Below are 57149 nucleotides of genomic sequence, written 5' to 3' on the forward strand. Positions count from 1 at the left end.
CACGAATTCACCATCGACCACGATCAGCGCCGTGACCCCCGCGAGGACGGCGACCTCCGCTACCACGACCACGATTACTTCGGGATCACTCCCCTAATCATCAAGCTGCTCAACTGGCTTGTCCGCCACGACCCCGCTACCACAGGCCGCACCATCGAGCGAATCATCGGCGACACCGCGGCCGGCAGTTCGACATCCCCCGCCACGTCAGCGAACGATCGATCATCATCGCCCTTGACGGCGCCCTCGGCGAAGAGACCCGCAAGGTCTTCCTCAAGGGGGTCTTGACACCAGAGGCTAACAGGACCTGATCGGGTCGACCTTGCATCTGCCCTGGCCTACCCCGGCGCCCGCCCCGCAACTAGGTAGCCGCCGCGGTGATCGCCTGATGTCAGGGCAGCCATGTAAGAACGTCCCCGCCCCCGATGGGCGTCGTCGTATCCGCCTGCGCGATCATCGGGCCAGCCGATCAGGACCAGATAGACCCTGAACTGCCCGCCGCCATCGGTGCTACTGCCCGTCTGAATCTGTTTCGGGCTCGTCTTTCACGAGCCGCAAATGCGTCCGAGGTGGATGTGCAGGCCACCCTGGGGGGAGAGGCTCCTCCTCGATCTGGCGACCCCATCCGAGCAGGGTCTCCAGGATCTGCTGGACCTCCACGTCGTCTGGCGCCTTCACCTCGCGGGGAATCGACACCTCCATCGGAGGGTGCGCCTCGGTCAGGTCCAGGATGACGTAGTGGTCCAGCGTCACCCACTCGCCGGCCTCGTGGACGCACTCGGAGCGAATGCGGATCATGCGGTAGTTCCCGGCGTGGTACACGTACATCAATGCAATCGACCATAAATGGCCCATCCGTGTCAATATTTACAAACAAACCGAAAACTCCCTCATAGGCGTAAACCGGTGAAGCATGTAGGGCGTCCTGTGACCAGGCAGGCCCGATGAAAACTCTCGAGGACCTCGTTGAGGACGACCTCCGGCTGGAGCTGATCCTCCTTCAGGCCCCACTATCGAGGCGGATCGGCTGGCTGCCGGCGGGCGAGAGGGCCGGCTTCGGCGGTGAGGCGGCGGAGGTTTCCTCGCCAAGCCGCATGTAGACCTCGATGCTGTCAGGTGCTGGTGGCGGCTCTTGGCCTGCAGCGCGGAGGCGGTCCGTCCGGCGTGAGCCAGATGCTGTAGGGCCAAGTGGCGCAGCTGGTGCAGGTCGAGTCCGGCGTACTCGTCGAGCAGGATGCGTGCGCGATCGTAGCCCAGGCGGGCGCGGCCGGTGTGTGGGCAGATGTTCTTGGCGGCGGGCCGTCGTCCGGGTCGCTGAGGTCATCGTCGACTCAGTGTCCGAATCTGAGGTAGACGTCGGCTCTGCCCCGCCAACCTCACCGCTGTGTTCAAGATCCCCGGCGTGTACTGGCGGGACCAGGTCACCACCATCTGGTCAGGGTCGGCGAACGCTGCCTCCCAATCGGTCACCACACTCGCCGGGTCCACTGAACCGATCATCGAAGCGCTCATCCGCATCACCGGACCGGCGGTTAACCCTGCGATCACCGACCTAGCCAGCGGCGACACCGTCACGCGGCAGTCCGGCCTAATCGCTGGGCAGCAGCTCCTGCTGGGCTGCGGCCAGATGAAGGCACGCCTGGTCACTACGACATCAACGCCGCCGCCCCCACCAGGTTCCTGCCCCACATCCCTGATGGCCTGGTGGACCTCGCGCGGCGGTCCTGGCCCATGGGCACGGTCCTGACCCGGGCGCAGCTGGAAGCGGCTCGGAAAGCGTCCTTTTCTGGAAACCGGCTGACCGACGTTTTCTGCAGGGGTCCCCGTGTCAGCGTGTTGCGGCGAATCATGCCGCGCCGCTGATCTGGGTGAAACACTGTCGTGGTGAGCGCATCGATCGCTACCGCCGTACGGCCCTCATGGCATGAGCTTCCCTATCCGCTGCGCGACGGCCTCGCTGCGCGCCTGGGTGCCGTCGTCTCCGCGCGAGTCCAGACCGGTGGCTTCACTCCCGGGTTCGCTGTACGGCTACGGCTCGCCACGGGCGAGAGTGTCTTCGCCAAGGGCATCGGTGTCGACCACGTCCTGGCTACCAAATATCGAGCCGAGGCCGCAGTCGCCCGCGCCCTACCCAGCCAAGCGCCCGCGCCGCAGCTGCGCTGGGACGGCGAGATCGCCAACTGGGTCGTGCTGATCTTCGACGACGTCAACGGCTGGCACGCTGATCTGTCGCCGGGCTCACCCGATGTCGGCCGCGTGGTCACCGCAGTGGCCGAGCTCGAAGACGCGCTCACTCCGTGCCCGGTCCTCGACGCTCCATCGGCGGCCGAGGAACTCGCCGGCCTCGTGCACGGCTGGCGCGAACTGGCCGCCGACCTTCCGGCCGATCTGGACGATTGGAGCCGCCGTCACGTTCACGACCTCGCCGGACTCGAAACCACCTGGTTGGCGGCCGTCGACGGCGACACCCTGCTGCACGGCGACATCAACCGGTCCAACCTGCTGATCGACCGAGATCAGGCCGTGTGGCTCATCGACTGGGCCCAGCCGGTCCGTGGCGCCGCCTGGATCGACGTGGTCGACCTGGTCCCGCACCTTATCCTCGCCGGGCACACACCCACCGCCGCCGAAGACGCTTTGTCCGCCGCGCCCGCATGGCGCGGCACAGATGCAGAAGTGATCACCAGCTATGCCGCCGCCTTCGCCGGCTACTGGGCCCGCACCAGCCGCCAGGAGCCCCCACCGGGCGTCCCGCACCTGCGCGCCCACCAGGCCCGTGCAGCCCAGGCCGCCATCAGGTGGACCGCGTATCGCACCGGCTGGTCCTAGCCACACTCTTCCCAAGTGCGTTGTTGGCATACGCGCGCCATCGGGTCGCGCCGTATGCCCTCCACCGATGGGTGGAGGGGTGCTTTAGCCGTAGCGGTGCGGTCCGACGTGGTGCTCGAACAGCAGGCACGGCGTCGGATCGTCCGGGCCGTACAGGGTACCTGGGGTGGGGTCGGTGCATTCGGCTGAGCAGGGCGGCAGCACGACCAGCTCGCGGGTGCGGCTGTCCCAGCGGATCCAGATGAACCGGTCCGGCTCGGGCAGGATCTGGACGTGGGACACGTGCGCGCCGGGGTGACCGGGCTGCAGCTCGCACTCGTAAACGGGCTTGCGGGCGTGGCCACCGCAGTCGGTCAGCGGCGCCCATTCGGCGTCGGTGAGCACGTTGTAGTGCTGGCACTCGGTGGTTTTGCGGGGATGGCGCTGCAGGCCCGTAGTCAGTCCGGCGGCGAGCCCGGCCGCAGTGAAGACCCGGTGGACGGCAGCGTTGACCAGTTCGACACCGTCGGTGTTCAGCGCGACCTCGCTGAGCTGGTCGGCCAGCAGGTCCACGTGGGTAGCGAAACGCTCACAGGCGTTCACCAGCGCGGTCACCGAGTCAGTCCCGTCATGGGGCAAGTCAGCCGATGGATCCTCGAATGTCACGACGACCACGGTACGCGCCTGAGGTAGATCAGGATCGCGAAACGGTTCTCAGGGGCCCAGCCGAGGCAAGCTCAAAAACGCAATACAAGATCAACCGCGCTGTGACTCGGGCACGGCCGACGAGGGCTTCAGGCGAAGATGGTCGGATCCGTCCCATCCCTCTTCCCTAGTTCGGCCCGGACCGCATGCGTCATCAGCACGTCGACCGAGTCGCACAGCTCGCCGTGCTGGCGCAGGCCCTGCAGGTGGGCGCGGGCCCGGGCGCGCACGCGGGCGCGCTCGGCAGCCGGAGCCTCCGGGTCGACGGGGAAGAGGCCGGCTAGCCAGCCGCGCAGCTCGGCGAGGCAGTCCTGGGCCGCGGTGTGGGCGGCGCGTTCAGCGGCGAGCGCGCCCTCGGCGAGCGGATGGTGAACCCGGCACGTCATGGGTCGCCTCGCCTGGCCTGCACCGGCGGTTGGTGGCCGCCGCCGATGTACCCGCACCCCTGGGTGGGCTTCGCTAGGCTCCTCGGGTGCGCACCGGCTCACCTCATACCCATCTGATCGTGTTGCGTGGCAACTCCGGCTCGGGCAAGACCAGTATCGCCCGGGCCCTGCAGGCCGCCCGCGACCGCGACCTTGCTGTGGTCGGCCAGGACGCCGTACGGCGCGACATCCTCCGGGAGCGCGATGTGCCGGGCGGGGCGAACATCGAGCTCATCGACACCATCGCCCGCCACTGCCTGGAGCGCGGCTACCACGTTCTGATCGAAGGCATCCTGTATGCGGACCGGTACGCGCCGATGCTGGCCGCGCTGCGCCGCGACCACGCCGGGCCGAGTTGCTGCTTCTACCTGGACATTCCCCTGGCCGAGACGCTGCGCCGGCACACCACCCGGCCCCAGCGCTCACAGTTCAGCGGCGAGCAGATGCGCCAGTGGTACCGGGAACGCGACCTGCTGCCCGAAGGCGGCGAGACGATCATCGGTAAGGACAGTTCGCTGGAGACGACCGTGCAGCAGATCCTGCGGGTGAGCGGGCTGGCCGCCGCCGGTGAGCGGGTCGTCAGCGGCCCATCCCGGTGAGCGCCCGCCGTCGACGACACCCGGACCCGCAGCCTCACTCGTACAGCTCACGCATCGTGCGGTCGTAGTCGGCCTGCGGAGCCAAGCCGACCCGGGCACGCCGTTCGTCGAGGTGCGCGGGATCCTCGATCGGCCGCAGCCGCAGTACCCCGGCCTGCGTCCAGTACTGGGTGCCGTACACCTGGCGGCGGCCCTCGGCCCCTCGGACCCGGTCGATGAGATATGCCCACTGGGACGGTTTCGCCTGGCCCGCCTCGACCGCAGCCCGCAGGAGCGGCAGGCAGCCGCGCTGAAATTCCGGATCCGCGTCGGCATGCTGGGCCAGCATCCATGCGGCGTGAGCGGCGTCCTCTCCGACCACGTCGGCGCCCGGCCAGCCGCGCCTGGCGATGACCTCCTTCAGGAATGCGGTGTTGCCGGCCTCGACGGCATCCCACTCCTTGTCGATCTCTGCGGGCAGGGGCTGCCCGACGGGGACCGCGGTGCGCACCGCCTGGTCCCGCTCCATCCGGCGTAGCAGCTCATTGCGGAGTTCGGCATCGAACACAGTAGGTCCTTCTTCCGTCAGCGGCGTCGGGTGGTGAGGATGATGGTTCGCGGCGTCGCCGCCGGCTCGGCGCGGATCCTCCTCCACCTGCTCCGTCTTGAAGCCCACCTTCTGCGGGCGGGCTCGGCGCTGGGCGATGGACGGCACCGGCCGGGTGAGCGGCACCATCCCCATCGGCCAGTATGAGCCGGTCTGCGGGACCGCGCGGATCCCGCGCGTGAACGGTGGAGAACCCGGGCTGCCCGCCGCCACCGGGGTCCCTGGTCCGGGGTGGCGCTGATCACCGCTCATCCACCATGGCTGACCCGCACCGTCTCAACCGGCGGGTCGCGACGGTTGCCGAACACCTGCTTTTATAACGAATACGCAACGGCGCTCCGTCGTCCGTAGGCCGCCGGACCTCGGCGCTGAGCGTGTACGGCAGGATGCCGAGACGACCACCGTTTGACGCATAAATAATAATCCCAGGTCACGGGGCGTCGTTCGCTCCCCGCGCCTGCGGGGATAGATAAATGAGCAGAACTGGCACCCGCATTTAGCTCCAGCCCGCCACGTACGTCATTTTACTGGCCCCGAAGTTTCGCCCTCGCGGCCATTCTCGTGACGCTATGCTGAACTCGTTGGTCACGCCTTCACCAGTCCTGTGGTCCCCCGGGGACGACTGGGCTGACCAGGGTCTTCCTCCAAAAGACTGGTCGCAGAAAGGGAACGGCTTGCCCGTGTGTGATCAACACCCCGGCGGGGGTGGCGAAGCCCTGCTGCAGGCAGCACAGCTCTTGCTGATGCTGCTGGAAATTCTTCGCCAGTGGGGGCTCGGGTAGTTAGGAGCTGCCCGAGTCCCCACCAGGTGGCCCTCGATCCGGCTGACGAGCCGGGCGGGGGCTGCCAGCTTTATCCATCCTATGCCAGGGTAGAGCAATGTTCCCGCGTACGCTTGCGAACGGGAAGCTCGCCCCTTGGACTCTGGCACTAAGCCTTATTGTATATGCCGCCGACCTATTAATACATCCACATGCTGACGTATTAATAGGTCGACCGGCCGACCGACTATGAACATTCAGTGCCGCGAGCACTTAATGACAGGGTTTAAAGATTACATCTGACTCCTGTTTAGACCCCAGCGCATGATGACCACCTTCCGCTCCGCGGCCGCGAATGTTTCCCGCACCTCATTTCACCTCCGATGCCGCACCTATTTTGACCTGCGGGTTTGTGCTGCAGACAGGCGCGGCACGCTCGGGGCGGCAGTGATGATCGCAGCCGGGATGACAGCGCCCGGCCCCCCGAGGCCGGCATCGGCCGAGGTCGGCCACCGAGTGCTTACGCTGAGACCCTCCTGAGGAATCTCCCCTCGCCTGGCCCGCTGGCGGCGAAGTCACGGTGATTCCTCACGGAACGGAATCCAGCCACCGCCATATCCGTCGCCGACCCACCGCCGGCCACGAGCAGACGCTCGCCAGGATGCGCCGTGGGCCAAGCTGGGGCTCCAGTAGCAATGAAGAAATTTTCAACGGACGCTCAGGTCGGAGCCCCTGTAAGGCCTTTCGGTCACAGCCTGACGACGGACCGCTGACCTGCATATCCGTTGTTTCCTGCGCCGTTACTACCGGGACCCCCGGTCAGGAGACCGTCCCGGTCGCCGACCGACGACTGCTCCTCCAGTTGTTTCTGCGCGCGCCGGCCGGAGCCGGCTCGGCCGCGTAGCCGGCCGACGGCACCGGTGACCCGCCGAGTCCCGCCCTTCGGGTCCAGCCGCCGATCACGCGGTACGGCCACAGGGCGGGGCCCAGTCGCGTACCACCCGGAAACGGTCGCGCACCGGGCTCGTGAACGGGCGCAGCTAGTGCCGCGTCAAGCAACCTTTGCCCTGTAATCGTCGGGGGCGTCAGCTCGTGCTAAGTGGTGCATTTTCCTCGGCATCGAGCTGGTGGTCCGCCCAGACGTAGCTTTCGGGAAGCAGGTCGAGGATGGAGACGGTGCGGAGTCTGTCACTTGTGCCGACGATGACCTTGAGGGCTGGGAAGTAGTCGAGAAGGACCTGGCGGCAGCGGCCGCATGGGGGCACAACGCCTCGGTCGCGGTCGCCCACGGCAACGATGGTGTCCAGGTCGTAGGCGCCCTGCGCGGCAGCCGTGCCGATGAGGACCAGCTCCGCGCAGGGACCGCCGGTGAAGTGATAGGCGTTCACCGCCGTGACGATCCGGCCGTCGTGGTTGCGGGCCGCGGCCGCCATGGTGTGGTTGTCGCCCCGGCAGCGTGTGGCCGCGACATGCGCCGCAGCCTGGATCAGTTCATGGTCGACGCGGTTGATCTGTGTGGTCATCTTCTCTGCCTTCATGTGGTGTCAGGCGGCGTTGGCCCGGGCGACGATGGTGCGGAGCCAAAGGTCGGCGGTGTGCTTGTTCCTCCAGATGACGTAGCGGCGGATCATGCTGCCCTGGGCCGTGTGGCTGGGGTGGTCGGTGCCGTCGAGAGCGAAGTACCGCAGGGCGGTGAACTGGGCCTCGATACGATTGAGCCAGGAACTGTTGGTGGGGGTGTAGGCGATCTCGACGTTGTTCGCCTCGGCCCACTCGGCGACCCGGCGGCACCGCTTGGCGGTCAGGTGCGGCGAGTAGTTGTCACAGACGATGGCGATGCGCACGTCAGCTGGGTAGAGAGTTCGCAGGTAGCGGCAGAACTCCAGGGACTTGGAGCGGTTCTTGGTCTTCTTGATGTGGCCGTAGAGCTTGTCCTTGGCCAGCTCGTAGGCGGCCATCAGGTGCCGCACGCCGTGCGGGCGGGTGTAGGTGGCCCGGCTGCGGGGGCGGGGTTCGCGGTCGGGGTCCTTGTGCGTGCCACCGCGCTCGGCCCACTGCCGGCCGGGGTGGGGCTGGAGGTTGAGCGGGCCGAACTCGTCCATGCAGAAGACGACTTCAGGCTCGCCATCCTCGGGTATGACCTCGCCGTCGGCGATGGCGTAGAGGTGCTCCACGCGGGCCTTCTTGGTGGCGTAGTCGGGGTCGCGGGAGGTCTTCCAGGTCTTCACGCGTTGAAACGACACGCCTTCCTGGTGGAGCAGGATGCGAAGGCCCTCGTGGCTGATGTCGTCGACCACCCCCTCGGCGACCAGGAAGTCGGCCAGCTTGGCCAGGCTCCAGGTCGAGAACGGCAGGCCGTGTTCGGCTGGCTTCGACTTCGCGATCTTCTTGATCTCCCGACGCTCGGGCAGCGTGAACGTCTTCGGTCGGCCGCCCCGGTACTTCGGGTACAGGGAGTCGAAGCCATCGGCGTTGAAGTTGTGGATCATATCTCGGACCCGGTCGTCGCTGGTGAACGTCACCTCGGCGATCTTGGCGACATCCATGCTCTGCGCGGACAGCAGTACCATCTGGGCCCGCCGCCAGGTCACCACCGACCCGGTGCCCCGGCGGATGATCCGCAGCAGCCGTTGTCCCTCTTCATCATCGATCTCTCGGACCCGCACGCGTTCAGCCACGTGATCATTCTGACCGCCCGGTGCCGCCCGGTACAGCAACCAGACGATACGTCACAACGGGGCGAACGTTGCCTGATGCGGCACTAGATGTGCGACTTCCGCACCGAGTGCCATATCGCCCCGACCAGAGCCCGCGTCGACCGGACCACTGAGAGCTGTTCGTGCCGACGGTACACATTCCAGTTGTACTGGACCGGCGACAACTTGTTCGACGAGAGCGACCCGGCCCGCTGAGACCGGTACACGGCCAAGGGTTCCCTCAGAGCCCGGGCGGGGGTCCCGTCCCGCATGATCGATAGCCAGAGCGCGTAGTCCTGCCTCTTCGGCATGTCCGGCATCAGCTTCGTCCCGAGCACCCTGCGGTCGTACATGGCGGTCAGGGCGCCGATGTGGTCTTGGACCAGCATCGCGCTGTAGTCCACGTGCTCCGGCGCCCACACGACGCGCCCGTTCGGGACGAAGTCGGCGGCCTCGCCCTCGTGCAGGGCGTCGACCTTGTAGTAGGAGGTGAACGTGAGGGGCGTTTCGGCTGTCGCGGCGAAGGCGAGCTGCTTCTCCAGCTTCGTCGGGAGCCACAGGTCGTCGCTGTCGAGAAGGGCGATGAAGTCACCCTGGGCCCGCTCGATGGCCAGGTTCCGGGCCCGGGCCGCGCCCCCCTGCCGGGCCGCTGCCTCCGGCAGGACCCGCTCGTCCTGCCGGGCCAGCTCTGTCAGCAGATCCATCGAGTCGTCGGAGGAGGCGTCGTCGGTGATCAGCAGTTCGAGATCGGTGTGGGTCTGCGTCAGCACCGACCGAACTGAGGGCCCCAGCGTGGCCGCCGCATTGTGTACCGGCATCACCACGGAAACCAGGGGCACAGCGGTGTTCCTTACCCAGATTGGAGTCGTCATGGATGTTGTCGTCGCGGGTCAGGGCTACGTGGGACTGCCTCTGGCCGTGCGCGCCGCCGAGGTGGGCCATCGCGTCGTCAGCTACGACGTGGACCTGCACCGTATCAAGCGGCTCACCGCCGGGAGTCGTACGTGGAGGACGTGACCTCCTCGCGACTCCGCGCGGTGCTGGACTCCGGGGCCTACTCCGCGACCGCCGACATTGCCGCGCTGGCCGGCGGCAGTAGCGATGCGGCTGGTCTGCTGGTCGGTGTAGCCGAGCATCCGGGCGATGAGGTTCATGGTGTGGCGGAAGGTGCCGGCGGCAGCTTCCAGGTCCGCGAGGACCTTGCACCAGTCCGCAGCCTCGTCCATGTCGACCCAGTTCTGGGCGGCGAACTCGCGGGCGAACTCACCGACGTGCTCAGCGGTTTCGGCCAGCTTGTTCAGCACGGTCCCGACGCTCATCCCGCCGGTCGGGGTGGTGCGGAACCGGTAGAGCAGCAGCGCACGGCCGCGCTGGCAGACCACATGCTGGAGCAGGTTGAGGCCCTGCCGAGCCGGTACACCCTGCGAGACGACCAGGAGGAGGACCTGGAATATCGCTTGATTGACGCCCGTCTCCTGCTGACGCATGTGTTCGAGGGACTGATCTCAGCCAGCGCGTACGCCGGTAAATACCACTCGGTGATCGGTCATATCGGGGTTGTGGCCCCCGACGCCGAGGGCTGAGGCCGCGGGTCCGCCCCGGCCGGGCCGGGAGCGTAGCCGTCGCTTGCCCGCGGTCAAGTCCCTCACGGCGGCCCAGCCCGGTGGCGGCCGCGGGACTTGACCGCAGGCGGCGCTGACGGCTGACCTTGGCCCCAGACAGGGGGCGAACAGCAGGGTAGGCAGCAGCGGTGTTCCCCGTGGCTATGTCAGGCACGGTTGTTCCTGCGCCCCCACTCCTCCTCATACTCGTCATCCTCCGGGATGTAGGCCATGCCGATCCCCGTCGTAGTCGACTGCGCCCTCGACAGCGCGTGATACTCCACCGGGAAACTACGAGGTCGCAGGTGGGGAGCGTCGAAAACTCGTGCCGAGAATCAACGTCGGTAAACGGGTCGGTGAGCGGATTTCGACAGGCATCGGCGCGCTGCCTTGACCTGGGGATATGTCCCTACTTTGCGGCCTATGACACCGACCCGAGCGGAGGGCCTTCTCGGACGGGGAGCCGACCTGCACGAACACCGGCCATAAACCCATGTCCGAGAAGTCGACGGCCTATGTCCACCGTAGTCCGGTGGCACCCGCTGTCCGCCGGCGTGCGGGATGCGGGCCACCCCCTGACCTCCCGCGACAACCTCGCCTACGCCTGCCAGGCGGCGGGGACCTGCGTCGAGCCGTCCCGCTGCAGGAGAAGCGCCGGCTCGCTCAGTAGCCGCTGCGGCGAGGGGCGGCGGTCGGGCGGCGGGAGAGATCGGTCCGGCCCGTGGGCTTGAGGTCGCGCGTCGGCTGGTCGTGCCGGTGCGGCGATCGGGCCTGGTGTTCGGCCTTGGCCTGGGTGATCATGGTGGGGAGTTTGATATGCATGTTTCCTCCTTGGGGTGCTAAGCCCTTGGGGTGCTAAGCCCTGGTGAGCCAGGTGACCTGGGCGCCGTTGTCGAAGGTCTCGCGCCGGGTGGGGGTGAACGGGGTGGGGCGGAACTGTCCGGAGAACATGGGGATGCCCGCGCCCGCCACCACGGGGTAGCTCTTGAGGATGATCTCGTCGATCTCCGGGAGCAGGGAGGCGGCGAGCCTGCCGCCGCCGCAGAGGTAGATGTCCATGCCGGTGTCCTCGGCCTTCAGTCGCCGGACGAGCTCGATCGGGTCGCCGGCCTCCACCTGCACCGTGGGGTCGTCGATCGTCAGCGTGCTGGAGACGACGTGCTGGCGCAGGTGGGAGTACGGGCTGGTGGTGGGGACCTCCAGGGCCGGCTCGTAGGTGCCGCGGCCCATCACCAGGGTGTCGAAGACCTTGTTGGGCGCGCCCTCGAGGCCGACAAGCGCGCGGACGTGGGTGGGGAGTGTCTCGGGGTAGCGTTCGTTGATCCAGGCGGCCATCTGGTCCGACAGGGGGTAGAAGTCGAACTCGGCGTTGGGGCCCGCGATGTAGCCGTCGAGCGAGACGCCGATGTAGTAGACAAGCTTTCGCATCTGATAACTCCCGATATAGTACTCTGGTTGGAGTGGCCAAAACGTAGTACTACAGACGGAGTGATGTCAAGTGCGGAGGAATCCCGAGCGGCGGCAGGCGCTGATCGACGCGGCCATCGAGGTGCTGGCCAGGGAAGGAGCGCGGGGGCTGACCTTCCGGGCCGTCGATGCGGAGGCGGCCGTGCCCCCGGGCACGGCCTCCAACTACTTCGCCAACCGCGATGACCTGTTCACCCAGGTCGGTGGGCGTATCTATGAGCGGTTGCTGCCCGACGAGGCCGCGATCGCCCGCAACCGGGAGGGCGTGCAGGACCAAGCCCGCTACGCCGAGCTCATGCACGAACTGGTGGATCGGGTCTCCGCCTTCAACTCCGGCTACCTGGCCCTGCTCGAGCTCCGGCTTGAGTCCACTCGGCGCCCCGAGCTGCGCGCCGTGCTGACCAAGCGCATCCGCGAGGACATCGACGCCAACATCGGCCACCACGCCGCCTCGGGTCTGCCCGGCGACTCGACCTCGACGGTTCTCCTCTACCTCGCGCTGAACTGGCTCATCGTGGAGCGGCTGACCATGCCCGACATCTTCACCGAGCAGGAGATCCACGAGTTGGTGGACATCGCCGTGCGAAGATCGCTGAACGCCTGACGTGTAGGGTCACCCGGCGATTTTGGGAAAAGATCACTCCTCACGCAGGAAGCGATCTTTGGACGCTCCCATCCCGCCCTCCGCTCGGGTCGGCGTCACCAGGGGAAAAGTAGCTGTGAGTAACCGGATCCCATCATCTGACAGAGATCCCAGATCACATCGTGGCTGTTTATCGGCCTCACGAGAAGACCGGCATCCCCGCCGACTGCGGAGCACCATGGCTTCGCACCCTGCTCAAGGAGCCTGCCCGGAGGTTTTGGCCTGGTCTTTCTCGCTACTTTTCCCCTGGTGACGCCGACCCGAGCGGAGGGCCTAGCGGGAGATTGCGAGCGTTTCGAGCGGCCCCCTACGCGCGCACGCGTAGGGGTGTCACAAAAGTAACGAAACTCCCGCCGGAGGCACCCGGCGCGGGACGGGAGCCGCCAGGCGACAGGGGCTGGCACCGGCCGGTCGGGGCAGCGCACAATGGCGGTTTGCGTCCCGGCCGAATCGGCCGCAGGAAAGGGAGGCCCCCGTGCCCGATCAGGTCGATCGACAAGTCCGCACCGTGCCGTGCCCCACCTGCCAGGCCGGGCCCGACCGCGCCACCAACACCCTGGTCGTCTCCTCCGACGAGGTGGGCATCATCGAGACCTGGCACACCCCGGACTGCGCCGACCACCTGGAGTGGGAGCGGCAGGTGCAGATCAGCGTCGAAGAGGTCCGCCGGGAGCAGGAGTGGGCGGAGGTGACCTTCCCCGCCGCCAGCGCCCGCCTGCAGGAGGCGCTGCGGGCCCTGCCCGTCGAGCAGCGCGCCACCCCGTTCGTCGCCGCGCTTGCCGAGGTGGTCGAGCTCCAAGCCATCAAGCAGGCCGGCCGCGGCGGCTTCGTCGGGCTGGAGGAGTGGGCGCAGATCCTCGAGCGGCACTTCCCGCCGGCGCAGCCGTAGCCGTCGGTCGGCGGGCGCGGCCAGGCGCACGGGCAGTCGTGCCGCGTGAGCGCCGCGGCCGCCCGCAACCGAGGTCTTCGACGATGCCGAGATGCGCAGGCGCGCCTGCGCCGGCGACGCCGGCGAAACGCCGACGCGCGGCTCAGGTCGGGTGCGGGAAAAGTCTTTCCCGCCTCGGGCAACGGTCAGGGGCGTGGGTGGCGTCTTTCTTAGTGGCTGAGCATCGTTTCGGAGAGACAGGCTCAGTTCGCGCGGCCGGCTCCTTTCGGGGGAGAGGAGCCTGGCCTGAATCGGTTGTCTGACCTGGCTGGTCGGCCCCGGAGAGGTGGTGTTCCTGCCGCCTCTTCGGGCGCCAACCGTTCCCGGCGGCCCGGTCCGAGACATGGGCGCCACCGCGCTGCAGCAGCCGTCCACCTCGCCCGTCCCGGCGAGCTTTGAGGCCTGGATCCAGCGGGTCCCGCGCCTGGCTGAAGTCAGAGCGTCGGCCACCACGGGGTGCCGGGTGACGGCTCGGGCCCGCCGGGGGCGATTACTGGTGGAATCCATAAAAGCGCCAAAAGTTGGCTGATCGTCGTCGAGATCGTGTCCCGGGTGCTGGCCGCCGAGCAGGATGTGATCGCCTGTGGTGGTCTCGACCAGGACCCCGGGGGACCGCAGGAAGGGGAAGCGGCAGCGCCGAACCACCGTCTCGCTATCTCGCTGGCGGGTGCGGCCGGCGTCATGACGGCCACGGGGGTGATGGCGCGGCCTTCCCGAGCCGCTACCTGTCCGGTCTCGGCTGCGGGGCCCACCATGGTGACCTTCACCGTGGTGGGCCATCGCCAAGGCGCCCCGGCCAACCGCCGGGGCGCCGCGCCGAGCCGCAAGGCCGGCGCTCTTCTCCCGCTCGGTCAGACACCGCCACGACTAGGGCCGTCCGCCAGACCCCGTCATGGTGGGCGGCTCTACCACTCCAGGGTGGTGTCGAAGGCGACGCCGATCGGGAAGACCCCGGCGTGCTGGTTGATCTCCAAGATCCGTTGCAGGACGCCGTGGACGTAGGCCAGCGTCAGCCGCCCGCCCAGCGCAACGGCGCACTGGTGGGCCTCGGCCAGCGTCCACACCCCGACCGAGTCGCAAAACGTCAGCTTGGCCGCATCCACCACCAGGCGGACCTGGCCGCGCGCCAGGGTGTCGGCCAGCACCTGGCGCAGCAGCGGCGCCGACGATGCGTCCAGCTCCCCGTCCAGGGCGAGCACCGAAAAGCCGGGGTAGTCGGTGACGGCCACCGACAGCTGGGCGCTCACCTACGCGCCCGACCCCACCGCGGGTCCGGCAACAGCCGCCCCCGCCGCCGGCTCTCCTGCAGCCTCGATGTCTTGCCCATCCCCTCAGCGTAGGCCGGGGGCGGGCGGCGTCGGCCACCCGCCCGTGCCGCCGGGCAACCGGCTCCCGGCCTGATCGGTGGCGTCCGCGGGTGACCCGGGGCGGCAGACGTCCGAGCCCTGCTTTGCGGTGAATTTACGCCTCCCCCCAGCAGCGAGGCGAACCCCGCGCCGCGCCGGTGGCTAGGCTCCCCACCGGGAGGAACCTTGATCATGAGCACGCGTCCGGCCGCCCCGCTCGGGCGGCTGCTGCCCGCCGCGGCGGCGCTCGCCCTGGCGTGCGGCCTGCTCACCCCCGCCCGAAACGCCGCCGCGACCGCGGCTGCGACGGCGGCGCCGGTGACGGTCGCCTGGCGCGCCGACCAGCTGGCGATCACCGTGCCCGACTCGGCGAGCCTGGGCAGCGGCACGGCGGGCAGTACGCTCAGCGCGTCCCTGGGCACGGTGACCGTGGTCGACTCCCGATCGGGCAACCCTCCCTGGACGGCGACCGTGGCCTCCACCGACTTCACCACCGGCGCGCCGGTGCGGACCATCACCAAGGCCAACGTCTCCTACTGGTCGGGGTCGACCACCGCCTCCTCCGGCGGCGGCACTCGCGTCCCCGGGCAGCCCACCGCCGCCCAGAAGGTCACCCTGACCGCGCCGGCGACCGCGTTCAGCGGGCGCAAGCTGATCGGCATCGCCAACTCCACCAGCTGGCAGCCGACGCTCGTCGTCACCATCCCGGCCGCCGCCGCTGCGGGCACCTACACCGGGACCATCACCCACTCGGTCGCCTGAGCGTCCAGGCGAGCCTCCAGGCGTCGGACGGCGCCGCAGCCCGACGCGCGCAATGACCACCAAGCACCATGGGATCGCCAAAAGTTCCCAGATGTCCCCGCGGGACGACCCGCTGCAGGCCACTGTCCGCGCAGGATAGGGATCACGCCGCAACGGCCCAGGTAGGGCGGGCATTCGATGAAGGAGCTAGTAGTGTCTAAAAGCCGTCTGGGCATCTCATTGGCCAGCGCCGCCGGCATGGTGGCGGCCATGGTGATGGTGGCCCTGCCCGCCCACGCCGGCACCTGCCCCGCCTCGACCACCTGTTCCACCACGGTGACCTTCACCGTGACCGCCCCGGGCGGGCTGACCATCACCGTTCCCGACGGTCCGGTCAACATCGGCAGCGGCGCGCCGGGCACCCAGATCAGCGGGCCGCTCGGCCCGGTCACGGTCTCCGACCAGCGCGCGGCGCTGACCGCCACCTGGGTGGCGTCGGTGATCGCGGCGCCGGCCGGCTTCACCACCGGCGGCGGCACCGCGCCTGAGACCGTTCCCACCAGCGCCGTCCTGTACTGGTCCGGCACCGCTACCACCACCGGCACCGGCACCTTCGTGCCCGGCCAGATCGACGCGGCGGCCGCGCAGACACTGACCGTGACGCGCACCGCCTACAGCAAGACGACCGGCTCCGGCAACAACTCCGCCACCTGGACCCCGACCATCGTGATCAACATCCCCGCACAGGCCGTCGCCGGCACCTACACTGGCACGATCAACCACTCCGTCGCCTGACCCACCACGGCGCCGCCGGAGGCCCGGCGAACAGGCCACCGATCGGACGCACCCGCCGCCCGCGCTCGGGCACTCGATCCCACCGAAACCCTCCAGGGCCCTTCGCGCACCCCTACGGCGGGCCGTCCCTGATGCTTACGGCTCGTTCTGGGTGAGCGCGACGATGAGTTGGAGCATGCCGTAGGCGGCCGTCATCGTCTCGGCATCGAAGGCGACGGTGCGCCCGCTTCTGGTGACGCCGGGCATGAGGGCGGCCAGGTCCGCCGCGCGCGGCTGGTGCAGGTCGATCTCAATGCGGAGCGGCTGCGGCACCGAGACCGGCGGGCTGGTGGCGTGCGACCGCATCGCCTGGCTGGCGCCGCGCCGCAGGAGCTCGTGCGCTTCGCCGGGGTGCATGCCGTCGGCCGCGTGCTGGCCGAGGCCGCGTTTGACCGGCACGGTGACGGCCTGGGGCGCCAGGGCGCTGAACTCCTCGCATGCCGCGGCATCTCCGCTGGCCAGCACGACGGGCACGCCGTACGAGCCCGCCAACAGGGTGTTGATGCCGATCTCGCCGTGCGAGGCGCCGTTGATGCGGACGTCGAGGATGGCGTCGGCGATGGTATGGGCGAGCACGGCGCCGCGGGCGCCCGCGCGGGCGTGGTAGCCCACGAACATCGCCGCCTGGGCGCCAGCCTGCAGGCCCGCGAGCATGCCCAGTTCGCGGGGTTTGCCGCGGATCAGCCGGGCTCGTCGGTCGAGGTCCTCGGGCAGGATGTTGCGGTAGGTGCCGTGGGCATCGGCCACCAGCACCTCGGCCGCCGCCGTCATCAACCTCCGGCCGCGCTCGTAGTCGTAGCGTTCCGGGGTGGTCTCGGCGGGATGGACGATGCCGGCGATCCCCTCCATGTCCACCGAGATCAGCACCTTGATTGCCACGGCGATGTTCTAGCTCGTGCGCAGGGCGATGCCGCGGCCGGCGAAGAACGTCTCGAACACCTCGATGGGCAGGCTGGCCCGGCGGGCTTCAGGCGTGTGGCCGGAAGGGTTGTGCAGATGGAGCATGCCGTGATCGTGGCCGGTGAGCAGGACCAGGTGCCCGCCCCGGCCGGGCGCGGGCAGGTCCGATCGGCGGATCTCCTTGTGAACGGAAGCCATCACCAGGTGCCCCTCGGCGAGCAGGCCGGGCAGCTCGGCGGCGGCCAGGTGCGGGTGCACGTCGGCGTGCAGGCCGTGCTCGGCGCGCACGTAGTCGGCGAACGGCGCGTAGTACAGGCCCTTGATCTGGCCTGCGTCGTCTTCGACGTAGCCGCCGTAGGCGCGGCAGCCGCGCAGGAGTTCCAGCAGCGGCGGGGCGTGCCCGTCGCGGTGGTCGAGGATCATCTGCAGGCAGGCCATGCCGCAGGCGTGCCGGCACCAGCGGCCGTACTCGGAGCGGCTGGCGGCTCCGGACAGGTGCCAGAGCGGATCATCGGCCGCATCGGCGCCGTGGTAGGCGATGGCCGCGATCCGCTCCGGGCTCATGTACTGGGTGAACAGACCGACGCCGTCATGCAGTGCCTGCTCGCTGCTGCACGCCCCCGGCGTGCAGGCCAGGCACCCCACGATCTCCCCCAGCGGTCTCGGCGCGGCCGACCAGCGACCGGAACGTGGTCCAGGCGATGTTCCCCCCGGACAGGACCACACCGATTGTGCCGGAAAAGATCTCGATCCGCCCGCACATCGCCGCCGCCAGCGCGCACGCGCCGCTCGGCTCGACGACGGCCTTCAGATGGGTGAAGCAGGCCGCCATCGCCTCGACGATCTCGACGTCGGTGACGGTGACCACCTGGTCCAGCAACGCCTGGTTGACCTCGAACGGCAGCGGCGCCGGGGCGTGGTGGGTGAGCCCGTCAGCGATGGTGGCGGGCGTGGGGATGCTCACCCGGCCGCCCTGGCGCAGCGACAAGACGGTGTCGGCGCCGGATTCGGGTTCCACGCCGACCACCCGGATGGCGGGGTTGAGGGCTTTGGCGGCCACCGCGCAGCCGGCGGCCAGGCCGCCCCCGCCGACCGGCACCACCAGCACGCTCAGCTGCTCACACTGGTCAAGGAGCTCGGCGGCGACGGTGCCGCCGCCCGCGATCACCTGCTCGGAGTTAGCCGAGGGCACGACGGCCAGGCCGCGCTTGGCCGCCAGGTCGGCCACCACAGCGTCGCGGTCGTCGCCGCCGCGGGCGTAGAAGACCACCTCGGCCCCCAGCGCGCGGGCCGCTTCCACCTTCAGCGGCGGGGCGTCGGCGGGCACCACGACGACGGAGTAGATGCCGACGTGGCGGGCCGCCCAGGCCAGGGCAGCCGCGTGATTGCCGGAGGAGGCCGCGATCACCCCGCCGGCGCGTTCGGCCGCCGTCAGGCTGAGCACGTGGTTGAGTGCGCCGCGCAGCTTGAACGAGCCGGTCCGCTGCAGGTTTTCGGCCTTGCACACCACCGGCGCGCCGCACAGCTCGTCCAGAGCCGGCGCGGCCAGCACGGGCGTGCGGGCGGTGTGTCCGGCCAGGCGGGCGGCGGCGGTGCGGATGTCATCGATGCCGATCACGGTCGTACCTCCTTCGTCAGGGCCGGTAGCCGTGCGGCATCAGCGCGGTGGACAGGATGAACGCGATCAACGCGTCGTAGCCCAGGCCGTCGGCCGCCGCCATGGTGGCCAAGTTGCCGGTGGCCGACAGGCCGGGCAGGGTGTTGGTCTCCAACCACCACACCTGCTCGCCGGCTGCGTCGACGACGAAGTCGCTACGCGAGTAGCCCGAGCAGCCCAGCGCCCGGTGCGCGGCCTGGGCCTGCTGCCTGATGAGCGCCTCGGTTTGCGGCGGCAGCACGGTGGGGCAGTGATTGGTGAAGGCGGCCGGGTCGTTCTTGGTCGGGTAGTCGTAGAAGCCGCCGCCCTTCGGCCGGGTCTCCAGCAACGGCAGCACCCGCAGCTGCGCGCCGTCGTCCAGGACGCCGGCGGTGACCGAGTGGCCAGGCCAGAACCGTTCGGCGAACAGCGCCTGCCCGCCTGCGCGCAGCTCGGCCACCGCGACGGCGAGGTCGTCTTCGGTGCGGCCCAAGCGCATGTCGATGGAGCCGCCCTCCGACACCGGCTTGATGATGATCGGCAGCTCGATGGCGTCGGCCAGGTCCTTGGCGACCACGTCGGCGGGCCGCTCACCGTCGATGACGCGGCCGGGCAGGACGCTGACGCCGTGCGCGGCGACCATGGCCTTGGCCGCCGTCTTGTGCATCGCCAGCGCGCTGGCCAGCACGCCGGAGCCGGTGTAGGGCAGGCCGAGATGCTCCAGCAGGCCCTGCAGCTTGCCGTCCTCGGCATACTGTCCGGCGATCGCCAGGAAGGCCACGTCGAGGACGGCCAGCTTGCCGGCCAGGCCGGGTTCGGCGGTGTCGATCAGTACCGCGGACAGGCCTTGGCGTAGCAGGCTGGCGTGCGCGGTGTTGCCGGACAACAGGGAACGGGCCCGTTCGCGGGAACGGCCGCCGGTCAGCACGCCGATCCGGCCCTGGCCGGGTAGCGCGAGCTGGGTGTCGATGAGCGGGGACATGAGCTCTCCAGCAGGTCGGGGGAACTGGTCGCCTGCCAGCAGACCCCGGCCCCGGCCCGTGAGGTCAGGATGAAGGCGGCTCACTCACCCTTCACTCACCTGTTCACGCCCGGGCCGGGAGAAGATAGGGGTGTGGCGACCCCCGAGCACAGCCAGTCTGAGCACAGCCAGCCCGAGCAGAGCCCGCAGGACTTCGGCACGGTCTTGAAGTCCTGGCGCGAGCGCCGCGGCCTGTCGAAGAAGGCGCTGGCGGTGGCGATGGACTTCGACCCGTCCTACATCAGCCACATCGAGTCCGGGCGGCATCAGGCCGGCGAGGACTTCGCCCGCCGGGCCGAGGCCGCTTTGTCGGCCTGCGGCACGGTGTGGCGCGCCTGGCAGGCGGGCTCGGCAGGCCCTGCCGCGCACCCCGGACCGGCCTCCACCGCCGTGGGTGGCTTGCTGGTCGAAGACGACCACGCCGAACTGCGCTACGCCGACGGCGTCTACACCGCGACCATGCGCCGCCGCCTACGTAACCTCGGCGCCGACCCGGTCACCCGCTACCTGGTACGCATCAGCGTCGACCGCTACCCGGGCCAGCCCGCCCGCTCCAACGCCCACTACCGCAGCCACCCGCTCACCTGGGACGAGCTGAACCTCATCGCCGACTGCGACGGCGAGCCGATGAACTTCCAACCCAAGCACGACCGCGACAGCTTCAAAGAGGCCTGGCTCTGCTTCGCCAACGATCGCGGCAAGTTCCCGCTGTATCCGGGCGAGCGCGCCACGATCACCTACGCCTACACCGTCCCGGACACCAAATGGGGACCGTGGTTCCAGCGGGCGATACGGCTGGCCACCCAGCACCTCGGCGTGGCGTTGAGCTTCCCGGCCGCCCTGGATCCCGTGGTGTGGGGCACCGAGACCTCCACCACCGCCGAGGCCGTCCCGCTGCACGACCCCATCACCCGCACCCAGCGCGAGCACGACGTGCTGTTCACCTGGGGGACCGCTGAGCCGCCGATGGGCGCCCGCTACCGGCTGGAATGGCGCTTTCGAGCCGGGCCCGACCAAGACGCCGGCGAGACGGCGAGCCTGCGCACCAGCAGCGACCGGATGAAAGCCGCCGGCATCGTCCAGGCCGGCGACGCCATCCTGGCCGCCACCGCCACGCCGTTCGACCTGCCCGCCGACGTCGCCCAGGCCCGTGAGGTGATCGACGCCCTGTTCGCCGCGCTACAGCGGGTGCGCGAACAGCACGTGTTCGGCAAGGGCATGGGGCTGGCCGCCCCGCAGATCGGCATCGGTCGGGCCGCCGCCATCGTCATCCCGCCCGACCCCGACGCCGACGCCATCGTGCTGCTCAACTCTCGCGTCACCGACGCCTCCACCGAGACCGACGAGCAGTACGAGGGCTGCCTGTCCTTCTTCGACGTGCGCGGCATGGTCGGTCGACCGCTCACCCTGGAGGTCGAGCACACCGGCCTGGACGGACACACCAAGATCACCGCATTCCCGTACGGGCTGGCCCGCCTCGTCGCCCACGAGATCGACCACCTTGCCGGCCGCCTGTACACCAGCCGCATGCGGGAGGGCGTCAAACCCATCCCCGTGGAGGAGTATCGCGGCATCGGTCAGCCCTGGCGGCGCTCCTAACGACGAAAGCCCGATCCGCCGGCGCCTTCGTCGGCCCTCCACTCGGGTCAGCGTCACCAGGGGAAAAGCAGCCGAGAAAGGCCAGGTCAACCCCTTCGGCCGAGTCTTTGAGCAGGGTGGAAAGTCGTAGCGCTTCGGAGTCGTCCGGGAACGTCCGCCTTCTCGGGTAGGCCGATGAGCAGGCCCGATGCCGTGGGGAAACTCCTGCCCGACAGCGGAGCTGACCACTCACAGCTACTTGTACTGCCCCTGGTGACGCCGACCCGAGTGGAGGGCCATTCCGTGCATCCCCGACCCGCCTGAAGGCCTCAGCGGGACGTCCCACCAAGCTCACGCCCGAGCTGCGCGAGAAGCTGTGCGGCCACTCGAATCGCCGAAGCCGACCACCAACCCAGGAGTGGGTCTGGCCCCACCCATCCGTACGGCCAAGCCCATATCGGGCCGGCCAGGCGCTCCATAACATCGCTACCACAACGACACGGAGGAGAAAGACCATGGCGAACGCCGACGACATCACGACCGCGACGGCGCACCTCGGCGACGCCCGCACCCAGGAGGCCTTCACCACGGTGAAGAAGTGCATCACGCTCTTCGGTGCCGTCAGCGCCATCGTCCTCGGGACGGTTGCCGTGATGGCGTTCATCGGCTACGAGGCGACCTCGTTCATGTGGATCCGGGGAGCCATCCTGCTCGCGGTCACCCCGCTGATCTACCGGATGACTGTCCGCGCTTCGGAGGGGTCGTACAAGGCCTTCGACCGGCTGCGCACCCTGTCCACCATCCTGCCGGTCGCGATCATCGGCGTCGACCTGATCCCCGGCCTCTGCCCAGCGTGGTACGCCGTGCTCCAGGGCCTGTCCGCTCTCGCCCTGATCGGCGTCGCCGTCATCACCCGCGGTTCCGCGCTGCGCGCCGCCTTCTCCGAGAAGAAGTGAAGTCCTGAGGGGGCGCCGATTCTCCTGCGCAACGAGGTCGACGGCTCCACCGACCTGGCCGCATGGGTCCCGGTCACCGAGGTGCCCGAGCTGGAGCGGGCCGTGATCATCGACATCGCGCTGAGACTGGACAACGCCCGTCCGCCGGGCGGCCGCGTGGACCCCATACCTGTGACCGGACTGCTCCGGCATTGAGCCGCCGCTGGAGACGAGCAGCCGACCGGGGACTTACAGCGTGTCCTACATGGTGGGTGAGTCGTTGAACTCACCATGGACGGCGGGCAATGGGACTGGATCGTCCCGGCGGGGTTGTGGGAGATCGCACGGCCGTTGCTGCCGGCGCCTCGGGTGCGCCCGCAGGGCGGCGGGATCGTCGGTGTCGCTGATGAGGCGGTGTTCGCCGCGATCGTCTACGTGCTGGTCAGCGGATGCTCCTGGCGGGCGCTGCCGCCGTGTTTCGGAGCCTCGAAGTCCACTGTGCATCGCCGGTTTTTGATCTGGTCGTGTGCCGGGGTGTGGGAGCGGTTGCACCAGGCCGTCCTGGACCAGTTGGCCGGCGATGGCCTGCTGGATGTGTCGCGCGTGGTGCTCGACTCGGCGCATGTGCGCGCCAAAAAGGGGGCGAACACACAGGTCCTTCGCCCGTGGACCGGGGTAAGCCCGGTTCCAAGCTGCACGTCCTGTCGGACGCGGCCGGACTGCCTCTGGTCGTCGGCCTGTTCGCGGCCAACGTCCACGACAGCCGCTGGTTGAAGCCGATGGTGCTCGCCCTCCAATTGAGACACAGCCCTGTGCAGGGCCGGTATCGCAAGATCGGCAAGCTCCACGCCGACAAGGCCTATGACCATCCTGAGCTGCGGCGATGGCTGCGCGGCAAGCGCATCGGAGTGCGTATCGCCCGCAAGGGCGTCGAGTCCAGCCAGCGACTGGGCCGCCATCGCTGGGTGATCGAACGAACTATCTCCTGGCTGTTCGGCTACCGGCGCCTGTCACCCCGTTACGAGCGTCACCCCTACGCCTACCTGGCCTTTCTCACCCTCGCTGCAGCCATGACCTGCCATAAGCGACATCTCAAACTCACCATATAGGACATGGTCTAAGCACCACCTGATCACCGACGCCACCGGCATCCCCCTCGCGGTGATCCCGACCGGCGGCAACCGCGGGCGACGTCACCCAGCTCCTCAGGAGCTCTAAGAAGGCTCCGCTGGCATGACATGGAACACACATTCGCTTCAGCAGCGCCGCTTGAGTTGCCGGTGTGGCGTGCGAGAACCCTGACAACAGCGAGGCTCGCGTTACTTCTGCGCTGACTGCTGCAGGTCACAGGGCGGAATCGGCGCTTTCGATCTTGATTTGAGCCGCTGCCCCCGTGCTAGCTTTACGTCGTTTTTATCCGATCTTTCCCCTTTAAGGGTGTTAATGAGAAGTTCTCGACGGCTGGCGGCAGCGTGCGCCCTCAGCGCGCTAGCAGTGCTCACCACCACAGCAGTGGCCTCAGCAACGCCCACTCCGCCACCCTCCCCCTCCGCCAGCGCGAACGGTCAGCCCCGCACGATCACCGAGCGGACCGAGACGTCGACCACCTACTGGCTGGCCGACGGCCGCACGGTCACCGAACTGCACGCCGGTCCCATCCGCGTCAAGCAGGACGACGGCAGTTGGGCCGACATCGACACCGACCTGATCGCCGACGGCGACGGCATCCGGCCCAAGGCCACCAAGGGCGACGTGAGCTTCTCCGCTGGCGGCAGCGGCGCCTTCGCCCGACTGCGCCGGGAGGGCGGCGAGTCGGTCGAGCTGGGCTGGGACGGCCAGCTGCCCAAGCCCGACATCGATGGCAACAAGGCCATCTACCGCGGCGTCGCCGCCGATGGCGCCGGTGACCTGGTGGCCACCGCACTGCCCACCGGCCTGCGCTTCGACGTCGTGCTCAACCGCAGGCCCACCGGCCCAGTCGAGATCACGGTGCCCGTCACCGGCCACGGCCTCACCGTCGCCAAGGCTGAAGGCGACCGGGTGGCGATCAAGGACGGCGACAAGGTCATCGCCGCCTCCTCCACCCCGGCCCTGTACGACGCCGCCTCCCTGCACGCCCGGCAGCCGGGCGACAAACACCAGCTGCGCAGCGCATCCAAGGACAAGGCCAAGGTCGGCCAGATCGACGCCGCCGTCACCGACACCGGCGGCGGCAAGGCTCTGGTGCTCAAGCCGTCGGCGGAGTTCCTGGCCGACCCGGCCACCGTCTATCCCGTCACCGTCGACCCGTCGGTGGTGCTGCCGCTGAACGACGACACCGACGTCAACAGCGCCTTCGACTGGAACAACGTCTCCGGCGGCTATCTGAAGGCAGGCACCGAGGCCGACGGTGAGAAGGCTCGTGCCTACCTGCGCTTCAACACCCAGGGGCTGAAGACGCCGACCAAGGCCGTGCTCAAGCTGTCCAACCTGGACGCGCCCGCCTGCGGTACGGCGGTCGGTGCCGGGATCCAGGTGCGCAGGGTCACCAGTCATTGGGACGCCACTGCCCAGACCTGGACCCCGCAGCCGAGCAACACCACCGAAGACGCGGTCACCTCCACCGAAGGCTCCCAGCTTGGCTCCTGCGGCAGCGGTGCCATGAGCTGGGATATCACCCCCATCGTGGCCAAGTGGGCGGCGGGCACCGCCAACCACGGCTTGGTCCTGCAGTCCCCCACCGAGACCGCGACCACGAACTACCGTGTCTTCGCCTCCGCCGAGAACACCGACGAGGTAGCGCTCCCGATGCTGGAGGTCACTTCCGACGAGGTGATCACCCCCGGCGAGGGCGAGGACCCCGCCGACCCCGGACCGGCCGACTTCAAGCCCGGGCAGGTCGAGCCGGAGACGGGCGTCTGGGTCACCAGCGCGATCGACCTCGACACTGACGGGCTGCTCACCACCCGCAGCCACAGCGCGGGTCAGCGCATCGATCTTACCTTGCCCAACGAGAGCGTCCTGGGCCCGCACTGGCGTCTGGAGCCCCTTGATGGGGTGCTCGGCACGCGGCTGAAGGACTTCAGCGCCAACGGCTATATCCAGGTCAACCACACCAGCGGCACCGGATCGGATCGTTACGAGGCGGACCCGGCTAAGCCAGGCACCTACGTCGCCCCCGAGATCGGCACCGTCGTCAAGAACGCCGACGGCACCTTCACCCAGGCCCGCCTCGACACCGGCATGACCTACACCTGGACCAAGGTCGGCACCGACATCCTGATCACCAAGCTCGGCAGCGACGACACCGGCATGACCGTCGTCGCCTACGACGCCCAGGGGCGGATCAGCGGTCTGGCCCAGCCCGCCACTCCGCAGGATGACTGCACCGTCGCCGGCGCCGCCGGATGCGCCTTCGCGACCTACCAGTACGCGACCGCCACCACCGCCACCGCCACCATGTTCGCCGATATCGCCGGACAGCTCAAGGCGATCACGCACGCCGGCCCGGCAGCCACGCCCGTCACGGCGGTCACCTACGCCTACGACAACCTGAAGAGGCTGCGTAAGGTCGAAGACAGCCGGCAGCTCGACGGCGACCCGGTCAAGACGTGGACCTACGCCTACGACAGCTCGGGCAACATCACCCAGCTCACCACTCCGTCGGACGGCACATGGAAGCTGAGCTACTCCGCCCCGGGCAAGCTGGCCACCGCGACCCAGTCCGCGCCCGTCATGCTTCGGGCAGCAGCCAGCTCATGCCCGGCACCCTATGCCTCCGACTACATGCTGTACGGGCGGTGCAGCACCAGGGTCGACGTGCTGAAGGGCTCTGGGACGGTGTGGCGAACCCCGTTCTGGAAGGGCACCAAGACCGGCGGCTCGGTGTACGGCATCACTAACGACGGCTGCTCGGCTCCCCTGATTGGCGACAAGCCGCCCACGGTGCCGGGGCTGACCTTCAAACCCGCCTGCGACTCCCACGACTACGGTTATGGCCTGATCCGCAACAAGCTGAACGGCATGAGCAACGGGCTGCCCAGGTCCAAGCGCACCCATGTCGACGCCGTCTTCAAGACCATCATGAAGACGCGGATCTGTGCCGCCCAGAACGTGTCGATCTACAGGGAACGCTGCAACGACTGGGCAAACATCTACTACAACGCGGTGCGAGCCAAGGGCGACAGCGCTATCTAGCGCCACCCCTATTCGCTTGAACGGGCGACGCGGAGCGGGTTGACAGCCCGCGCGAAACCCACTCCGCGTTGCCGCCACCATCCATCAAGCGCTCCAACGACCACATGATGCCAGGACAGCCGCAACGAAACGAGAAGACATGAGCGACAAGCCCTCCTCGCCCGCACGGTTCGGGACTGTGACAACGTCGAGCGCCTACCTGGCGGCCGTCGCCATCCTGACATGGGAGACGATCAACAACCATCTCGGCGACCAGATCTACGGACGCCTGGTCATGGCCGTCCTGAGTTTCCCCATATCGCTTATCGACTGGTTCGCCGGGGATGCCGTCTTCGCCGTCCTGCGCGACGCAAGCCACAGCACCACCGCAGGATGGGAATACGTGGCGCTCGGATGGCCCGGCGTCATCACCGCCGGCGCGCTGACCGTCCTCATGACGCTGTCGCGCACGCAGACCTTTGGCCGGACCTTCGGATGGTTCCTCACCGTCATGACGCTCGCCTCCGGCCTGATGATCGCATTCGATGCATGGGCGCCGCGTCGCCCCTGGGGATGGCCTGTTGTCGTCTGCGCGCTCATCATGGCTGCAGGACTCATGCTCTCCCGGCGGAGAAGCCCGGCCTAGGCGTCCTCCTCCCGGACATGTCCCCAACCTCAAGGTAGGCAGGTCTGCCCAGGTCACCGGGTTCCAGGAAGACCGTGTTCTCGGAAGCGGAGACGGCTCAAGCTTCCGAGAACACCTACGACGCAGGGGTGAAATCCCAGCTCGCCTCGAAGGGCTCGACGCCGCCGCCCGCAAGGGCAGGCCGCCCGTCATCATCGACGACACGCTGCACACCGTGCTGCGACGCCGGGCGAACGGCGGGTCCGTCGAGCAGATCCGCCCGGGTCTGATCATCCCCACCGGCAAGCGCAAGGGTCAGAACCCCGGCCTCGCCGGCATCTACCGCGCGCTCGCCGAGCACGAGAAGAGGAGGACCTACCCGGAAGCCGTCGCCCAGACCCACGCCGACTTCGCCGACCTTCGAACCGCTGGGCCCCGGAGCGGGCTTAACGCTAACGGCCGCCCCATTGGTCCCCGACGCCGTTCACCTGCTCCTCGCGCGGCATGGCGGCTAGCATCCGGGCGGCCCGTACACCGCGCCGTCGTCGTAGATCCCGCCGCCGTCGTCGGGGTCGATAAGGACGCGGGTCAGGGTCTCGGCGGGACCGTAGGCGGCGCCGTCATCGTACAGGCCAGGCATGGACATCTCCGTGGGGTGCGGGGTGGGCTCGTCGATGGGATCATCGCTATTGAAGCAGCGCAGCGGGGACCGGCGAAGGCCCCCGCCCCATGGGGCCCTCCGCTCGGGTCCGTGCGATGAGCCCCAAAGTAACTCTCAGTAACCGAAGTGACTATTAGTCGCTGCGGTTACCCTCGGCGAAGCGACCTTGAATCCGCAGCGCGCACGAGAGCGTCAGGTTGTCGCGCTGTCGTTGTCGGCGAGGATGCGGTACACGCTGGCCACGGAGGGGTGGTGGCCCTTGTTCTTTCCGGTGGGGATGATGAGCTTGGCGGCGATGTCAGGCACGGGCACGCCGCGGGCGCGCAGGCTGCGCGCGTAGGCGATCATGTCGTCGTCGAAGACCTTCGGCCGGCCGCCGTGGCGGCCGCGCTCACGGGCAGAGGCCTGCCCCTCCAGGGACTTCTCCCGGATGTACTCGCGCTCAGATTCGGCCATGCCGGCGAAGAAGGCGAACAGGGCGGCGCCGTGGCCGGAGGGGTCGTAGAGGCCCTGGAGCGGGCCGGTGAGTAGTTCGAGTTGGATGTCGGTGCGGCGTAGGTCTTCGGCGATGGTCAGTAGCTCGGCGGCGCCGCGGCCGAGGCGTTTCATCTCGTGCACGGTGAAGATGACCCGCTGGTGGGGGACGGCCTGCTTGATGGTGCGGGCGTAGTCCATCGCCTTGGTGAATTCCGGCCGTACCTTGATCCGGGTGCTGATCTTCTCGGAGAAGATCGGGTCGCAGCCCGCCTCGCGCAGGGCGTCGAGCTGACTATCCAGCTCCTGCTGGGCGCTGCTGCAGCGGCCATAGCCCACCCGGGTCGGCTTCGCGGCGGCGCCGACGGGCAAGGCCTCGCGCGGCGGGCCAGGCTTCCAGGCGCGGCCGGGGCCGCGATCTGCGGGGGTCCGGACTTCGAGCTCGGCGCGCAGCTGGGGCACCAGTGTGAAGCGCTGGGTGTGGTACTTCGGCGCGACGTTGCCGCTGCGGGTACGGCAGGCGCTGCCCGCCGGCGCGGCGCACATCGGGCAGTCGAAGGCCTCGACGGCGGCGGCCGGGTCGGCAAGATCGCTCATGTCGCAGAACCTATCGCAAGCCAGGTTCTGCGAGGAATGTTTTGCGAGAGGTTCTGATAACGACGGTCGAGGACAAACCGGACGCGCGTCGACGACCGTACGGCTCTCGCAGAACTGACCATTTCTGCGAGTGATCAGTAGTTACTGTCGCTCGGAGCGACGGCGTCCGAAGGCCGGGGGCGGCATTGTCAAAAGGTGATGGGGCCGAGGTCGCGGGCGGTCTGCGCCAGGGCGCGGATGAGGTCGTTCTCGGCCTCGGTACGCCACACCAGGGCAAACGACAGGGCGTCGATATCGGTGACGGGAAGGTAGGCGATGTCGGGCCGGCTCCAGTAACGCCTCATGTGGGCGGGGAAGAGGTTGACGATCTCTCCGGTGCTGGCCAGGGTGAGGATCTCCTCGGTGCTGTGGACCAAGGGGCCGCGCTCGATCCGTAGTCCTGAGCGGGTGTGAGACGGGACAAAGCCCTCGGCCCAGTAGTCCGGCACCGATGGGCCGTCGCTGTGCTGGAAGTCGGCGAGCATGTCCAGTGAGACGGAGGTGCGCCGGGTGAGTTCGTGCTCGGCGGCCACGGCCACCACCCGCGGATCGGCGAACAGGACCGGGCCTACGGTCAGGTCGGGTTCTTCGACCGGCAGCCAGCAGACCAGCATGTCGAGGTCGCCGCGGCGCAGCCCGGCGAACGGGTCGACGAAGGGGGCGTGCTGGATCTGCAGCTGCCACTGAGGATGGCGGGCGCGGAAGGTGTCCCAGTAGAGGCGCAGGTCGTGGGCGTTGAGGGGGATCATGCCCACTCGCAGTTGCGCGGTGATGCCGCGGGCGGCGAGGTGGGCGCGTTCGAGGCTGTCGCGCAGTCCCGCGTAGACCGGTCGCAGGTCGTCACGGAGTTGACGGCCGAGCGGGGTGAGGTGGATCTGGCGGCGGTTGGAGCGGTCGAACAACGCGCTGCCCAGCCGGCGTTCCTGCTGGCTGATCGCCTGGCTGACACGCGCCTGAGAGATGTGCAGGCGGGCCGCTGTGCGGCCGAAGTGGAGCTCTTCGGCCAGGGCCAGGAAGATCTCGATGTCCCGCAGCTCCACGTCATTCCATCTCGTTGATAACCCACACGTTATCGGGAGTATACGGAAGTTCGGGTTGATACAGGTCATGCCCTATTCCAGAGTGGGGGACGTCTGAAATCGGGCCAGGCTGGCCATGCGAGGGGAGGGGCGATGGGCGGCACGCTCGATCTGTCGGTGATGTACCTCATGCACGACGCGCTGGGTCGGGAAGCGCGGCAGCTGGCTCGGGCCACCGCCCGGGCCGACCGCGACCCGCAGGCTGTCCTGGGCAGCGCCGCCGGCTGGGAGCTGTTCAAGACGGCCCTGCGCGTCCATCACGCCGCCGGAAACGACGCGTTGTGGCCCGGCTTGCGCCAGAGCCTGGCCGGACGGCCCGGCGACCTGGTGCCGCTGGAGGTGCTGGAAGCCGAGCACGAGGCCATCGAGCAGGTCATCGACGTGATCGACGCGGTCCTAGCCGACCCCGAAGCCGGGGTGGACCAGCTCGGTGACCTCACCGACTCGCTGGCCACGGGGATGATCGGGCATCTGCGGCATGAGGAAGACCAGGCGGTGCCGCTGATCCTGGCAGTCACCAGTCGTCGGCAGTGGAAGCGTTTCAAGCAGATTCACGCTCGGTGGATCGGCTCGGACGCTCCCCGGATCCTGCCCTGGCTGCTGGACGGCGCGAGTGATCAGAGCGTCGCCGCCGTGCTGGCCGGCTTCTCCGAGCCGGTCCGCCACGCCTATCAGCACCGTTGGCGACCTGCCTACACCGCTTTAGACCGCTGGAGCGCTACCGCCTGATGGCGGCGCTCCGACACTATGCCGATGCCCCAGGAGCCGGGGGCGCCTGGCCGTGGCCGTTCCAGCTCGCCGCCCATAGGGGTTGGCCAATGTCCCGTTCCCAATGATTGGTCTGCCATGTCACTGATCCGCTCTGCCGGCGCCCGCCGTACCGAGACCCCGGCCGGCGTCATGACCACCCTGGTCTCCCCTTCTCAAAGGCGGAGCCGGGCTGGCGCTGTGGCGTGTGGAGATGCAGCCCCGGATGCGCAAGGCCCGGTCCACCTCATCGACGCCAAGCAGGTCTGGGCGCTCATGGCCGGCGAGGCGACGATCACCCTGGACGGCCAGGACCTGCATCTGGGCCAGGGCGACACCGCCATTCTGGCCGCCGACGCCATCCGTCAGGTGAGCGCGGGCCCGCGGGGCTTCACCGCCGTCGTCACCGCCTCCGCCGGCGCCCGGGCCGGCGTCCCGGGCAGTACCGACAGGATCCTCCCGCCGTGGATCGCCTGACGCCCCCGGCCAGACCTGCCACACGGCGACAACCACACGCCGCAGCTGAAACCCGGCGGCCGGAATCTAGAGAACTGGAGTTGTGAGATGCGTGTGTTGTTGTCGGTGTACGACTCGCGTGGCGGCGTCGAGCCCCTAGCGGGACTCGCGGTGCGGCTGCGGGAGCTCGGCGCGCAGGTGCGGGTCTGCGCGCCGCCAGACGAGGAGTTCGCCAAGCGGCTGGCCGGCATGGGCGTGCAGATGGCGCCCGTCGGCCCGGCGCTGCGCTCCCTGGCGACCGGGGCGCGACCACCGGGCGCTGCGGGTTTCCAGCAGATCTCGGCCGAGCTGGTCGCCGCGCATTTCGACACGCTGGCCGAGGCGGCCGACGAGTGCGACGTGATGCTGGCGACCGGTGTGCTGCCGGCCGTGGCCTCCGCACGCTCGGTGGCCGACAAGCTCGGCATCCCCTACGTGTACGCCTGCTACCAGGCGGTCACCCTGCCCTCGCCGCACCACCCACCGGCCGCGCGGCCGTTCCGGCCCCTGCCGGCGGAGGTGAGCGACCACCTGGCGCTGTGGGACCTGGACGCGCAGAGCGCGAACGCGCTGTTCGCCGAGGCAATCAACACGCACCGCGCCGCGATCGGCCTGTCACCGGTGGACAACATCCGCGACTACGCCTTCACCGGCAGGCCATGGCTCGCGGCGGACCCGATCCTGGGCCTGTGGCAGGAACCGGCGGACCTCGAGGTGGTGCAGACCGGCGCATGGCTCCTGCCGGACGAGCGCCCGCTCCCGCCCGAGGTCCAGGCGTTCCTGGACGCCGGCACCCCACCGGTCTACGTGGGCTTCGGCAGCATGCCCACCACCGGCTCACACGAGATGGCCAGGGCGGCGATCGAGGCGATCCGCGCCCACGGCCACCGAGCGCTGCTGTCCCGGGGCTGGGCCGACCTGGCCCTGATCGACGACCAGGACGACTGCTTGGCCGTCGGCGAAGCCAACCACCAGGCCCTGTTCCGCCGCGTTGCCGCTGTCGTTCACCATGGCGGGGCGGGCACCACCACGACGGCCACCTGGGCGGGCGTGCCGCAGGTGGTGGTTCCCCAGCAGACCGTGGACCAGACCTACTTCGCGAGCCGGGTGGCAGAGCTGGGCATCGGCATCGCCCACGACGGCCCGACCCCCACCACGCAGTCGCTGTCAGCCGCACTCACAGCGGCCCTGACCCCCGAGGTCCGCGTGCGAGCGGCCGCCGTGGCCGCCACGATCCGCACCGACGGTGCGACGGTCGCCGCGAAGCTCCTGTTCGACGTGGCCGACCACGCGGCCGGCCGCCAACGACCCCTTCACAGCTAACGACCACAAACCCCTTCACACATAGCGAAGAGATCGGAATCATGCGCAAGCTCACCTATTACGTCGCCACCAGCCTCGACGGCTTCATCGCCGACCCCACCGGCGCCGACCCGTCCGCGCCGGGCGGGCTGTTCACCCTCACCCCCGATTACGTCGAGCAGATGATCACGCACTACCCTGAGACCCTGCCGGTCATGGCCCGCGAGGCGATGGGCATCACCGCGTCCGGCACCAGCTTCGACACCGTCGTCGAGGGCCGCCGCTCCTACCAGCTCGGCCTGGACATGGGCGTCACCAACGCCTACCCGCACCTGCGGCACTACGTCTTCTCCCGCACCCTCGGCCCCAGCCAGGACCCTTCGGTGGACATCGTCGCCACCGACCCCGTCGAGAAGATCAGGGAGCTCAAGGCCCAGGACGGCCTCGGGATCTGGCTGGTCGGCGGCGGCGAACTCGCCGGCGCGCTGCACGCAGAGATCGACGAGCTGATCCTCAAGGTCAACCCCGTCACCGCCTGCACGGGCATCCCGCTCTTCGGCGACAAGACGCCCTTCAGCCCGCACCGCTACACCCTGACCGACAACACCGCCCTGCCCAGCGGTGCCCTCTTCCTCACCTACACCCGCACGCCGTGACCAAGGAACCGAACGAGGAACCGATGGACCGCGCTCTGATCAGCAGCATCGCCCACTCCGACCACCCGATCGCCGCCCCGGTGAGCGCCGCCAACCTGGACCAGCTGCTGCGCCGGGCCAAGCTCCGCGACGGCGCCCGGATCCTCGACCTCGGCTGCGGCGAGGCCATGTGGACATTGCGGGCACTGGAGCTGTTCCCCGGCTCGAGCGCCGACGGCGTGGACATCTCCGCCAGCGCCCTGGCCGCCGCGGCCGAGCACGCCGAGGCCCGCAGTCTGGGCGAGCGTATCCGCTTGCACGAGGCGGGGGCGGCGGACTTCCGCGCTGCCGAGCCGTACGATCTGGTGCTCTGTGTGGGCTCCACACACGCTTACGACGGCCTCACGCCGACCCTGCAGGCGATCAGGCAGCTGATCCGGCCGGGCGGGCTGGTGCTGGTGGGCGAGGGCTTCTGGCAGACGCCCCCGTCACCGGAGCTGGAGGCCGAGATTGGCCACTACCCCGACCTGGCCGGGCTCCTCGCCCAGGCCGAGGAGCCCGGCTATCGCACCGTCTACGCGCACACCAGCTCACTGGACGAATGGGACGAGTACGAGTGGTCATGGACCGGCACGCTGACCCGCTGGGCGGTGGACCACCCCGGGCCCGACGGCGACACCGCGCTGGCCACCGCGCTGGAACACCGTGACATGTGGCTCAACGGCTACCGCGACAAGCTCGGCTTCGCCACCCTGCTGCTGCGGCACGCGCAGTAGCCAGACCCGTCCGAACAGCACCTCGCACTCTTGCCCCGGAAGCAGTCGAAACACCTCCCGGGCAAGAGTGCGAGGCGGCATACCCCTACGCGCCCTATTGATCAACAGTATGTCGACCTGCGGAGACGCCAGATACTCCTATCGATATCAGCAGGGTCCTGCCTCAGGATGCCTGGCCTGAGCACGCGGTCCGTCCTGTGCGGGGCGGGTCATTCGGGGCCGGCATCGCTCGCTGTGCCGTCGTGCCCACCGAGGTGTTCGAGACGTTCCTCGGCGGTCGCGCCATCGCCGACGCACTGCCCTTGCGCGGCACCGCCGAGATCCAGGTCCAAGTGGCGGCTCATGTCCAGCTCCAGCCTGCCGTACAGGTTGAGGTGAGTCCAAAACAGCGCCGAAAGGCCGCGCAGGTCGACGGCGGTCAGCTTCGTGCGCCACTTCGCATCGCGCACGACGGTCTGGATCAGGATCGTGTTCAGGTAGGTGATCGAGGCCTGGACCAGGTGCAACGCGAGCGCGGACACCTCGACGCTCTCGCGGTCGTCGCCGGTCAGGTCGCCGGCCTTGCCGTAGAAGATGTCCTTGTTGGCCGCGTGCCAGTTCTCCACCACGTTCAGGCCCTCGTGAATCTCCTGGCGCAGCGCCTCGTCCGCGAGATACTCGCAGATAAAAACCGTCCTGATCACGCGGCCCAACTCTTCGATCGCCTGGTAGGTGGGATGCTTGGGGTCGCCCCGGGTGAAGCGGCGCAGCATCTGATGGGCCTCCGCGGTCCGCAGACGGAGCGCGGTCGCGTACTTGATCATCTGATCGTAGTGCCGACCGATCACATCCCAGTCGATCGTCTTGTTCGACAGCACCTCCTCCAGCTCCGGCCACGCCTCATCCTCGCTGATCCCGGGCCGATACAGCCGCGCGGAGCCGATGTTCTTCAACCGAGGGAGCAGCTGAAAGCCCAGCAAATGCGCGAAGGCAAACCCGACGATCGAAACTCCGTGCGTATCGGTGTACTGGCGATCGATCTCCGCCGAGGTCAGATGCCGCAGCAAGCCCTCAATCATCGAGGCGACCTCGGAGGCCGACGTGCTGGTGACTTGGCTGTAGATACACACCGATTTACGCTCTACGTGCCAATACACCATAATTCCGGCACCTCCATAGCGTTGGTGCCACTCGGTCATCATGTTCGCCGACCATGATCCGAACTTGCGGGAGCCGGACGCGCACGAGGTGCCCGGCCCCCACAACTCCACATCCCGCGCCTCCAGCGTCTCGTTGACCACGGTGCGGATCGCCGAACGCAGGTTGTCGCGGTTGATGAACAGCCGCCGAGTGCGCCGCAGCGCCGCCTCACTGTCAGCGTTACCCGCCGTGTTCCCCGCTGCGTCCTGCGCGGCGCTGGCCACGGCCACGCCGTCGGCGACCCGCTTGATCCCGACGTTCGTGCCCAGCCCGTAGACGCATAACAGCAGCCGGCGGCGCAGCACGTCGGCGTCGGTGACGGTACGGGAGGCCACCGAGGAGAACTCGGCGGTGAAGCCGGTCTTGTGGTCGACGTTCTTGAGCAGGTCCAGCAGGTCGATCACGCCCCACCGGCGGGAGATCTCCCGCTTGAGCTTCTTCAAGTTGGCCGGTTCGGGCTGTCTGGCGACCGGCGGGACGTTGATCCACGGCTCGCCCTTCTTGCGGGTGACCTTCACCCCGCCGGTGGTGCCCTTCTTCAGCGCCCGGTTCAGCTTGTCCAGCGCCGCCACGTGCCGCTTCTTCAAGTCGGCCAGGAACTGCTCGGGGTCGCGGGGCTTGGCCAACTCCCGGTAGTGCACGTCCCGGTTGTCCTCGAAATCAGGGGGCAGGTCGGCTTCGGGGTTGCGCCAGATGTGGCCGCCCTCCACCCAGATCTCTCGCCGCCGGATGGCCTTCCTCAAGGCGACGAGCACGCACAGCTCATACGGAATGCGCTCGACCAGGCCGCTGTCGGGGTCGACCACCACCTCCCGCCAGTCCTCGGGCACCACATGCTCCAGCGGCACCGCCTCGGCCGCGGCGTAGAAGGCTTCGTCGCTGTCTTGGTAGCGCTCCAGCAGCTTCAGCGCGTCCATCACCGGTTTGAAGGTGTCGTTGTTGCAGCGGAACTTCACCGACCGCAGCAGCTTGGGCAGGCCGCGCCGGTAGTGGTGGGAGTAGGAGCCGCGTAGCTTGGTCCGCACCCGGGTGTTGAAGATCTTCTCGTTCGCCTTGGCCTCGGCGATGATGTCCTCCAGCGTGCGCTTGCCCACCACCGGATACAGCGCCTTGCGCACGATCTCCTCCGGCAGCTTCAAAGCGGCCTCGGCGAGCTTGACCAGGATGCCGTTCTTGCCGTGCACCTTGCGGAACTCGTCTGCGATCTCGTTCTCGACCTTCTTCTCCGCCCGCACGCTGATCTTGTGCACGAGCTGGATCAGCAGCTCGACCAGGCCGTCGATCATCTCCGCCTTGCGCACCCAGCACAACGCCGCCAGCAACGTGATCCGCACCCGCTTCGGCGCGGCCGCGAAGTCGGAGGGGTACATCTTCATCGCCCGCGCCCGCCACCCGGCCACGATCTTCTCCGACACCCCCTCGAACAGACCCTCCGGCAACCCGATCGCCTTGACCCGCTCCAGCTTGACGATCTCGGCCAGCAGCGTGTCCAGCTGCAGCGGCCCCGGATCGGACTTCAACTCCTGCAAGAACGCGCGCCCGCCACCGGACGTGCCGCCCTTGCCGTCCTTCTTGTCCTCCTCATCGGTGCCGGCCTCGCCGTCGTCCTGCGCAGCGTCCTCCTCGGCCGAAGAGCTGGCCTGGCCCTCCTCACTGTCGCCGTTGTCGGCTTTGTCCTCACCCTCCTCGGGATCCGGGTCTTCGGCGACGATCAGCTCCTCCAGCTTGCCGACCGACTCCTCGCTCAGCCGCGCTATGGTCGTCTCGGTGAACTGGCGCTCGAACATCGCCTCGGCGGCGCCCAGCAGCCGTTCGATCGGTGCGGGCTTGGGCGGCTCGATGCTCAACTCGCGACAGCGCACCAGCAGAGCGCTGCGCAGCCGGTCACGCGACATCTCCACCGGGCAGAACTCGTCAGCCAGCCAGACGGCCAGCTTGTCCTCATCGCCGACCGTGGGAACGCGGAACTGATGGAAGTCCCGGATCTGCTTGCGGTGATAGTCGCTCGTGCTGCCCGACCAGGTGTAGTCGGCGAACAGCGCAGGATCGACCTTGACCTGCCCGGCCATGAAGTCCACCACGTTGATCGGGAAGGAGTTAGCGCAGGTCATACACGTCAGAGACGGAGCCTTGAGGGCTCAAGATAACGAACCCCAGCCGCGTCGCCCCGGACTTGTTGGCCAGCAGGTCTTGCTCGTCCTCATCCAGCGTCCAGCAGTCGATGAGGTCTTCCAACTCCCACTCGCGCCGCATCTCGGCACCCTTCTTCCGATGTGCCCCGAAGGTCAGAAGAAAGATGATCTGTAATCATTCGGCTACTGATCGGTATCCCTAGGCCGTGATCACTACGTATCGGAACTGAGACATAGCTCTCAGTTACTTTGGGGCTCATCGCACGGACCCGAGCGGAGGGCCCATGGGAAGGCAGGGGCCGGTCCGGGCGGGGATCGGGTCACCCGTCACGGCGCGGCCGATCGGAGCCGGAGTCGACGCGCGCGCGCAGCTCGCGCACCTCGGCGCGCAGGGCCTCGCGCTGGGCGGTGAGGTCGTCGCGCTGGCCGCGCAGGTCGGCGATGCGTTCCTGGGCGCCGTCGTGTCGGGCCTGCACGCGGGCGAGAGTGGTCTCGGTGGCCGCGGTCTGCGTCCGGGCCTGCGCCAGCTCGTCGTGTAGCAGGCGCAGTTGCTCGTCGTGGGTGTCGCGCAGCCGCGTGAGCTCGGCGCGCAGCTTCGTGAGCTCGGCGCCGGCCTGGGTGCTGGCGTCCTGGGCGGCGGCGAGCTGGGTGGCCAGCGTGTCAGCGTGGCCGCGCTGGGCAGCGAGCTGGTCGCCCAGCGCTGCCGCGCGCGCCCGCTCGGCGGCCAGGTCCCGCTCGCGGTCGGCCAGGTCGCCCTGCAGCGCCGTGGCGGCGGCGCGTGTCTCGGTCAGCTCGGTGCGCAGCGCGCGCAGCTGGTTGGCCTGGTCGGCGAGCACCGCCTTGGCGTGCTCGGTGGCCTCGGTGGCCTTGCCGAGCGCGGTGCTGAGTTTGGTCACCTCCTCCCGGTTTTCGCGGGTGAGGCGTTCGAGGTCGGCGCGGGCGGCGCTCTCCCGGTCCTCGGCCTGCCGCTGCGCCTGCAGGGCCGCGCGCATGCTCCGCTCGGCGGTGATCCGGGCGGTCTCGGCGGCCGCGGTCCGTTCGCCGGCGGCCTGGGCGTCGGCGCGGGCCTCGGCGGTCTCGGCCTCGAGGGTGGCGAGGCGGGCCAGGGCGCCGCGCTCGGCCAGGTCGACCTTCGCGGCGAAGCGGTCGAGGGTCGCCTGCAGTTCCTCCTGCAGCGGGCGGGCCTGCTCCAGGGCGGTGCCGGCCTCGGTCACCGCGGTGGTCACCGCGGCCAGCTCGGTCTTTTTGCGGGCGCGGGAGGCGGCGTTGCGGCAGGCGTCGCTGCAGTAGACGCGGGCCCGCTTGCCGGTGGCGGGCGGCAGCGGCGCATTGTCCCAGGCGCAGCGGCCGTGCGGGGCGGGGGCGCTGCCGGGCCGGGCCGGGCCGGGGTCCGGCGCCGCCGGGGGCGCGGGCAGCCCGGCGGGGAGGTCGAGGGGACGGCGGGGCGGCGAGTCCCCGGAGGAGTCGTCATGCACCCGGACACGATACCAAAACACGTTCGCTCGATACGATTAAAAAATGCATCGCGACGATACGTTTTGATGCGTCGATCGCGGGATGGCGATAATCCCGGCTATCGCGAGACGAGGAAAATTGGCTGACTCCTGATAATGTTTCTTCTCCGGAGTCAGATCTAGATCGTTTGCTGCCCTCTGAAAGGAACCGGGTGACCGCCCTCGACCCCGCCGCGCCGACCCCAGGCGCCCTCGTCGTGCACACCGCCGCCGACCACGCGCTCAGCCCGGACGCCCGTGCCGCCATCGCCGCCGGCGTGCCCGCCTCCACCCGCCGCGCCTACGCCACCGACTGGCGCGCCTTCACCGCCTGGTGCCACGTCGCCGGCCGCCTCCCGCTGCCGGCCACCGCCGAAACCGTCGCCGAGTACGTCACCCACCTGACCACCGCGCCCTCGGCGCGCACCGGCCGCCCCCTCGCCCCGCCCACCATCGAGCGCGCCCTGGCCGCGATCCGCACCACCCACCACACCGCCGATGTTCCCGTGCCACAGACCAAGGCCGCCCGCAAGATCCTGTCCGGCTACCGGATGCGCCTCGCCCTGGCGCACGACGTGGCCGCCCGTCCCCGCAAGGCCGACCCGGCACTGCCCGATAGCCTGCGAGCGATGCTGGCGACCCTGGATCGCGCCAGGCTTGCCGGCCAGCGCGACGCCGTCCTGCTGTTGCTCGGCTACGGCTGCGCCGCCCGCGTCTCCGAGCTGGCCGCCCTGGACATCGCCGATGTTCGGGAGACGCCCGAGGGGCTGCTGGTCACCATCTATCGTCGCAAGCTCAAGAAGTTCACCGAGTGCAAGGTGGGCTACGGCACCAACCCGGCCACCTGCCCGGTGCGCGCGGTCCGTGCCCTACTCGAGGCGATGGCCGCGCGCGGCCGCACCAACGGGCCGCTGCTGGTGCGCATCGACCGGCATGGCCACGCGGGGGTGCAGATCAGGCGAGCGGGCCGCCCCGTCGGTGACCCGTCCGGGCGGATGACCCCGGACGCGGTCCTCGACGTCGTCACCCGCACCGCGGCGGCCGCCGGATTGGAGGGCCGCTGGACCGGCCACTCGCTGCGCCGCGGCTTCGCCACCGCCGCCCGCCGCGCGGGCAAGACCCTCGAGCGCATCGGCCGCCACGGCGGCTGGGCCGACAACTCCACCGCGCTGCTCGGCTACCTCGACGACGCCGACGACTGGACCGACAACCCCGTGGTCGGCCTGTGATGACGGCCGTCGACGTCGACCCCTGAGAGATTCTCGCGCTGGCGACTTCGGCCACCCAGCGGTGCGGGCGCCCGACCAAGAGCGGCCAACCGTGTCGTAACCGCCACGCCATCACCCAGGCGGCCTGTGCCTCACACCTGACCGCCGCGGAGCAGGAAGCGGCCGAGCAGGAAGTCGCAGCCCGCCGGGAGAAGCTCCGGCGTCAGCTGGCCCGCCGGGACCGGCGCAGCATCATCCGCTACCTTCGCTGGCGCGATCAACTTCCGAACCTGTCTATGCTGCCCACCCAGCAGCGCTGGCGCGCCTTCGTCGACGCGCACGGCGATCGCTGTGGGCTCTGCAGGGAACCCTGCCAGGGCGACACCGTCATCGCCGTCCGCCCGGGCGATCACGAACAGGCTCGGGGCTTGAACAGAACCTGCTCCGACCACTCGTGTCAATAACTCTGCGGGTCAACACAGCTAAGCTCCGAGTCGATGCTTCCTCTCACCATTGTGCCCGTCCTGATCATCGCCGGATGGCTGACCGCTGGCCTTCCGCTGCTGCTCGCGGGCGGCTTCGTCCCGCTCGCCCAGGTCCCTCTCGCGATCTTAGTGATCACCGTGCTCGTGCTGGTCGTACAGCGCGGCGCGGGTGGCCGTGAACGAAGCTTTGAGGCCGGCTGCGGGGCGTGGCGGACCGTCGCACTCATCGCGATCGCCACCGTTGTGGCGATCTTCAATGGGCTGCTGCACAGCGAGCAGATCATCGTGCGGCGCGACCCAGCGTCCTACATGCAGTTCGGCGCCTGGTTGGCCGGCCACGGTTCGCTGCCGATCCCGGCCCAGGTCCCGCTGCTCGGCGGTCCGGACCGGGCCCTCGAGTTCGCCAGCTTCGCTTTCTACGCCAAAGGCGGGGAGATCGAGCCACAGTTCATGTCCGGGCTCGCCATGCTGTTAGCCCCTGGCTACTGGCTCGGCGGCGTCAATGCCGCGCTTCTGGTCCCCACGCTACTCGGCGGCCTCGCCGTGCTCACCATCGGCGGTCTCGCGGCCCGGTTGATCCCGGGCTGGTGGGCCCTGGCCGCCCCCGCGACTCTCGCTGTGAGCCTCCCGCTGATGTACACGAGCAGGAACGCGCTGAGCGAGCCCGCCATGCTGATTCTGCTGTTCGGCGGTATGTCGCTGGTGCTCGATGGTCTGAAGACCCCGGCGGCTCTGAAAGGCCATCGGGGGCGGTTGTTCGCCGGCGGGCTCTGCATGGGGCTCACCCTGCTGGTCCGCGTTGACGGCCTCAGTGCGCTGCTCCCAATGGTCGCATTCACTGGCTTGGCAATCGCGTTCCGCCGTTCCGAGACAGGATTGCGCGGCGGCTGGGCGCTGGCGGCCGGAACCGCGCTCGGCACGGGCTCCGGACTCCTGGCCGGGTTCACGCTGGCCCGGGCCTATCTCCGCTACCTGCACGCCTCGTTCTATCCGCTACTCGCCCTGACTGCAGTCACCGTTGTGCTGACAGCGGTGGGCGCGTGGCTGATTCGCAGGTACGGCCTGCCACGCACCTCTGGCTGGGCGGTGCGTTGGGCGCCGTGGCTAGTGGTGGCCGTGATGGCGGCATTCGCCCTCCAACCGCTTGTGCGGACCGTGCGGCGGGCGCCGCACAACGCCGACGATCAGCGCACTGCAGACTTCATCGCGGCCAGCCAGCAGGCCCTCGGCCTGCCGATCGACCCGACACGACAATATTCGGAGCTGAGCCCGCATTGGGTGATCTGGTACGTTGGCCTGCCCGCCGTGATCGCGGCTGCATTCGCGGCGTTGCTGCTGACCCGTGCCTTGCTCCGCGGCGAGCGGGCGCGCTGGCTACTGCCATACGCTGTCATCGCCTGGTCCACGATCCAGGTGCTGCTTCTGCCGTCGATCACCCCCGACCACCCGTGGGCATCTCGGCGGCTGATCCCGGTCGTGCTACCCGGGGTGATCCTGCTTGCCACCTGGGGGTTCGCACAAGGACACGCACGCATGATTGGCAGCAGGTGGAGAACGATCAGCGGGCCGGTCGCGGTCGCACTGCTGCTGGTGCCGCCCGCGCTGACTGCACTCGGCACCACGTTCCAACCGGTGGAGCGCGGCGAGGTGGCGGCAGTACGGAACCTCTGCCGCGCCATCGGCCCAAACGCTTCGGTGCTGATCGTGGAGCGTGTCACCGGGGACCGGTTCAGCCAAGTAGTCCGAGGGATGTGTGGGCTACCGACGGCACGAGTTGCGGGCAACCCCGCGGACTTTCCCGGCGAGGGGGTGCCGGGGCAGAGGTCGCCGGGGGCCGATCTCGCCGATCCAGCGCATGTGCTGCGGCTTATTATGAAGATCCGCGCGGTGGGCCGTGTGCCCGTCCTTCTCGGGGCCAACCCCGGTGACGTGGCGCCGTACGGCACGCCGCGGCACGTCCTGCACCTGCGGACGAAGAAGGACGGCCATTATCTGACCTCCCCGCCACGCTCAGTGTGGAGTCTCACCTTCGACGTGTGGGCGGCCCGCGCGTGAGCTTTCTCGGCACGGTGGAACCGACGGTGACTGTCGTCCTGCCGTGTTACAACGAGGGACTGAGCTTGTTCCGTTTTGACGGACACCATTGGTGTGGTGGTCAGGCCGCGCAGGTGGCCTCGTAGGCGGCGGGACTACGGTATCCGAGGCTGCTGTGCAGCCGATGCAGGTTGTACCAGCCCTCGATGAACTCGAAGATCGCGCTGTGGGCGGCAGCCTGGCTGGGCCAGGGACGATCACTGAGCAGTTCGCTCTTCAACGTGGCGAAGAACGACTCGGCCAGGGCGTTGTCCCAGCACTGGCCGGTCCGGCCGACCGACAACCGCACCCCTAACCGCCCGGCCAGCTCGGCGAAGGCGCTGCTGGTGTATTGGCAGCCGCGATCCGAATGGAAGATCACCGTCTGTGTGGGACGGCGCTGGCGGCAGGCCGCGCGCAGGGCGTCGGCGACCAGTTCGGTGCGCAGGTGATCAGCCGTGGCCCAGCCCACCACCCGACGTGAGGCAATGTCGATGACCGTGGCCAGATACAGCCAGCCCTCCTCGGTCGGGATATACGTGATGTCGCCACACCAGCGGGTGTCCAACGCGGCCGGGCTGGGGTGAAAGTTGCGCCCGATGAGGTCGGGCCGGGCAGCGGCGTGCGGATCGGCAATCGTGGTCAGGTGCCGCCGCCGGCGATGACGGCCCTGCAACCCGGCCGCGCGCATCAGCCGTGCGACCCTGCGGCGGCCACAGCCAGCTCCCTCGCGTTGCAAAACAGCGTGGATCCGCGGGGCACCATAGGTACCCCGCGAGCGCTGATGGACCTCGGTGATGCGTTCACTGAGTTGCGCATCACGCACCGCACGAGGACCAGGCAGACCCTGGCGACGGGCGTAGAAGGCGGCTCGGGAGACCTCCAGCAGCTCACACGCCCGCTTCACGTGGTGACCGCCCTGCTTTTCCGCCTCGATGAAGGGATGCACCTTCACCGGGTCTCCTTCGCGAATAAAGCCGTGGCCCGCTTGAGGATGTCGACGTCCTCACGCAACCGGCGGTTCTCCCGCCGCAGCGCCGCCAGTTCCTCGCGCTCGCTGCTGGTCAATCCCTCCCGATTACCGGTGTCGACTTCGGCCTGCCGGATCCAGTCGCGCACTGCGGTCTCGGTCAGATCGAAATCTTTGGCCACCTGGCCGACCGAGCGGTCACCCCGCTGGCACAGCTCAACGATCTCGGCCTTGAACTCCGGCGTGAACGAACGGCGAGGGCGAGGTTTCTTCTTCCCCATGCTCTCCATGATGGACATCCTTTCGGGGATGAACCCCTGATCTCAGATGTCCGTCAAACCGGATCAAGCCCACAGGAGCTTGGTCGCGATACTCGTGACAGTGGCCGGGCTCAGGCCCGGCGGGCGGCAATCGCCGCTCTCGCCACAGGGCCGTGCGCCCGCACAACGTCGAGGGCCACAGCTTTGTTGATGGCCCCCCGCTCGGGTCCGTGTGATGAACCCAAAGACATCCCAGGGCTTTGGGTGTCAAGCGGAGGCTTCGTTGTGATGCGGCCAGGCGGTGGTCTCGTCGTAGAGGGTGCCGGTTTTGAGGCACCCGTGCAGGACGCCGACGAGCCGGTTGGCGACCTGGCGCAGTGCTGCTCGGTGACCCACATCGCGGGCGCGGAGCCGGTCGTAGTAGGCGCGTGTACCAGGTGAGACGGTCAAGGCGGTGAAGGCTTGGGAATCGAGGGCGTCGATGAGCCGGTCGTTGTGCACGTAACGGGCGAGCAGCACCTTCTTCTTGCCGGACGCCCGGGTGATTGGGCTGGTGCCGGCGTAGTTCTTGCGTGCTTTGGCGCTGACGTAACGGCCTTCGGCGTCGCCGAACTCTGCACTGCCTCAAAACGCGCCGAACCTACGACGAGTCCGTCGCGTTTCCACCTCGTCCAGTAGCCGCTGCTTGACACCACAACGTGCTCGGATGTCTGGGGACACGTTCGGGAGCGGAGGGCCATGCCGGAGCTTTACCTAAATACTGGCATCACACCTTGTTTGAGAACCATCGTTCTCATACCGTGTGATAACGGGACAAATCTCCCGTTTCTTGCCAGAAAGGGAAGCTGTCATGTCGCAATGCCAGCCCTTGGCGCCGTTCATCGACCAGATCGTTCAGCTCGAACCCTCTCCTTCCGGCGACTGCGCCCGAAGGGTGGACGATCTGAGATGCAGCCTGGACGACATGAAAGAACGGCTGGAGCGGGCGCTCCAGCGGGAACGGCAGTTCACCTCCGACGCCTCCCATGAGCTGCGCACGCCCATCGCCGGGCTCCGTGCCGAGCTGGAGGACGCCTGGCTGCACTCGGAGGAGATCGACATGGACGGAGTGCTGGAGCGCGCGCTGAGAAACCTCGACCGGCTGCAGGCGATCGTCGAGGACCTGTTCCTGCTGGCCCACCTGGACACCGCGTGGCCAGCGAGAACGCAGTCGGTGAATCTGGCGAGGCTGGTCGACGCCGAGATCTCCCGGCGGAGCGACCGGGACCGGGTCCAGCTCAGCATGGACCCGCACGTCACCATCGACGCCGTCGAGGACCAGATCGGCCGGGTGCTCAGCAACCTGTTGGACAACGCTCACCGGCACGCCGAGCGGCGGGTGCTGGTGCAGGTGCGCCGCGAAGCGGACACCGCCGAGCTGACCGTGACCAACGACGGCCGGGGCGTGCCCGAGGCCGACCGGGACCGGATCTTCGATCTGTTCGCCCGGGTGGACACCTCCCGTAGCCGTGACCTCGGGGGAACGGGGCTCGGACTGACGATCGCCCGGGAAATCACCCAGGCCCATCACGGCACCCTGACCGTCGAGGGAACCCCGACCGGAGACGTGCGCTTCGTGCTCCGGCTGCCCGTCAACACGGAACCGGATCTGTGAGACCGCGCCCGGGCCGGTCGTCCCACCCTCGAACGCGCCACCCGTAAAGATCGTCGGTACCGAGCCGACACCGACGCCGGCCTGACGCCCACACGGCAAGAGAACGACGATCCTCGCAGGGAGGTGACGAGCTTGGGCAACGAAACGGATCGAGTGAGGATCATGCGGGTGGCCGACGCGCTCTTCAACGAACGCGGTGTGCACGCGGTCGGTATGGACACCATCCGTGACATTTCGGGTGTGCCACTCAAGCGGATCTACGCGATCTTCGCGTCCAAGGACGAACTGATGCACGAGGTGCTTCGCCAGCGAAGCATCGATGCCCGCGCGGCCATCATCCGATACGTCGACTCCCACGCCAGCACCCCCGTGGATAGCATCCTGGCCGTCTTCGACTACCTCTACAACTCGTTCAGCCAGCCGGAATTCCGCGGCTGCTTCTTCATCAACACCTTCGGTGAGATGGGAAGCGTCTCCGACCGCATCGCCGACATCATCCGTGTCCACAAGGGCGCGGTGACGGACTACTTCAGCGAGCTCGTGGCGGCGGCGGGCCTGCCCGCGGACGTCGCCGACCAGCTGTCGATCCTCATGAATGGCGCCCTGGCGACCGCCGGCATTTTCGCCACCCCCGAGACGGCCCACCAGGCCCAGGCCATCGCACGCCTTCTGATCGACGCCTCCGGCGGGCCGGACGCCGGCCGGTGATGGTGAGGGCGAAAGTGAAGAAGAAGGAGCAGCAGCCGTTCTCCCGCGCGGCCGGCTCGGCAGCCCGGGCCGCGTGCTCGGCGGCGAAGGCGAGGTCCAGGAGCAGGTGCTCACGGCCGGGGCGCCGTACCTGCTCCTGGACCGCGTCGGCGAACAGGGCGTCGAACTCCGCCACCTGCAGCGGCTGCTCAGCGGTCGGCAAGGTGCCCGCCGGGATCCATCCCTACCAGCTCCCAGTCGTCATCCAGCAGCGTCCAAGCCGCGATCAGCTCTTCCGGCTCCCACCCCCGACGCATCCGACGCATCCGACCCCGCCCTCCACCAGACCGTCTCCGATACGAACACGATCAAGCAGAAACCTGGACTTGCCAGGCGCATTCACCCCTCCGTAACGATCACGAACCGCAATCGTGATTACTCACACAGCTACTGATCACTCTTAACGAGTCCGCCACTGCGGCAGACTCGGGCCTGACAGCCGCCAGCGGGTGAGCACTCCTAGCTACCGGACCTTGAGTCCCGCCCAAAGATCGTGCCCCCGCCGGTCGGCCGGGAGAGTTGATCGCCGCTGGGATGTCGTGCCCACCCGTAGGGGTGTGAGCACTGCTTGATTAGTTCGCTGACGGTTCTCCCGCAGGCTGTTGAGCATCGAGCGGTATCGAAAACGGGAGAAGCGGTGCGCCTGTTCGTGGGAGATGACTGGGCCGAGCAGCATCACGACGTCGAGTGAGCCAGCCAGCCGACGGGGTCCACACTGTTGTTCACGGCCATCGCTCTTCTCTCCTTCGATCTTGATGTCGCAATCACGAAGGGTCACGCGATGGCCGTCCTCATTTCACGGCGCTACGCCTACTAGCTGGGGAAACTCATACACCACGCCCGTGGACGCAACCTGAGCGGCAAGCAGCGGCCACAGGCCGGGTCACGCCGATACGTGGCCCCTCTTCTGAGCCGAGCAGCGGAGCAGCAGGCTGAAGCGCGCACCACCGGCTTCGGAAGTGCTCACCTCGATGGCGCCCCCGTGGGCCGCGGCGATCTCTCGGACAATCGCCAGTCCCAGACCCGTGCCTCCCCGATCACGTGAGCGTGCGCGGTCCAGCCGACTGAACCGTTCGAAAATCCGTTCCCGATCCGCTTCGGCGATTCCGGGGCCGTCGTCGGCGACGACTAGTTCGGCCAGATCTCCTCGGCGTCGCACGTCGACCTGTACAAGGTCGCCAGCGTGCCGCTGGGAGTTGTCCAGCAGGTTGGTGAGGAGACGAATGACCTGGATGCGCACGGCGCGGATGGTGATGCCGAAGTCGAGATGGCACCTCACCGGAACGCGGTCCGATCGACGATCGACCTCTGCGCGGACCAGTTCCGCCAGGCCGACCTCCTCCAGGCGGCTCGCGCCGTCCGACTCCAGCCGTGCGAGGAGAAGAAGATCGCTGACAATGGCCTGGAGCCGGTCCGCGTTGCTCAACGCCCGCTGCAGCACATCGTGAGGGTCCGTCTCCTCGGGATACATCAGAGCCTCCTGGAGCTCTGCTCGAAGGCCGGTGAGGGGTGTGCGAAGCTCGTGGGAAGCGTTGGCGATGAATTGACGTTGCAGTTCCGTCGCCCGCTTCATGAGTGTCTCGGCATCCGCCAGTCGTCCCGGATGAACGTATGCGCCACGTTCGGAAGTCTCTGGTGTGTGCCATCTGGACCCATCTCGCAAGATCAACATCTCGTCCCCCTACTATTGAAATCCGTCAGAAGCGGGCGATCGTGTTGCCGCCCACGACTCTTCCTCGATCTCCGCGCCGAGTCCTCTGGCGGGGTGGCGAGGATCCGCCCCCGTAGGGGATCGGGTAGGTGGTTGTACTTGTACGGGCGCAGATTCGAGGTGGCCATGCAGAACTGCGGGGCGGCGCAGAGGCTGATTCCGAAGCCGACGCCGTGTGGCGCGATATCGACGTGGAAGGCCGAGCCGAGGGAGGAGAACCTGGCTACCTCGGTGATGCCACCGCAGCGGGGGACTTTAAGCATGAAGACGTCGATGGTCTGCTGCGTCAGGGATTCGCGCAGACTGAACCAGGTGAAGGGAGTCTCGCCAGCGAGGATCTCCATGTCGTCCCGCCGACGGCCTCCCGCACCGCCGTCAGATGGGCCCTGTCGGTGCGCGCACTGCGGTCGATCTTCACCTTCGGGGCGCAAAAGCTTTCCTCAACGAACCGAGCGCTTGGCGAGCGGAGTCCACGAGATCGGCGTGTGGTCGGTGTCGAAGGTGTAGTTGCCGCTGATGCCGTGCACGCTCGGCGGCCGCCCCGTCGCGATGGACACGTTATTCGGATTCGTGAGGGCGGGCATCGCACCGTTGACGGTGAACGCCCTGTGGTCACAAGGGCTCCTTGATACATTCATAGGCCGCCTCCTGCTATTAGCACGATAGTGCGTTGTCGGCCCGCTCTAGAGGAACCCACGTTCGGGTTATCGGAGCCATAAGCCAAGGCGGCAGGGCCCTACGTCCTCATCGCGCTCGGCGACGCCGCCGTTCAGGCCGGACACAGCCACACGCACGTGGCCGTTGACAGACGGTTGTGTTGATGTGGCGTCGCTCATCGTCTTAAGGCGGGCGGGGTTGCGAAGCAGGCATCCGGCGGCTTGCTGCATCGTTGGCGGGCGTGATGGCGGGGGAAGCCTGATCGTGGCTGAGCGCCCATGTTGCGCAAGATCCGCAGTGCGGGGGCGGGGCCGCATCGCATGGCCCTCACGGATGAGGACGCAGGGCCCTGCCGCCTTGGCTTATGGCTCCGATAACCCGAACGTGGGTTCCTCTAGAGCGGGCCGACAACGCACTCTCGTGCTAATGGATGTCAGCCCCGTAACTGTGACGAGGAGCCGTTGTGACCACAGGGACGTTCACCGTCAACGGCAGGACCTATTCCAAGCCCACAAGCCCTGTCGTGGTGATCTGTATCGACGGCAGCGGGCCGGACTACCACGTCGAGGCTATGGCGGCTGGCCGGATGCCCTGGTTGAGCAAGATCCTTGAATGGGAGGGAAGCTCATGGCCGGCCCACTGCGCGATGCCCGCCCTCACGAATCCGAATAACGTGTCCATCGCGACGGGGCGGCCGCCGAGCGTGCACGGCATCAGCGGCAACTACATCTTCGACGCCGAGCTAGGCGAAGAAGTGCTGATGAACGACAAGCGCTTCCTGCGGGCGCCGACCCTGTTCGCCGCGGCGAACGAGGCCGGTCTTGATGTCGTCGTCGTGACGGCCAAGGATAAGCTCCGCAGGCTGCTGGGTGCTGGTCTCGTCGAGGAGGGCCCCGCCCTGGACGGCTCCGGCGAGTTTGTTGCGCCATCTCGGTGCGGCGTCTGTTTCTCGGCGGAGAAGGCCGACCAGGCTACCGTCGAGGAGAACGGCATCGGTGACGTCCTGTCTCTGGTCGGCAAGCCGCTGCCGACCGTCTACTCGGCCGACCTCAGCGAGTTCGTGCTCGCCGCGGGTGTGGAGATCCTGGCGACGCGCGGCGCCGACCTGATGTACCTGTCGCTGACCGACTACATCCAGCACAAACATGCACCCGGCACTGAGACCGCGAACGCGTTCTACGAGATGATCGACCACTACGTCGGCAAGCTGGCCGAGCTCGGTGCCATCGTGGTGCTCACGGCCGACCATGGTATGAGCGCCAAGTCCGACGACGCAGGCTGCCCGCGCGTGGTCTACATCGAGGATGAGATCCGCCGCATTCTCGGCATCCCCACCGATGCGGAGGCGGACGACCTGCGAGTGATCCTGCCCATCACCGACCCGTACACCGTGCACCACGGCGCTCTGGGTTCCTTCGCGAGCGTCTACCTGCCGAAGGGCGCCGACCACGCGACCATCATCGCGGCACTCAGGGACATCGAGGGGATCCAAGAGGTCCACGGCTGCAAGGAGGCAGCCGAGCGCTATGCCCTGCCTGCCGACCGCATCGGGGATGTGGTGATCCTCGCGGAGGCCGGCACCGCGCTCGGCCGCTTCACCGCCTGGCACGACCTCAGCGGGCTCGACGCGCCGCTGCGCTCCCATGGAGCACTGGGCGAGTTACAGATTCCCTTCCTGATCAACCGGCGACCGTCCCCGCCGGACCTGCTGGACACCCCGTTCGGTGAACCGGCCTGCATCCATAACTACGACGCCTTCTGGGTCGCCACGACGCTGGTCGCCCAGGAGGAGGCCACATCCGCGAACGCGTCCTGATACGACGTGACCACCTCAGGTTGGTCACGCTCCGCTGGCTGTCACCGCCATCTAGCCCCACCGCCCCGTGGCGGAAACCGGCTTTTCTAAGATTGGTTGAGAGACCATGTCGAACGTCGGCAATGTGATATCCGGGACTGGGAGTCCCAAGCCCCTCCCGGAGTACGAGTACGCGCGACTCAAGTGGCGCATGCTCCTGGCCACCATGTTCTGCTACTTCTTCTTCTACACGGGCAGGCAGACGTTCGGCTTCGCCATCCCGGGCATTGAGAAGGACCTCGGCCTCAGCAAGGCCACGCTGGGTGCGATCAGCGGAATCCTCCTGTGGTCCTACGCCGCAGGCCAGATGGTCAATGGCAACCTCGCCGACAAATGGGGAGGCCGCCGCATGATGGCGGCCGGCGCCATCCTCTCCACCATCCTCAACTGGTGCACCAGCTTCTCCACCGGTCCGAAGTCGCTGGGCCTCCTGTGGGGTGCCAACGGCTACGCACAATCCCTCGGCTGGCCCTCCGGCGGACGGGTCATCTCCAACTGGTGGGCCCCGCATGAGCGCGGCAAGAGCTTCGGCTTCTACACCTTCGCTGCCGGCATGGCGTCGGTCCTGGCCTTCGTCACCTCGACACTCGTCGTGGACACACTCAACCTGGACTGGCAGTGGATCTTCCGGGTACCGGTTCTGCTCATGCTCGTGGGCGGTATCGCCTTCTATCTGATCGCCAGGGAAAGTCCCGCGCACGCCGGTATCACCGCTCCCGCCGACCACTCTGCTACCGCGGCCGACTCCGCTGACAGGGCTGCCGGTGAAACCTCAGTCCAGCGCTACAAGGCCGTCTTGCGAAATCCGAAGATCTGGTCGGCCGGCATCGCCATCGGATTCCAGAACGCCGCGCGCTACGGCCTGCTGATCTGGGTCCCCGTCTACTTCCTCGGCGAGGACTGGAAGGAGGGCAGCGGCGGCATCAGTCCGCTCTGGATCTCCGTTGCCCTGCCCGTGGGCATGGCAGTGGGCGCCCTGGTCAACGGCCAGATCTCCGACCGGTTGTTCAAGGCGCGGCGGGACCGCCCCATCATTTTGTTCATGCTGCTGGGCGCGGTGATGGCCCTCACCATGTATTTGGCGCCTCTCGGCACGGTAACCGGCATCGTCGTCCTCTTCCTCACCGGCTTTTTCGTCTACGGCCCGCAGTCCTCCTTCTGGGCGTTGTGCCCGGACATCGCCGGCAAGCGGATGGCCGGCACCGCGACCGGTGCGGTCAACTGCTTCGCCTACCTTTTCGCCGGTGCGGCGGAGCCGATGGTCGGAGGTCTCATGGACAGCACCGGCAACACCAGCCTCATTTTCCCTATCGTGGCCGCGGCGTGCGGATGCAGTGCCCTCGTCGCCCTCACGATCCGACGCTAGGAGGCGCGACATGACTGACCTTGACAATGGAGCACTCAAACTGCGGGAGACCCCGGTCGCGACAGCCGCCGTCTGGGCGGGGCCGGGGAGCGGCTTCACCATGGAGCCGCAGTCGTTGCCCCGGCTGCTGCCGGGCGAGGTACTCGTCCGCGTCGAGCTGGCCACCATCTGCGGCAGCGACCTGCACACCATCGCCGGTGACCGTCTCACCCCCCTTCCCACGGTGCTGGGGCACGAGGCGGTCGGCATCATTCAAGCCGTGGGCAGCACAGCCCGTACTGCCCACGGGCAGCCCCTGCTCCCCGGCCAGCGCATCACCTGGACGATCGGGACCTTCTGTGGCTCCTGCCGACGCTGCCGTCGTGGTATTCCGCAGAAGTGCGAGAACGTCCGCAAGTACGGTCACGAGGCCATTACCGACCACTGGCGACTCAACGGCGGCCTCGCAACCCACTGCCACCTTCTCGCAGGCACCGGGCTGGTGGCCGTGCCCGCCTCTCTCCCTCCGGAGGTGGCGGCACCAGCGAACTGCGCCACCGCCACGGTCGTGTGCGCGGCCCGGCGCGCCGAGCTCAAGGCCGACGACTCGGTGGTGGTGATCGGCTGCGGAATGCTGGGACTAACCGCCGTGGCCTATGCCCATGACCTCGGGGTCGAGCACATCATCGCGTGTGACATCGATGGCGGCCGCCGAGCGCTGGCGCAGGAATTCGGCGCCACCGTAGCCTGCTCACCCGCCGCGCTAGAGGCCGCCGTGAAGGATTTCGGCGCGGATGTCGTCTTCGAGCTCTCCGGGAACAGCCGGGCCGTGCAGTCGGCATTGGACATTGTCGGGCTGGACGGGCGCGTGGCACTCGTCGGCTCGGTGTCACCGGGGCCAAAGGTGAGCTTCGAACCCAACGCTTTCGTCCGTAACCTGTCGCGGGTGATCGGCAGCCATAACTACACCGTCCACGACCTGGCCGAAGCGGTTGACTTCCTGATGCGCACGCCGAAACAGGATCTGTTCGCCGCGCTCGTGCCCGCCTCCTTTCCTCTCTCGGACATCGACACCGCGGTCGCCACGGCCAGTACCGGGGCTGCTCCCCGGATCGCCGTACGCATGGACTGACGTTCTCATATCTATCGAAGACCAGCGCTGCTCGCGGGGTCACGACTCGCGCCCCTTGGCCGCATCCGGTCCTCACGGGCCGTCTCACCTCTTACGGAGTCCCACATGGCGCAGCCGAGTTCCGACCATCTGCTCAACCACATCGGCGGCCGATGGGTGCCGTCCCTGACCGGTGCGGTGCGCCCGAACCTCAACCCTGCAAACACCGACGACGTCATCGGGCAGTTCACCGAGTCAGGCGCGAAGGATGCCGCCGCCGCCGTCGACGCCGCGACAGCGGCCCAGCCGGAGTGGGACGCGATCGGCCCGATCGAGCGAGCCAAGATCCTCACCACCGCCGCGCGGCTGATCGAAAAGCGGCGCGACGAGTTCGCCGAGGCGATCACGCGAGAGCAGGGCAAGCGTCTGTCGGAGGGTAAGGGTGAGGTGTCACGCTCCCTGACCATCTTGGACTTCACGATCGGGGAGGCCCGCCGGATCAACGGCGTCACCACGCCGGCCGAGGAGCCCCGCACCCTGGCGATGACCTTTCGGAGGCCGCTCGGGGTAGTCGGCCTCATCACCCCTTGGAACTTCCCCGTCGCCATCCCCCTGTGGAAGGTCGCCCCGGCCCTGGTATCCGGCTGTACGGCCGTGCTCAAGCCGTCGCCGCTGACCCCGTGGACCTCCGCCCTGCTGGTGCAGGCAATCACCGACGCCGGACTACCGCCGGGCGTGCTCAACCTGGTGCAGGGCGACCGTGATCCAGGCGAGGCACTGGTCGCCGACCCACGCGTCGCCGGCATCTCCTTCACGGGCTCCCTCCCCGTGGGCCAGGCTATCAACCGGGCGGGCGCCGACCGGCTGATGCGCACTCAACTCGAACTGGGCGGCAAGAACGCACTGATCGTTCTGGCTGACGCCCACCTCGACGAGGCTGTTGACGCCATCATCCACGGCGCGTTCGGGCAGAGCGGGCAGCGCTGCAGCGCGACCAGCCGGGTTATCGTGGACCGTTCCGTACGGGATCAACTGCTGGACATCCTGGTTCCGCGGGTCCAGGCCATGCGGATCGGGCCCGGCGACCAGGAGTGGGCGAACATCGGCCCTGTGGTCAATGACGAGCGGCTACGCGCCTGCCTGGCGGCGGTGGAGAAGGCGGTCACTGCGGGTGCGCGGCTCGCCTGCGGAGGGAAGCAGGCCACGCTCGACACTCCCGGCTATTTCGTCGAGCCGACCATCTTGACCAATATCGGATGGGACAGTGAGATCGCCCAGGAGGAAGTCTTCGGGCCGGTGCTCTCCGTCATCGACTGCGACGGCTATGAAGACGCCATGCGGATCTCAAACTCCGTACGGTACGGAATGTCGGGCACGATCTTCACCCAGAACTCCTCCCTGATGTTCCAGGCCCTCCATGACTTCCAGGCAGGCATGTTGCATGTGAACCGTCCCGGTGTGGGCGCTTACTCGCATCTGCCGCATATGGGAGCAAAAGCATCCCAGCTCGGTGCTCCCGAATGCTCGCCGGACGTCTGGAACTTCTACACCGACCTCCGGTCCGCCTGCATCAGGTATTGACGGTCCAGGCCGTCACGAGGGCCATTCGGCCACGGTCCGAACGAGTTCGACGAACGCCTTCTCCGGCGGTGTGAGGACGCGGTCGGCCCGTATGACAAGGAAAACGGTGCGGGTTGGTGGAGCCGGGGTGAGGAGCAGGGTGCTCAGCATCCCGGACTCGATCTCCTGCCGGATGACGTGCTCGGACAGCAGCGAGACTCCGAGACCCTGGCAGACCGCCTGCTTGAGCGTATCGGGGCCCCACATGTCCCACTGCTCGGCCGCCTCTAGACCCCATGTCCGCAGTGCGCACGCCTGGAGCCGTCGGCTCGCCGACCCGGTCTCGCGCATGAGGAAGCGCTGATCCGCCAGATCGGCGGGGGTCAGGGCCCGTCCCACGAGGGGGGAGTTCGGTTCGGCCACGAGCACCATGCGTTCTTCGAACATTCCTTGCGCCAGCAGCTGTTCATCGCGCGGAGTGTCGGCGCACAGGCCGAGTGCGACCTCTCCACGCAGCAGCCAGGACTCAACTGTATCTTCGTTTCCCACGCGGATCTGGCAACTCACCTTGGGCGCTCGTACGGAGAAATCGGCAAGGAGGCGAGGCAGGAGGTAGGTGCCGAAAGTCGTGGTGCCCGCTACCACCAACTGGCCACTTTCCAGCCCGCGGTAGTCGGCGGCAACGCGCTTGATGGAGTCGAGAATCTCGAACACCTGGTACACGTGCTCGACGACGATTTCTCCTACTGGGGTAGGACGTGCTCCAAGGCTTGTGCGGTGGACGAGCTGGACTCCGAGGGAGTTCTCCAGGTTCCGGATGTGGTTCGACACAGCTGGCTGGCTCATGAAGAGTGCCTTGGCGGCCCCTGAGAAGCCTCTGAATTCGACCACCTTCACCAGAACTTCTAGCTGGTTCAGAGTTACCATGCTGCGAACCTTCCAGAAAGAGGTTACAGCAAAAACACTGTCTACTGAATTCCTGTCGCTGCGGAGCACTCCGTTGTCACCTAAGTTTAAGGCCCACCGCTCGAGTTGATGTCACCAAAGGAAGAACGACCGAGCGTTACGCAACAAATCCGCTACGTAGCGATGCTGAGATAGGGTCTCCAGGGGCGGGCCAGTTCAAAGGGCAGACCGGTCTCGTTGAAGAAGCCGATGATGAGATCAGGTCCGTACTGCATGCATTTCGGCCGGGTCTGATGATCGCGGTGAGGACGTCCCGCCCAGTGACCGCCAGGTTGCCCAATCCGATGCGGAGGTTGGCCCAAATACCCTCGGCCGGGTTGAGCTCGGGAGCCTAGAGGGTGTCTGAGAAGTCATGATCGAGGCGCTCCGAGACGGTGCAGGAGCAGCATGCAGGTCGCGGCGTAGATGACGTTCTCCGACGTCGTGATCAGATACTCGTAATCGCGTGACAGCCGTCGATAACGGCCCAGCCAGGCATACGTCCGCTCCATGACCCAGCGACGCGGGATCACCCCGATGCGTGGCACCTCGCGCGGCGGCGCGTCGTTCCTGGCCCACGTCGAGCGCATGCCGCCGTCGCGGCGCACCACGATCTCCACCGTCACCCCAAGCACCCCCTGCGCCCAACCGATGAACCGAGCCCCGCGATATCCCTGATCAGCCCATACATGGCGCAGCCTGGGGAAGCGATCGATGCTGCGCGACAGCACCACCATCGCGCCCTCTCGATCACCGGCGTTGGCCGGACTCACACAGGCGCCCAGCACGATGCCGAGCGTGTCGACCAGCAGGTGCCGCTTCACCCCGAGGACTTTCTTGGCGCCGTCGTAGCCGTGCAGGCCGCCGCGTTCGGTGCCGCGCACGCTCTGGCTGTCGATGACCCCGGCGCTCGGCGTGGGATCGCGGCCCTGACCGGCGCGTTCCTGCTTGGGCAGCGCGGCCAGGGCCTCTTCCCACAGGCCGTCGATCCGCCATTGCCGCCAGTAGTGGTAGACCGTCCGCCAGGGCGGAAAGTCATGCGGTAGCAGTCGCCAGGCGCAGCCGGCCCGCAGCCAGTAGGAGATCGCGTTCACGATCTCCCGGCGCGAGTGCACCACCGGGCGTCCGCCGCTCTTCGGGGCGGGGATCAGCGGCTCCAGCAGCGCCCATTCATCATCGGTGAGGTCTGTCGAATAGGGGCGTCGGGGGTCGGGCATGGGTGCCTCCCACGCCCAGCAACGCACACCGGCAGGCAGTTGAACAGCTACGCGACCGCCAGCTTCTCAGACACCCTCTAGTTCGCGTTCGCCGATCAGGCCGCGCATTCGCTCAGATAGGGGACGCCAGGGAGTGTTTGATACATCTGCCACTCCTCCACGGTAGGGATCGGCGCGGCTGAAAGTTGGAGCAATGGTCAATACCTGTGGATCGGTTTGGGTGTTGCTGAGTCAGCGAAGTCGTCCAGCCTGGTGTAGGTGATCGAAGATGATCTGGTCGACTGGGGACACGCGGTCGCGGTCGCGGTCGGCGTAGCTCAGCCAGGTGATTTCTTCGATCTCGCTGCTGGGCGTCGGCACTCCGTGATGGTCGGCGGTGTAGCAGGTCATCTACACGGTGACGCCCTCGGCGTGGCCATGTGCTTGGGCCTGGTAGGTGCCCACGTGGGTGGCGGTGGCGGGGATGATGGTGATGGAGAGTTCCCCGTCGATCTCGCGGATGAGGGTGTCGATGTCGGTTTCGCCGGGTTCGCGTTTGCCGCCGGGGATGTAGTAGGCGTTCTTGCCTCGTGACCGGGTGCTGAGGATCTTGCCGTTGTCCAGGTGGATCCAGGCGATCTTTTCGATGGTGCTGTTCACCGTGTGCTCCTGTAGTCGGGGGCAGAGGGATGGGTCAGACATCCCTGGACGTTTGTTGTCAAGCGGCGAGGTCGTGGTTGTGGTGTGACCAGGCGGTTGCTTGGTTGTAGAGG

54 protein-coding genes and 5 pseudogenes (2 of these 59 cut by a window edge) are annotated in these 57149 nt (G+C 68.0%); 29 read left to right on the plus strand and 30 right to left on the minus strand.

Features of this window, described 5'->3' with window-relative positions; genetic code table 11:
* Positions 1-288, plus strand: partial view of a hypothetical protein gene (locus ACQPYK_RS50270; RefSeq protein WP_433259443.1) — the 3' portion only. 69 nt of this gene lie to the left of the window's left edge; the window shows 288 of its 357 coding nt (coding positions 70-357); its start codon lies beyond the left edge, outside the window; it ends in the stop codon at positions 286-288.
* A gap of 222 nt (positions 289-510) precedes the next feature.
* On the opposite strand, the gene ACQPYK_RS50275 is transcribed toward ACQPYK_RS50270, so the two are convergent.
* The gene (locus tag ACQPYK_RS50275; RefSeq protein WP_433259445.1) at positions 511-828 is read right to left on the minus strand and encodes a hypothetical protein; all 318 of its coding nucleotides are present in this window, start codon (positions 826-828) and stop codon (positions 511-513) included.
* Positions 829-1384: 556 nt separating this feature from the next.
* Here ACQPYK_RS50275 and ACQPYK_RS50280 point away from each other — a divergent pair.
* Together ACQPYK_RS50280 and ACQPYK_RS50285 are read left to right on the plus strand one after the other, a co-directional pair.
* Complete coding sequence (locus ACQPYK_RS50280; RefSeq protein ID WP_433259446.1) at positions 1385-1747, plus strand: hypothetical protein; 363 nt, start codon at positions 1385-1387, stop codon at positions 1745-1747.
* Between the two features lie 137 nt (positions 1748-1884).
* Positions 1885-2829 carry a phosphotransferase family protein gene (locus tag ACQPYK_RS50285; protein ID WP_433259448.1) on the plus strand — a complete coding sequence of 315 codons (945 nt, stop codon included), beginning with the start codon at positions 1885-1887 and terminating at the stop codon, positions 2827-2829.
* An 84-nt stretch (positions 2830-2913) separates the two neighbouring features.
* On the opposite strand, the gene ACQPYK_RS50290 is transcribed toward ACQPYK_RS50285, so the two are convergent.
* Both ACQPYK_RS50290 and ACQPYK_RS50295 read right to left on the minus strand, forming a co-directional pair.
* The gene (locus ACQPYK_RS50290; protein WP_433259450.1) at positions 2914-3423 is read right to left on the minus strand and encodes a hypothetical protein; all 510 of its coding nucleotides are present in this window, start codon (positions 3421-3423) and stop codon (positions 2914-2916) included.
* 179 nt (positions 3424-3602) lie between these two features.
* The gene (locus ACQPYK_RS50295; protein ID WP_433259452.1) at positions 3603-3899 is read right to left on the minus strand and encodes a hypothetical protein; all 297 of its coding nucleotides are present in this window, start codon (positions 3897-3899) and stop codon (positions 3603-3605) included.
* Between the two features lie 119 nt (positions 3900-4018).
* Between ACQPYK_RS50295 and ACQPYK_RS50300 the strand changes: the two genes are divergently transcribed.
* Positions 4019-4537, plus strand: a complete 519-nt coding sequence (locus tag ACQPYK_RS50300; protein ID WP_433259453.1) for an AAA family ATPase — start codon at positions 4019-4021, stop codon at positions 4535-4537.
* 34 nt (positions 4538-4571) lie between these two features.
* Here ACQPYK_RS50300 and ACQPYK_RS50305 read toward each other — a convergent pair whose 3' ends face one another.
* The 4 genes from ACQPYK_RS50305 to ACQPYK_RS50320 form a co-directional block, all read right to left on the minus strand.
* Positions 4572-5375 (minus strand): DUF6624 domain-containing protein, encoded by an 804-nt coding sequence (locus ACQPYK_RS50305; RefSeq protein WP_433259455.1) that lies wholly within the window; start codon positions 5373-5375, stop codon positions 4572-4574.
* Positions 5376-6969: 1594 nt separating this feature from the next.
* Positions 6970-7407 (minus strand): hypothetical protein, encoded by a 438-nt coding sequence (locus ACQPYK_RS50310; RefSeq protein ID WP_433237418.1) that lies wholly within the window; start codon positions 7405-7407, stop codon positions 6970-6972.
* A 21-nt stretch (positions 7408-7428) separates the two neighbouring features.
* Entirely contained in the window at positions 7429-8562 is a 1134-nt protein-coding gene (locus tag ACQPYK_RS50315; RefSeq protein ID WP_433259457.1) for an IS630 family transposase, read from the minus strand.
* Between the two features lie 83 nt (positions 8563-8645).
* Positions 8646-9419, minus strand: a complete 774-nt coding sequence (locus ACQPYK_RS50320; RefSeq protein ID WP_433259459.1) for a glycosyltransferase family 2 protein — start codon at positions 9417-9419, stop codon at positions 8646-8648.
* A gap of 31 nt (positions 9420-9450) precedes the next feature.
* On the opposite strand from ACQPYK_RS50320, the gene ACQPYK_RS50325 reads away from it, so the two are divergent.
* Entirely contained in the window at positions 9451-9597 is a 147-nt protein-coding gene (locus ACQPYK_RS50325; protein ID WP_433259461.1) for a hypothetical protein, read from the plus strand.
* Positions 9585-10163 carry a hypothetical protein gene (locus tag ACQPYK_RS50330; RefSeq protein ID WP_433259462.1) on the plus strand — a complete coding sequence of 193 codons (579 nt, stop codon included), beginning with the start codon at positions 9585-9587 and terminating at the stop codon, positions 10161-10163. The genes ACQPYK_RS50325 and ACQPYK_RS50330 overlap by 13 nt, the downstream gene beginning before the upstream one ends.
* A 681-nt stretch (positions 10164-10844) precedes the next feature.
* Here ACQPYK_RS50330 and ACQPYK_RS50335 read toward each other — a convergent pair.
* The gene (locus tag ACQPYK_RS50335) at positions 10845-11003 is read right to left on the minus strand and encodes a hypothetical protein (RefSeq protein WP_433259464.1); all 159 of its coding nucleotides are present in this window, start codon (positions 11001-11003) and stop codon (positions 10845-10847) included.
* Between the two features lie 33 nt (positions 11004-11036).
* Entirely contained in the window at positions 11037-11609 is a 573-nt protein-coding gene (locus tag ACQPYK_RS50340) for a dihydrofolate reductase family protein (protein WP_433259466.1), read from the minus strand.
* A 70-nt stretch (positions 11610-11679) separates the two neighbouring features.
* On the opposite strand from ACQPYK_RS50340, the gene ACQPYK_RS50345 reads away from it, so the two are divergent.
* Positions 11680-12252, plus strand: a complete 573-nt coding sequence (locus ACQPYK_RS50345) for a TetR/AcrR family transcriptional regulator (protein WP_433259467.1) — start codon at positions 11680-11682, stop codon at positions 12250-12252.
* A gap of 514 nt (positions 12253-12766) precedes the next feature.
* Positions 12767-13180 carry a hypothetical protein gene (locus tag ACQPYK_RS50350; RefSeq protein WP_433259469.1) on the plus strand — a complete coding sequence of 138 codons (414 nt, stop codon included), beginning with the start codon at positions 12767-12769 and terminating at the stop codon, positions 13178-13180.
* Between the two features lie 944 nt (positions 13181-14124).
* Here ACQPYK_RS50350 and ACQPYK_RS50355 read toward each other — a convergent pair.
* Positions 14125-14466 (minus strand): STAS domain-containing protein, encoded by a 342-nt coding sequence (locus tag ACQPYK_RS50355; RefSeq protein ID WP_433259471.1) that lies wholly within the window; start codon positions 14464-14466, stop codon positions 14125-14127.
* Positions 14467-14757: 291 nt separating this feature from the next.
* Between ACQPYK_RS50355 and ACQPYK_RS50360 the strand changes: the two genes are divergently transcribed.
* Together ACQPYK_RS50360 and ACQPYK_RS50365 are read left to right on the plus strand one after the other, a co-directional pair.
* Complete coding sequence (locus ACQPYK_RS50360; RefSeq protein WP_433259473.1) at positions 14758-15327, plus strand: hypothetical protein; 570 nt, start codon at positions 14758-14760, stop codon at positions 15325-15327.
* 192 nt (positions 15328-15519) lie between these two features.
* Positions 15520-16101 (plus strand): hypothetical protein, encoded by a 582-nt coding sequence (locus tag ACQPYK_RS50365; protein ID WP_433259474.1) that lies wholly within the window; start codon positions 15520-15522, stop codon positions 16099-16101.
* Positions 16102-16236: 135 nt separating this feature from the next.
* On the opposite strand, the gene ACQPYK_RS50370 is transcribed toward ACQPYK_RS50365, so the two are convergent.
* From ACQPYK_RS50370 to ACQPYK_RS50385, 4 genes are read right to left on the minus strand one after another with little or no spacing between them, the layout of a single operon-like run.
* On the minus strand, positions 16237-17013 hold the full coding sequence (locus ACQPYK_RS50370) for a M55 family metallopeptidase (RefSeq protein ID WP_433259806.1): 777 nt from the start codon (positions 17011-17013) through the stop codon (positions 16237-16239).
* A gap of 15 nt (positions 17014-17028) precedes the next feature.
* Positions 17029-17685, minus strand: a complete 657-nt coding sequence (locus ACQPYK_RS50375) for a peptidase (RefSeq protein ID WP_433259477.1) — start codon at positions 17683-17685, stop codon at positions 17029-17031.
* Positions 17630-18658 (minus strand): threonine ammonia-lyase, encoded by a 1029-nt coding sequence (locus ACQPYK_RS50380; RefSeq protein WP_433259479.1) that lies wholly within the window; start codon positions 18656-18658, stop codon positions 17630-17632. The genes ACQPYK_RS50375 and ACQPYK_RS50380 overlap by 56 nt, the downstream gene beginning before the upstream one ends.
* Before the next feature lie 16 nt (positions 18659-18674).
* Positions 18675-19658 (minus strand): D-alanine--D-alanine ligase family protein, encoded by a 984-nt coding sequence (locus ACQPYK_RS50385; protein WP_433259480.1) that lies wholly within the window; start codon positions 19656-19658, stop codon positions 18675-18677.
* A gap of 132 nt (positions 19659-19790) precedes the next feature.
* Here ACQPYK_RS50385 and ACQPYK_RS50390 point away from each other — a divergent pair, with 132 nt between their 5' ends.
* The 5 genes from ACQPYK_RS50390 (at position 19791) to ACQPYK_RS50410 (ending at position 27011) form a co-directional block, all read left to right on the plus strand.
* Positions 19791-21296, plus strand: coding sequence for a peptide deformylase (locus ACQPYK_RS50390; RefSeq protein ID WP_433259481.1), 1506 nt, complete (start codon positions 19791-19793; stop codon positions 21294-21296).
* A 494-nt stretch (positions 21297-21790) separates the two neighbouring features.
* The gene (locus tag ACQPYK_RS50395) at positions 21791-22231 is read left to right on the plus strand and encodes a hypothetical protein (protein ID WP_433259483.1); all 441 of its coding nucleotides are present in this window, start codon (positions 21791-21793) and stop codon (positions 22229-22231) included.
* Positions 22232-22501: 270 nt separating this feature from the next.
* A protein-coding gene (locus ACQPYK_RS50400) for an IS5 family transposase (protein WP_433237234.1) occupies positions 22502-23319 on the plus strand; the annotation gives its coding sequence in 2 pieces (ribosomal slippage) (positions 22502-22844 and positions 22844-23319; 819 coding nt in all).
* A gap of 403 nt (positions 23320-23722) precedes the next feature.
* Positions 23723-26386: a phospholipase A2 gene (locus tag ACQPYK_RS50405; RefSeq protein ID WP_433259485.1), complete on the plus strand. Its 2664-nt coding sequence runs from the start codon at positions 23723-23725 to the stop codon at positions 26384-26386.
* Between the two features lie 139 nt (positions 26387-26525).
* A complete protein-coding gene (locus tag ACQPYK_RS50410; protein ID WP_433259487.1) occupies positions 26526-27011 on the plus strand; it encodes a hypothetical protein in 486 nt (161 codons plus the stop codon).
* A gap of 115 nt (positions 27012-27126) precedes the next feature.
* On the opposite strand, the gene ACQPYK_RS50415 is transcribed toward ACQPYK_RS50410, so the two are convergent.
* The 4 genes from ACQPYK_RS50415 to ACQPYK_RS50430 all read right to left on the minus strand — a co-directional run bounded on the left by ACQPYK_RS50415 (position 27127) and on the right by ACQPYK_RS50430 (position 29801).
* Complete coding sequence (locus ACQPYK_RS50415) at positions 27127-27393, minus strand: hypothetical protein (protein WP_433259488.1); 267 nt, start codon at positions 27391-27393, stop codon at positions 27127-27129.
* 108 nt (positions 27394-27501) lie between these two features.
* A complete protein-coding gene (locus ACQPYK_RS50420; RefSeq protein WP_433259490.1) occupies positions 27502-27630 on the minus strand; it encodes a hypothetical protein in 129 nt (42 codons plus the stop codon).
* 213 nt (positions 27631-27843) lie between these two features.
* Complete coding sequence (locus tag ACQPYK_RS50425) at positions 27844-28722, minus strand: recombinase family protein (protein WP_433259492.1); 879 nt, start codon at positions 28720-28722, stop codon at positions 27844-27846.
* A 188-nt stretch (positions 28723-28910) separates the two neighbouring features.
* Complete coding sequence (locus ACQPYK_RS50430) at positions 28911-29801, minus strand: LysR family transcriptional regulator (protein WP_433259493.1); 891 nt, start codon at positions 29799-29801, stop codon at positions 28911-28913.
* 132 nt (positions 29802-29933) lie between these two features.
* Between ACQPYK_RS50430 and ACQPYK_RS50435 the strand changes: the two genes are divergently transcribed.
* From ACQPYK_RS50435 to ACQPYK_RS50455, 5 genes are all read left to right on the plus strand, one after another.
* The gene (locus tag ACQPYK_RS50435) at positions 29934-30569 is read left to right on the plus strand and encodes a hemerythrin domain-containing protein (RefSeq protein WP_433259494.1); all 636 of its coding nucleotides are present in this window, start codon (positions 29934-29936) and stop codon (positions 30567-30569) included.
* A gap of 219 nt (positions 30570-30788) precedes the next feature.
* Positions 30789-31064 carry a hypothetical protein gene (locus tag ACQPYK_RS50440; RefSeq protein WP_433259495.1) on the plus strand — a complete coding sequence of 92 codons (276 nt, stop codon included), beginning with the start codon at positions 30789-30791 and terminating at the stop codon, positions 31062-31064.
* Between the two features lie 87 nt (positions 31065-31151).
* Positions 31152-32405 carry a glycosyltransferase gene (locus ACQPYK_RS50445; protein WP_433259497.1) on the plus strand — a complete coding sequence of 418 codons (1254 nt, stop codon included), beginning with the start codon at positions 31152-31154 and terminating at the stop codon, positions 32403-32405.
* 41 nt (positions 32406-32446) lie between these two features.
* Positions 32447-33040, plus strand: a complete 594-nt coding sequence (locus ACQPYK_RS50450) for a dihydrofolate reductase family protein (RefSeq protein ID WP_433259499.1) — start codon at positions 32447-32449, stop codon at positions 33038-33040.
* Positions 33037-33795 (plus strand): SAM-dependent methyltransferase, encoded by a 759-nt coding sequence (locus tag ACQPYK_RS50455; RefSeq protein ID WP_433259501.1) that lies wholly within the window; start codon positions 33037-33039, stop codon positions 33793-33795. Before ACQPYK_RS50450 ends, ACQPYK_RS50455 begins: the two co-directional genes overlap by 4 nt.
* Before the next feature lie 209 nt (positions 33796-34004).
* Here ACQPYK_RS50455 and ACQPYK_RS50460 read toward each other — a convergent pair whose 3' ends face one another.
* The 3 genes from ACQPYK_RS50460 to ACQPYK_RS50470 all read right to left on the minus strand — a co-directional run bounded on the left by ACQPYK_RS50460 (position 34005) and on the right by ACQPYK_RS50470 (position 38581).
* A complete protein-coding gene (locus ACQPYK_RS50460) occupies positions 34005-37085 on the minus strand; it encodes a Tn3 family transposase (RefSeq protein WP_433259502.1) in 3081 nt (1026 codons plus the stop codon).
* Positions 37072-37227, minus strand: a complete 156-nt coding sequence (locus tag ACQPYK_RS50465) for a hypothetical protein (protein WP_433259504.1) — start codon at positions 37225-37227, stop codon at positions 37072-37074. Before ACQPYK_RS50465 ends, ACQPYK_RS50460 begins: the two co-directional genes overlap by 14 nt.
* Positions 37228-37426: 199 nt before the next feature.
* Complete coding sequence (locus tag ACQPYK_RS50470; RefSeq protein WP_433259505.1) at positions 37427-38581, minus strand: hypothetical protein; 1155 nt, start codon at positions 38579-38581, stop codon at positions 37427-37429.
* Between the two features lie 191 nt (positions 38582-38772).
* On the opposite strand from ACQPYK_RS50470, the gene ACQPYK_RS50475 reads away from it, so the two are divergent.
* Complete coding sequence (locus tag ACQPYK_RS50475) at positions 38773-39828, plus strand: tyrosine-type recombinase/integrase (protein WP_433259506.1); 1056 nt, start codon at positions 38773-38775, stop codon at positions 39826-39828.
* Between the two features lie 476 nt (positions 39829-40304).
* The gene (locus ACQPYK_RS50480; RefSeq protein WP_433259508.1) at positions 40305-42347 is read left to right on the plus strand and encodes an ArnT family glycosyltransferase; all 2043 of its coding nucleotides are present in this window, start codon (positions 40305-40307) and stop codon (positions 42345-42347) included.
* Positions 42348-42447: 100 nt separating this feature from the next.
* Here the strand turns inward: ACQPYK_RS50480 and ACQPYK_RS50485 are convergent.
* Both ACQPYK_RS50485 and ACQPYK_RS50490 read right to left on the minus strand, forming a co-directional pair.
* Positions 42448-43616 (minus strand): annotated as a pseudogene (locus ACQPYK_RS50485) (IS3 family transposase).
* A gap of 246 nt (positions 43617-43862) precedes the next feature.
* Positions 43863-44210, minus strand: a pseudogene (locus ACQPYK_RS50490) (IS110 family transposase); the annotation flags it as partial.
* A gap of 349 nt (positions 44211-44559) precedes the next feature.
* Here ACQPYK_RS50490 and ACQPYK_RS50495 point away from each other — a divergent pair.
* The 3 genes and pseudogenes from ACQPYK_RS50495 to ACQPYK_RS50505 form a co-directional block, all read left to right on the plus strand.
* Positions 44560-44772 (plus strand): annotated as a pseudogene (locus ACQPYK_RS50495) (histidine kinase dimerization/phospho-acceptor domain-containing protein); the annotation flags it as partial.
* A gap of 36 nt (positions 44773-44808) precedes the next feature.
* Positions 44809-45249, plus strand: coding sequence for a sensor histidine kinase (locus ACQPYK_RS50500; RefSeq protein WP_433258934.1), 441 nt, complete (start codon positions 44809-44811; stop codon positions 45247-45249).
* Between the two features lie 123 nt (positions 45250-45372).
* Complete coding sequence (locus tag ACQPYK_RS50505; protein WP_433259510.1) at positions 45373-45957, plus strand: TetR/AcrR family transcriptional regulator; 585 nt, start codon at positions 45373-45375, stop codon at positions 45955-45957.
* A 922-nt stretch (positions 45958-46879) separates the two neighbouring features.
* Here the strand turns inward: ACQPYK_RS50505 and ACQPYK_RS50510 are convergent.
* The 3 genes from ACQPYK_RS50510 to ACQPYK_RS50520 all read right to left on the minus strand — a co-directional run bounded on the left by ACQPYK_RS50510 (position 46880) and on the right by ACQPYK_RS50520 (position 48345).
* Positions 46880-47668, minus strand: a complete 789-nt coding sequence (locus ACQPYK_RS50510; protein WP_433259511.1) for a sensor histidine kinase — start codon at positions 47666-47668, stop codon at positions 46880-46882.
* A complete protein-coding gene (locus ACQPYK_RS50515; RefSeq protein ID WP_433259513.1) occupies positions 47662-48051 on the minus strand; it encodes an enolase C-terminal domain-like protein in 390 nt (129 codons plus the stop codon). Before ACQPYK_RS50515 ends, ACQPYK_RS50510 begins: the two co-directional genes overlap by 7 nt.
* Before the next feature lie 96 nt (positions 48052-48147).
* The gene (locus ACQPYK_RS50520) at positions 48148-48345 is read right to left on the minus strand and encodes an alkaline phosphatase family protein (RefSeq protein ID WP_433259514.1); all 198 of its coding nucleotides are present in this window, start codon (positions 48343-48345) and stop codon (positions 48148-48150) included.
* A 482-nt stretch (positions 48346-48827) separates the two neighbouring features.
* Here ACQPYK_RS50520 and phnA point away from each other — a divergent pair, with 482 nt between their 5' ends.
* The 4 genes from phnA (at position 48828) to ACQPYK_RS50540 (ending at position 54256) form a co-directional block, all read left to right on the plus strand.
* Positions 48828-50180 (plus strand): phosphonoacetate hydrolase, encoded by a 1353-nt coding sequence (gene phnA / locus ACQPYK_RS50525; protein ID WP_433259515.1) that lies wholly within the window; start codon positions 48828-48830, stop codon positions 50178-50180.
* A gap of 106 nt (positions 50181-50286) precedes the next feature.
* On the plus strand, positions 50287-51585 hold the full coding sequence (locus ACQPYK_RS50530) for an MFS transporter (RefSeq protein ID WP_433259517.1): 1299 nt from the start codon (positions 50287-50289) through the stop codon (positions 51583-51585).
* A gap of 100 nt (positions 51586-51685) precedes the next feature.
* Positions 51686-52696, plus strand: coding sequence for a zinc-binding dehydrogenase (locus ACQPYK_RS50535; RefSeq protein ID WP_433259519.1), 1011 nt, complete (start codon positions 51686-51688; stop codon positions 52694-52696).
* Positions 52697-52801: 105 nt separating this feature from the next.
* Positions 52802-54256 (plus strand): aldehyde dehydrogenase family protein, encoded by a 1455-nt coding sequence (locus ACQPYK_RS50540; RefSeq protein WP_433259520.1) that lies wholly within the window; start codon positions 52802-52804, stop codon positions 54254-54256.
* Positions 54257-54268: 12 nt separating this feature from the next.
* Here ACQPYK_RS50540 and ACQPYK_RS50545 read toward each other — a convergent pair whose 3' ends face one another.
* The 4 genes and pseudogenes from ACQPYK_RS50545 to ACQPYK_RS50560 all read right to left on the minus strand — a co-directional run.
* Positions 54269-55162, minus strand: a complete 894-nt coding sequence (locus ACQPYK_RS50545; RefSeq protein WP_433259521.1) for a LysR family transcriptional regulator — start codon at positions 55160-55162, stop codon at positions 54269-54271.
* Between the two features lie 389 nt (positions 55163-55551).
* Positions 55552-56397, minus strand: a complete 846-nt coding sequence (locus ACQPYK_RS50550) for an IS5 family transposase (protein WP_433259522.1) — start codon at positions 56395-56397, stop codon at positions 55552-55554.
* Between the two features lie 231 nt (positions 56398-56628).
* A pseudogene (locus ACQPYK_RS50555) lies at positions 56629-57078 on the minus strand (NUDIX hydrolase).
* A 16-nt stretch (positions 57079-57094) separates the two neighbouring features.
* Positions 57095-57149, minus strand: a pseudogene (locus tag ACQPYK_RS50560) (IS110 family transposase) (its annotated part continues 1007 nt past the right edge of the window); the annotation flags it as partial.

Source organism: Streptosporangium sp. CA-135522, from assembly GCF_050949235.1.
Lineage (GTDB): Bacteria > Actinomycetota > Actinomycetes > Streptosporangiales > Streptosporangiaceae > Streptosporangium.

Coding starts and splice junctions, on each gene's coding strand:
- ACQPYK_RS50275 (WP_433259445.1), bottom strand. CDS start 828: ATGTACGTGTACCACGCCGGGAACTACCGCATGATCCGCATTCGCTCC.
- ACQPYK_RS50295 (WP_433259452.1), bottom strand. CDS start 3,899: ATGACGTGCCGGGTTCACCATCCGCTCGCCGAGGGCGCGCTCGCCGCT.
- ACQPYK_RS50305 (WP_433259455.1), bottom strand. CDS start 5,375: ATGAGCGGTGATCAGCGCCACCCCGGACCAGGGACCCCGGTGGCGGCG.
- ACQPYK_RS50310 (WP_433237418.1), bottom strand. CDS start 7,407: ATGACCACACAGATCAACCGCGTCGACCATGAACTGATCCAGGCTGCG.
- ACQPYK_RS50325 (WP_433259461.1), top strand. CDS start 9,451: ATGGATGTTGTCGTCGCGGGTCAGGGCTACGTGGGACTGCCTCTGGCC.
- ACQPYK_RS50335 (WP_433259464.1), bottom strand. CDS start 11,003: ATGCATATCAAACTCCCCACCATGATCACCCAGGCCAAGGCCGAACAC.
- ACQPYK_RS50340 (WP_433259466.1), bottom strand. CDS start 11,609: ATGCGAAAGCTTGTCTACTACATCGGCGTCTCGCTCGACGGCTACATC.
- ACQPYK_RS50360 (WP_433259473.1), top strand. CDS start 14,758: ATGAGCACGCGTCCGGCCGCCCCGCTCGGGCGGCTGCTGCCCGCCGCG.
- ACQPYK_RS50385 (WP_433259480.1), bottom strand. CDS start 19,658: ATGTCCCCGCTCATCGACACCCAGCTCGCGCTACCCGGCCAGGGCCGG.
- ACQPYK_RS50395 (WP_433259483.1), top strand. CDS start 21,791: ATGGCGAACGCCGACGACATCACGACCGCGACGGCGCACCTCGGCGAC.
- ACQPYK_RS50410 (WP_433259487.1), top strand. CDS start 26,526: ATGAGCGACAAGCCCTCCTCGCCCGCACGGTTCGGGACTGTGACAACG.
- ACQPYK_RS50420 (WP_433259490.1), bottom strand. CDS start 27,630: ATGCCTGGCCTGTACGATGACGGCGCCGCCTACGGTCCCGCCGAGACC.
- ACQPYK_RS50425 (WP_433259492.1), bottom strand. CDS start 28,722: ATGAGCGATCTTGCCGACCCGGCCGCCGCCGTCGAGGCCTTCGACTGC.
- ACQPYK_RS50435 (WP_433259494.1), top strand. CDS start 29,934: ATGGGCGGCACGCTCGATCTGTCGGTGATGTACCTCATGCACGACGCG.
- ACQPYK_RS50445 (WP_433259497.1), top strand. CDS start 31,152: ATGCGTGTGTTGTTGTCGGTGTACGACTCGCGTGGCGGCGTCGAGCCC.
- ACQPYK_RS50450 (WP_433259499.1), top strand. CDS start 32,447: ATGCGCAAGCTCACCTATTACGTCGCCACCAGCCTCGACGGCTTCATC.
- ACQPYK_RS50460 (WP_433259502.1), bottom strand. CDS start 37,085: ATGACCTGCGCTAACTCCTTCCCGATCAACGTGGTGGACTTCATGGCC.
- ACQPYK_RS50465 (WP_433259504.1), bottom strand. CDS start 37,227: ATGCGGCGCGAGTGGGAGTTGGAAGACCTCATCGACTGCTGGACGCTG.
- ACQPYK_RS50480 (WP_433259508.1), top strand. CDS start 40,305: ATGCTTCCTCTCACCATTGTGCCCGTCCTGATCATCGCCGGATGGCTG.
- ACQPYK_RS50510 (WP_433259511.1), bottom strand. CDS start 47,668: ATGTTGATCTTGCGAGATGGGTCCAGATGGCACACACCAGAGACTTCC.
- ACQPYK_RS50515 (WP_433259513.1), bottom strand. CDS start 48,051: ATGGAGATCCTCGCTGGCGAGACTCCCTTCACCTGGTTCAGTCTGCGC.
- ACQPYK_RS50520 (WP_433259514.1), bottom strand. CDS start 48,345: ATGAATGTATCAAGGAGCCCTTGTGACCACAGGGCGTTCACCGTCAAC.
- ACQPYK_RS50530 (WP_433259517.1), top strand. CDS start 50,287: ATGTCGAACGTCGGCAATGTGATATCCGGGACTGGGAGTCCCAAGCCC.
- ACQPYK_RS50535 (WP_433259519.1), top strand. CDS start 51,686: ATGGAGCCGCAGTCGTTGCCCCGGCTGCTGCCGGGCGAGGTACTCGTC.
- ACQPYK_RS50540 (WP_433259520.1), top strand. CDS start 52,802: ATGGCGCAGCCGAGTTCCGACCATCTGCTCAACCACATCGGCGGCCGA.
- ACQPYK_RS50545 (WP_433259521.1), bottom strand. CDS start 55,162: ATGGTAACTCTGAACCAGCTAGAAGTTCTGGTGAAGGTGGTCGAATTC.
- ACQPYK_RS50550 (WP_433259522.1), bottom strand. CDS start 56,397: ATGCCCGACCCCCGACGCCCCTATTCGACAGACCTCACCGATGATGAA.